The following is a 56858-nucleotide window of genomic DNA, read 5'->3' on the forward strand; positions in this document are numbered from 1 at the left end:
AAGGCATCAGTCATAAGGCGTTTTCACGGCTGAAAACGCCATTTACTCATGGCGTTTTTAGACCCAAAGATGCCGTTTGCCAGATGCCTTCTGCAGGACGCCTTCCTGGCTTAGGCAGTGATTTACTGCGGAACAACCCCATCCCTCTGCCGAACAACACCAGGTAGCAGTGCCAAGAGTGGCGTTGCTCATCCGCCCTGACCTAAGTCAGGTGCGCAAGGATTCTCAGCTCATAGCCAACACTGACCAGAAGCCAACGGTGGACGTGGCTACCGTGCTTTATGGCTTCACGATGCGCGGCGTCGAGCCTTCGCGTTAACTGAGGGCATCTGTTCGTGCCTTTTTGGACTCCTCATGGTGCCTGGCGTGGGCAACCCTGGCACTATGGAAAGCATGAATACTACTTTTCTGTGGATTGCGATAGCAGTCATCGTCCTGATTCTGCTGGTGGTCTTGTTCATTGTTCTGGGCAAGAAGCGCGGCGAGTCAAAGAAGGTCTCCTTTGAAAAGCCCGCGGAGGAGCCGAAGGAGCTGACCCAGCAGCAGAAGTCCGGCAACTACCAGGCCAAGTCTGGTTTTAATTTTGCCCCGGCTGGCGGCGGCGCTACCAAGGAACCTGTGCCTGCGGCTAAGGCTGACAAGCCCGCACCGGCCGAGCCCAAAGCTCAGCCGCAAGCGGAGAAGAAGTCTGAGCAGCGCGATGCCACCGAGCTCGCTAACGCTCAGCTCAAGGGCACGGAGGAGACTCAGAAGGCGGCGAAGCCTGCGGTGGAACCGACGCCTGAGGCAGAGCCGAAGCCTAAGGCAGAGCCCAAGCCGGAACCGGCTGCACAGAAGGACCAGGTAAAGGAGGAAGAGGATAAGGATTCCTCCGCTGGCCTAGCCGCTGCAGGAACTGCGGGCGTTGCTGCCGCTGGTACTGCTGCTTCCGGCGCCGCTGCCGTTGAGAAGGATGAAGAGGACACAGAGGAAGCTGTCCCGGCCACCGAACCGGAGACTGCTGAACCGGAGCCGGTAGTTGAAGCCCCGAAGGTAGAAGAGGAGGCTCCGGAAGAACCTGAGGTTCCGGCTGCGGAGGAGCCTTCTGCTCAGGTTGAAGCCGAAGAAGAGGCAGCGGAAGTGGTAGAAGCACAGCCTGAACCAGAAGCGCAGCCCGAGCCAGAGGAAGCTGAAGCAGAGGAGGCCGCTGCGGCGGCGGGGGCCCAAGCGGCGTCGGCAAGCGCGGCACTCGAGGCTGAGCCGGAGGAACTAGAGGTATCCGACGACGCTGAGGTCGTCGAGGCCCCGGCAGCCCAGCCGCAGGAGGATATTGCGCCGGCTGCCGGCCGCTTGGGCAAGCTGCGCGGGCGCCTGTCGCGTTCGCAGAATGCCATCGGCCAAGGCCTCATGGGTATTCTCTCCGCAGGTGACCTGGATGATGATGCCTGGGAGGAAATCGAAGACACCCTCATCATGGCGGATTTGGGTACGAAGTCCACGATGCAGGTTACAGACTCCCTGCGCGACAAGATTGCGGAGCGCGGAGTGAGCTCCGAGGCGGAAGCCCGCGCCATGCTGCGCGAGGCCCTCATCGAGGTGGGCCACCCGGAGATGGACCGTTCCATCAAGGCCATGCCGAATGAGGGCAAGCCGGCCGTCATCATGGTTGTCGGCGTCAACGGCACTGGCAAGACCACCACGACGGGCAAGCTGGCCCGCGTGCTCGTATCCATGGGACACAACGTTTTGCTCGGCGCGGCGGATACCTTCCGTGCAGCGGCCGCGGACCAGCTGGAGACCTGGGGTCGCCGCGTGGGCGCTACCACCGTGCGCGGCAAGGAAGGCGCGGACCCGGCTTCCGTGGCCTTCGACGCCGTGGCCGCTGGCGTAGATCAAGGAGTGGACGTCGTTCTCGTGGACACCGCTGGTCGTTTGCACACCTCCGTGGACCTCATGGACCAGTTGGGCAAGGTCAAGCGCGTGGTTGAGAAGAAGACCGACGTCGATGAGGTCTTGCTCGTGTTGGACGCAACGGTCGGGCAGAACGGCCTGACCCAGGCCCGCATCTTCCGCGATGTCGTCGACATCACCGGTGTTGTTCTGACCAAGCTCGATGGCACCGCTAAGGGCGGCATCGTCTTCCAGGTTCAGGAAGAACTGGGCGTGCCGGTCAAACTCGTGGGCCTTGGCGAGGGCGCAGATGACCTCGCGCCGTTTGAGGTTGAGGGCTTCGTGGATGCCTTGCTGGGGGAGAAGTAAGTCCTTATAGATCCCTGGGCTAGACCTAAGTTCTTTCGAGACGCAGCGCCTCCTTTGCGGGGCGCTTTCGTCGTCTTCGTCCCATTAAAGATGTGCTTTGGGGGAGGTCACAATGGTAGTCTAGGACAGTCCTGTCTATGTGAGGCTGATTAAACAGCCCTAACAACGGTTCGTGAGGCTACTCTTTCGTGACACTCTTGTATGTCGTCCTCCTCGCAGCTGTCGCAGTGGCGCTAGCACCAGTAGCCGTCAAGGTTGCTGATCGCGCAGCCGGCTACCCGCTAGCCGGCATTTTTATTATCGCCGCGGCACTGTTGGCTAAAGAATTTCCGGCACTGGCCCGGGGCGAAGAACTGTCCTATTCCGTGACGTGGGTGCGCGATGTCATCGCGCCAGGCGTTGACGTTAATCTCGCCTTCCGGGGCGATGCACTGGGCATTTTCTTTGCCATGTTGGCTCTCGTCATCGGCGCAGTGGTGTTCACCTACTCTGCGGCCTACCTGCCCAAAGGTAAAGGCAACGTCAGTTTTTATGTGCTGATGACAGCGTTTACGCTGTCGATTCTCCTGCTCGTGCTGGCTAACGACGTCGTGGTGCTCTTCCTGGCTTGGGAGCTGGTATCGCTGGCGTCGTTCATGTTGATCGCGCGCAGCGGCAAGTCCGGTGAGGCCGGTTCGCAGCGCACGCTCATCCTGACCTTCATCGGCGGCCTCACCTTGCTGTCCGGCGTGGCGATTGCCGCAACGGCTGCGGGGACCACGAGCCTCGAGGGCATCCTCGCCTCTGATGTGTGGGCCGAGCGCCCAGGCCTGACCGCCGGGGTTGCCATTCTCATTGCGGTCTCGGCGTTTACCAAGTCCGCGCAGTTCCCCTTCCACTTCTGGCTGCCGGAGGCCATGGCGGCCGCCACGCCGGTCTCGGCCTTCCTGCACGCAGCGGCCGTGGTGAAGGCCGGCGTTTATCTGTTGATTCGTTTCTCCACCATCTTCCATGATGTTGCAGCGTGGAACTGGCTGCTCATCGTCGCCGGTATGGGTACCGCAGTGATGTCGGCGGTCTTTGCCGTGCAGAAGACGGACTTGAAGAAGCTGACCGCGTACTCCACTGTGTCCCACCTGGGATGGATTGTGGCCACGATTGGTGTTGGCACCCCGTTCGCTATCGCAGCGGCCCTCGTGCACACGCTGGCGCACGCGTTGTTTAAGTCCTCCATCTTCATGCTCATTGGCGTCATCGACCACGAGGCTGGTTCACGTGACATCCGCCGCCTTGGTGTGCTGTGGAACAAGATGCCGTGGACCTTTGGCTCCATGCTCATTGGTGCTGCCTCCATGGCGGCGGTCCCGCCGCTGTTTGGCTTCGTGTCGAAGGAAGGAATGCTCACCGCCTTCGAGGAGGCACCAATTGGCTCGACCGGCCAGGTGCTGCTGCTCATCGTCGCCGGCGTGGGTGCGTTCTTCACTTTTACCTACTCCGCCAAGATCATCTTCGGTGCCTTCTTCGATGGCCCACGCAACATGTCGCATGTTCATGAGGCGCCGGTCAGGCTGTGGCTGCCCGCGGCGCTGCCCGGTGTGATGTCGGTGCCGATCATCTTCGTCATGGGAGCGCTCGATAAGCCGCTCGATAACATCGTGGCGGCCATCGGCATGGAGGGTCATTCCCACCTCGCGCTGTGGCACGGCCTGAACGTTCCGCTGCTTATTTCCGTGGTGGTGCTTATCGCTGGCATCATCGCGTTGTTCTTCCGTACGCCGCTGTGGACCGCGATGGAGGAGCGCCAGCTCCTGCCGCGCACCGGTAACCAAATCCTGAAGTGGATCCAGGACGTGTGCGCAGCCTTCGGCCGCTTCGTCGGCCGCATGTCGGATACCCACAACCCGTCGAAGCTCATCCTGCCGATTGTCCTCCTCGTCATCATTCTTGCGGGCTCCACTTTGGTGTCGACGGGCGTCGACGGCGTGGCCTTGAACCCGCGCGTGGATGGCCTGGACAACCCGTGGGATCTGCTGCCGCTGGGCATCGTGGCGCTGTCGATGTTTGGCTTGGTTCGTACCCGCAACCGCCTCACGGGGGCGGTCATGATTGGTACCGCGGGTACCGGCGTGACCTTGCAGATGTTCCTGCTGGGTGCACCGGACGTTGCCTTGACCCAGTTCACGGTGGAGGCGCTGTCCGTCATCGTCATGATGATGGTCCTGCGCTACCTGCCGGAGAAATTCCACCCGGTACAGAACACCAACCGTAAGGTTGGCTCCATCGTGGTGGCGGTGCTCGCCGGACTCACCGCATTCCTTGGTGTGTGGGCGCTGATGGGCCGCCACGAGCGCTCCGACTTGTCCATGTGGTACCTCAATAACGCCCCAGACATCACTGGCGGCGATAACGTCGTGGCCACCATCATCGTGGAATTCCGTGCGCTTGATACCTTGGGCGAGCTGTCGGTGCTCGGCATGGCCGCCGTCGTGATCGCCGCGGTCACCTCGACGCTGCCGCGCTTCCCGTTTACCTCCGGTACGCGTCCGGCGCCGTTCGGTCAGTCGCAGCTCAACTCGGTTCCGATGCGTAAGGGAATTTCCATTGCCATCCCGATTCTGGTGGTCATGTCCTTCATCGTGTTCTACCGCGGGCACCAGGCTTCCGGCGGCGGCTTCCCGGCTGCTCTCATCATGGGCGCGGCCATCGGCCTGACGTATCTCTCACGCGGCACCGATGAGATTGTCTTCGGCCGCATGACCCCGATTCACCTCACCGGCGTGGGCATTATCGTGGCGCTGGTAGCTGGCTTCATCGGCTACATCCCGACGTCGCATAGTTCCGGTGGTTTCTTGACTGCCATCCACGGCCACGCCCTGGGGCAGCACTGGACCACGTCGCTCATCTTTGACCTGGGTATCTACCTGGCGGTCCTGGGCATGCTCACGATGGCCATCAATGCTTTGGGTGGCTATCTGCGGCCAGGCACCGAGCGGGACTTCTTGCCGTGGGTCCACGATGATGATTCCGCGTTGCCGAACACGCCGCGCGTGGTGCTGGAGGATGTCGATGACCCCTACCCCGAATCCATCAACCCGTCTTCGGACCCAACGGCGTTGCTCAATGAATCCGAGGCACGCCGCCGCGCGTCCTCGCCCCACCACACTTCGGCTACAGAGGAGAAGAGCTCATGATCCTCGCACTGACCATTGCATTGCTCATCGGTAGCGCTGTCTACCTCATCCAGCAGCGCGGCCTCGTGCACATCGTGCTGGGCATGATGGCCTTCGGCCACGGTGCCAACCTCATGCTTCTGGCCACCGGCGTGTACTCCTACCGCGGAGAGTCCTTTCCGTCGCAGGTGGGCATGGACCAGATGGCTGACCCGCTGCCGCAAGCCTTTGTGCTGACCGCCGTGGTGATTTCCATGGCAACCTCGACCATCCTGCTGACCATGGCGGCGATGGGCGCGAACGACGACACGGACGTCGTGGAGCCTGTGGATGACAACACCATTGACCACGCTTTCTCCACTCTGGGACGAGATACCCAGAACCGCGAGATTCTGCAGCGCTCGGCCAACAAGATGGATCGTTTGAAAGAACTCGAACAAGAGGAGGACAACTAGATGTATGACACCGTAAGCGCCCTCCTCCCGCTCTTCCCGGCGGTTCCCCTCGTATCGGCGGCGCTCGCATTGCTCGCGCCGTGGCATCGTGTGCGCGATGCCATCATGCTCATCGTTCCGGGCGTGGGTATCTTCGCTTCCTTTGCGCTGCTGCTCTACACCATGAACAACGGTGTGGTGGCGCATAGCGTGGGTAACTACGTGGGTAACGCAGGTATCGCCTTCGCGGCCGATACCTTCTCAGCACTGATGCTCATCACGACGATGATCGTGGCCTTCGGCGCCAACTGGTTTGCCATCGTGGGCGGCGAGACTAAGTCTCGCTACTACCCATCGCTGACGCTTATCTTGATCACCGGCGTGTGCGGCGCCCTGCTCACCGCTGATCTCTTCAACTTCTTCGTGTTCATCGAGGTCATGCTACTGCCGTCCTATGGCCTCATCACCATGTCTGGTACCTGGTCACGCTTGGCTGCCGGCCGCGCCTTCGTGCTGGTGAACTTGTTCGCCTCCACGCTTTTGGTGGTCGGTGTGGGCTATATCTACTCGGTGGCTGGCGTGGTCAACCTGGCGGCGCTCACGGGTGCTGCCGCCGGTAATGGTCCGGTGACGGTGGCCTCGGGCATCATCGTTATCGCCATCGCCGCGAAGGCCGGTGTGTTCCCCGTGCAGTCGTGGCTGCCGCGCACCTACCCGGGAACGTCCGCTGCCGTCATGGGCCTGTTCTCTGGCCTGCACACCAAGGTCGCGGTGTACATGCTCTACCGCCTGTGGGTGCAGCTCTTTGATATGGACCAGCGGTGGGGGACACTCATCATCGTCATCATGATCATCTCCATGCTGGTTGGTGCTTTCGGCGGCCTAGCTGAAAACTCCATTCGCCGCGTGCTGGGCTACCAGATGCTCAACGGTATGCCCTTCATCCTCGTGATGATGGCCTTCACTACCCATGATGCCCAGCGCGCGCTGGCTGCTGGAATCCTGTACACCATTCACCACATGCTCACGGTGGGCTCGCTTATTTTGGCCTCCGGTGCTATTGAGGAGACCTACGGTACGGGCAGGCTCAACAAGCTTTCTGGCTTGGCGCGCCGTGATCCGATTATCGCGTGGATCTTTGCCGCCGGTGCCTTCTCCGTCGTGGGCTTCCCACCCTTCTCCGGTATGTGGGGCAAGGTCCTCATCGTCGCGGAAATCGCCCGTACCGGCGGGGGATGGGCCTGGACCGTAATCACGGTGATCATCATCGCGTCCTTCGCGGCATTCCTTGCCATGTTGCGCGTGTGGCGCCGAGTCTTCTGGGGCAAGGACCTGCCCAAGGAGAAGGTGCCCGATGAACTTGTGATTCGCAAGAAGCTGATGGCGCCCTCGGCAGCGCTCATTTTGGGCTCGCTGACCATGTTCGTTCTATCCGGTCCGGTCATCAGCGTCACCATGGAAGCCTCAGCGGACTTGTTGGATACGGAGGCTTATGCAGACGCAGTGCTTGGCGACGACCCCGTAGCCCTACCCGACATCGACTCCCTTCAGGAGGGCCGTTAAATGAAGACTGCAGTGCATGCCGTTGTCTACGCGCTATGGCTGATCAAGGAAATCTTCGTCGCGGGTTTCTCGCTCGCCGCGGAATCCTTCAAGCCGCAGAATAACTACCGGCCGGTAGTGGTGCGGTACCCCTTGCGCGTGACTAGCGCGTGGGAGATCTTCTGGTTCACCTCGTCCATTACGGCAACCCCGGGGACGCTGTCCTTGGGTTTGCGCGAGCCGGTGGCAGAAGGCCTGCCGCGCATCGTGCTGGTTCAGGCGGTCATGGGGGATGACCCAGCCAGCATCATGGAAGATCTGGCGGATATGGAGGAGCGCCTCGCCCCGCGGGTGAAGGGAATTGACTATGGCGTTCCTGGTCAGGGCCCCACAAAGGAGCTCGCGCCCACGTTTTACGAGTACCCGCTGGATACGCTGGGCCGCCATATGCGTGCACCCGATATCGCGAAGACGGACGATACCCCGCTGGCCGCGCATGATGTGGAGAAGTATTCCGTGTGGCCCCTGCGCCAGGTTGCGCAGAACAAGGATGCCCGAAAGGATGATAAGAAATGATTGATTTTTCCTCGATGAGCGCCTTTCAATGGGTAGTTTTTGTCTGTATTTTCCTCATTGGTGCATCGGTGTGCGCGGCGTTGGTGCTGGCGTTGCGCTCCCGCGATGAGCTCACCCGAACCGTGATGAGTGACATGGTCTTTTACGGCATGCTGTGCATGTATATTTCGTGGTCCATGACTAATCACGCGTCCATCGTCTATGACATCGCCATGCTCGCGGCTATTGCGGCCGGCGTTCTGCCGACGTTGTCGATGGCCCGCATCATCTCGAAGGGTAGGAGGTAAGACCATGACTATCGCGGAGATTATCGCCTCGATTCTGTTGGTCGTAGCCACGGTCTTGGTCATTGGGACCGCCATCGCCTTGTGGCGTGCGCCCGATGCCCTGACCCGCGTCAACCTGCTGGGGCCGACGGTCGGTTTGGCCGTTCCGCTGCTGCTTGTGGCGAAGTTGGTCGTGGATTTTGCTGAGAACGGGTTTTCCCTGTGGTCGCTGATCAAGGTCATGATCGCGTGTTTCGGCGTGTGGATCATCGCGTCGGTGGGCTCCTTCTACATGGGCCGTTCCATCTACGGCGTGACCGTCACGGATGTGAAGTACGCCAAGCGCATGCGCAAGAGTATGCAGACAGTTGAAGCCTCTGAGGAAGAAATCTAGGGGAGAAGCTTCAGGAAAGCGGTGAGGATAGTGCTGTTCTCACCGCTTTTTAGATCGTGGATGTGATCTAGGACTCATACTTCTTCCTAAATCTATAGAGCTATAGGTATTTTGGGAACTGTACCTATCAAGTTATAGAAAAGAGGTTAGTTGAACTATGACTCCTGATGCATTCTCGTCCGGTGATGCAGCGTGGATGCTGATCAGCGCATCCTTGGTGCTGCTCATGACCCCCGGATTGGCATTGTTCTACGGCGGAATGGCGGGCAATCGCCACGTCCTCAACATGATGATGATGTCCTTCGGCGCGTTAGCGCTGGTCCCAGTACTCTACGTCCTGTGGGGATGGTCAATGTCTTATGCGGGCAGTTCGCTGGCGGGAATCGTGGGCAACCCGTTTGAAGCCTGGGGGCTGCGCGGCCAAATCACCGGGCCCGCCGCCGAGTACATTGCCGGTAGCGCTGGTTATCCCAACGTCATCGACATCGGTTTCCAAGCCACGTTCGCCATTATTTCGATAGCCATCATCTCCGGTGCCCTCGCCGGCCGCGTGAAGTTTTCCGCGTGGTTAACTTTCGCAGGCGTGTGGGTGACCTTCGCCTACTTTCCGCTCGCCCACATGGTGTGGGGCGGGGGGAGTGCTCTCCCATGCCCCGCGCTCACTCGCAGCGTGGCTCTTCGGTGTATCAAACGGTGAGGCCCTCATCGCTCCCATCGACTTCGCCGGCGGTACCGTCGTGCACATCTCCGCTGGTGCGGCTGCCCTGGTTCTGGCCATCGTCGTGGGCCCGCGCGCGGGCTTTCCGAAGCACATCGATAGGCCCCACAACCTCCCGATGGTGATGCTGGGCGCTGCGCTTCTGTGGTTCGGCTGGTTCGGTTTCAATGGCGGTTCCGCCTTCGCTGCGGATGGGCTAGCAGGCTTGGCATGGCTCAACACCACTGTTGCGGCGGCCGCAGCGATGCTCGGCTGGATGCTGGTCGAACGCATCCGAGACCACGCCGCTACTTCGCTTGGCGCAGTATCCGGCGCTATTGCGGGACTCGTCGCCATCACCCCGGCGGCAGGAGCGCTCAGCCCGCTCGGTTCTCTCGCCCTCGGCTTCCTCGGCGGGATTATCGCCTGTCTGTGCATCAGCCTGAAGTACCGTTGGGGCTTTGATGATTCCCTGGATGTCGTTGGAGTCCACCTGTGCGCTGGTCTGTGGGGAACCGTCGGATTGGCCTTCTTTGCCACGGATAACGGCATCCTCACTGGGCACTTTTCGGAAGGCCTCAAGCTGCTCGTCGTCCAAGCGCTCATCGCGATCGTCGCGATGCTGTTCTCAGCTGCTATTACTCTGGTGGCGGCACTCATCATCCGCGCCACCCTGGGGTGGCGGATTGATGATGAAGCCGAAGGCATCGATCTGTCTGAGCACCGTGAGACCGCTTATGATTTCCGTGAGTCCGTGGCGTCGCACCGCCGCCACACCCACGACGCTAGGATTAATCCTGCACCAACCGTCCAGCCGCGGGTCGACACCGCCGGAGCTAAGGAGTAACAGATGAAGCTCATCACTGCCATCGTCAAACCGTTCACGCTGCCGGAAATCCGTGAGGCCTTGGAGCAGCACGACGTGCACGGCCTGACCGTGACCGAGACCCAGGGTTTCGGTCAGCAGCGCGGCCACAGCGAGGTCTACCGTGGTGCCGAGTATGCCACCGACTTCGTACCCAAGGTCAAGCTGGAGGTAGTCACCTCCGACGAACAGGTGGAGGATATCCTTTCTGCCATCGTTGATGCTGCCTATACCGGAAAGATCGGTGACGGCAAGATCTGGATTACTCCTGTTGAGGACGTCATCCGCGTGCGCACCGGCGAGCGCGGCGAGGCAGCCCTGTAAGAAGTGTCTACGGCCGCTCAACTGCGTGAGGAAGCCTATGCCTCGGCGATAGATCTCACGCAGTCCCTGCAGCTTCCGCCCGGCTGTGCGCTTGCCGCCACGGGTTCCTTCGCCCGCCGGGCGATGGCCCCTTTTTCGGATCTCGACCTCATCCTCCTTCACCCGGATGATATGGAGCTGCCCGAAGATGTGGTCGCCGAAATCTGGTACCCCATCTGGGATGCCAAATACCGGCTTGACTACGCTGTGCGCACTCCGCGCGAGTTCGGTGCCATCGCCGGTTCTGATCCCGCCGCCGGCTTCGCGCAGCTGGACCTGGCCTTCGTCGCCGGCGATAAGCAGCTGGTAGATTCTACCCGCGCCCAGGTCTATGCCTCGTGGCGTCGCCTGCTGCAGAGCAACTTCGACGCTTTCGTCGACCTCGCCATCACCCGCTGGCGCCGCTCCGGCACCCTGGCCACGATGACCCACCCGGATATTAAAAATGGGCGCGGCGGCCTGCGCGATATCCAATTCCTGCGGGCGCTCGCCCTCGGCAACCTCGCGGATGCCCCAGCACTTGAGGAGGAGCAGGCCTTGCTTCTCGACGTCCGCACGCTCCTCCACGTCACCGCCCGCCGGCACCGCGACGTCCTCGACCCCGAATTCGCCGCGGAGATCGCCCACGAGCTTGGTTTCGCCGACCGTTATGAGTTGTCCGCGGCCGTCGTCACCGCTGCTACTGCGGTAGACAAAGCCGTGGAGAGGGCATTGGCGACTGCCCGGGGAGTCGTATCCAAACGCAGCCACAACCGCACACGCAAACCCCTCGATATCGGGGTGGTTGATGCCGGGGGCGAGATCCGTCTCGCACGCACCGCCAACTTGGATGAGCCGTGGTTGCTTTTGCGCGTGGCCGCCGCCGCAGCGCGCTCGGGCAGAAGCGTCCCGCCTCATGTCTGGGAACAGCTGCGCGAGTTGCCGGAACTGCCCGAACGCTGGCCCGCCGCTGCGACGGATGCATTCTTCAGTTTATTGTCCTCGCCCCTCAACACTCCGCGCCTCATCCAGGAGATGGACGCCCATGGCCTGTGGGAGCGAATCGTCCCAGAGTGGGAGCACATTCGAGGCTTGTTGCCGCGGGAGCGCACGCACTCTCACACCGTGGACTATCACTCCATCCTTACCGTCGCGCGCTGTGCAGAAGCCCGCACCTCCGTGGCGCGGCCCGATCTGCTGCTCTTGGTGGGGCTCTACCACGATATTGGGAAAGGATATGGCCGCCCTCACGAGCTGGTGGGGGCGGAGATGGTGGCGCGTGCCGCGGCCAAGCTTGGTCTCGACCTGGCGGATCGCTCCCGCGTGCAAACCGTGGTCGCAGAGCACACCACTCTGGCGCGCATCGTCTCCCGCACGGACCCCTTATCCGATGAAGCGCGTGACGAGCTCCTCGAAGCCGTGCGTTATGACTACCTGACTCTGGCGCTCCTCGTTGTGCTCGCCCGCACCGATGCCGAGTCCACCGGTCCTAGCGTGTGGAACCGCAGGCTGGAGAAGGGAATCGAAGCGGTCAGTGGCCGCGCTTTCGCACAACTGGAGGCACTTCGACCAGTTCGTCCTCTGGTTGCCGCCGACCGTGATATCGGACTGCGCCACAACCCCGAGGATGACAGCTTTACCGTCCTGTGGCGCGGCAGCTACCAACGGGAGGCTGTGCGCGCGCTGGCGCTCATCGCAGCGTTGGGCTGGAACATCCTCTCCTCGCGCCTCGTGCGCACTGAGGAGGGCTATGCCGGCGAATTCGATATCCGCGCCCTCCACGGTGCCATCGATCTCGCAACGGTAGAGGAACGCCTCGTGCAGTCTTATAAATCCGGAACTTACACGGTGCTGCCGGATTTTGTACCAGGGCCCGCGACTGCGATGTGGACCAGGGGAGTCTTCGAGGTTCGAATTGATGACTACCCAGGTACCCTAGGCCACGTGCTGGCGCTGCTTCCGGAGTGCGAGTGGCTATCCACCACCACACCGGGCGCCACGATGGTGCTTCACGCAGTGCCGCTTGGCGACGTCCCCCGTGCCACCCTGGTCCGGAATGTGACCCAAGCACTGGTCAACGGCTAAGCTGGGGAAGTTATAAATTTATCCACGATAGTTGAGGGAGCACTTTTAACGTGTTTGAGTCTTTGTCTGACCGCTTGCAATCAGCCCTGTCCGGCCTGCGCGGCAAGGGCAAGCTGACCGAGGCGGACATCAATGCCACAGCACGCGAAATCCGTCTGGCGTTGCTGGAGGCGGACGTCTCGCTCAACGTCGTGCGCGGCTTTATTAAGCGCATTAAGGAACGCGCGGCAGGTGCCGAGGTTTCTGAGGCACTGAACCCGGCGCAGCAGGTAGTCAAGATCGTCAACGAGGAGCTCATCGAGATTCTCGGCGGCGAGACCCGCCGCCTGAACCTGGCGAAGAACCCGCCGACGGTCATCATGCTCGCCGGCCTTCAGGGTGCTGGTAAGACCACCTTGGCGGGCAAGCTTTCCAAGCATCTGGCTTCCAAGGGGCACACCCCGATGCTGGTGGCTTGTGACCTCCAGCGCCCGGGCGCGGTGCAGCAGCTGCAGATCGTCGGCGAGCGCGCCGGGGTAGACGTCTACGCTCCGGATCCTGGCACCTCCCTGGATTCCCACGAGCATGAGATGGGTACCTCCCATGGGGATCCGGTGGACGTCGCCAAGCGCGGTATCGAAGAGGCCAAGCGCACCCAGCACGATATCGTCATCATCGATACCGCCGGCCGCCTCGGCATTGATGAAACCCTGATGACGCAGGCCCGCAATATCCGCGACGCCGTCAACCCGGACGAAGTCCTCTTCGTCATTGACTCGATGATCGGTCAAGACGCAGTGCAGACCGCCGAGGCCTTCCGCGATGGCGTGGACTTCACCGGTGTCGTCCTGACCAAGCTGGACGGTGACGCTCGCGGTGGTGCGGCGCTGTCCATTCGTGAGGTCACGGGCAAGCCCATCATGTTCGCCTCCACCGGTGAGAAGCTCGAGGATTTCGATGTCTTCCACCCGGAGCGCATGTCCTCGCGAATTCTGGGCATGGGTGACCTGCTGACACTGATTGAGCAGGCGGAATCCAAGCTGGATCAGTCCAAGGCGGAGGAAGCCGCCAAGAAGATGGGCTCCGGCGAGATGACGCTCAATGACTTCTTGGACATGATGCTCATGGTGCGCAATCTGGGCCCGATGGGCAACCTGCTCAAGATGATGCCCGGCGGCAACAAGATGAACCAGATCGCCGACATGGTCGACGAAAAGCAGCTCGACCGCATCCAGGCCATCATCCGCGGTATGACGCCGGAGGAGCGCGAGAACCCGAAGATTCTCAACGCTTCGCGCCGCAAGCGTATTGCCCTCGGTTCTGGTGTGAGCGTTTCTGACGTCAATCAGCTCATCGAGCGCTTCACCGAAGCCAAGAAGATGATGTCGCAGATGGCCGGTCGTTTTGGCATGCCGGGCATGGGCGGTGGGCGTTCCGCTACCAAGAAGAAGCCGAAGGGCCGCAAGGGCAAGAATGGCAAGCGCAAGCCGCCGAAGCGTCGTGGTGGGGGAATGCCTGGCATGGGTGGCGGGATGCCGTCGATGCAGGAACTGCAGAAGATGCAGGAACAGCTCGGCGGCGGCATGCCCGGGCTAGGCGATATCAAGATGCCCAAGGGCATGGAGAATATCGACCTCAACAACCTGGACTTTGGGCAGGGCAAAAAGAAATAACGAAGAATGCAGCAGCATTCTTCGTTAAGAAAGGGCCGGCGCTTTTTAGCGCCGGCCCTTTTGGACTAAATGGCTTTATCTGCTGGATATGCAGGATAGGGGATAGGCACCGCGGGTGTGGCCGGTGACGTCTCAGCGGTCTGGGGCACCATGGGACTGTCCGTCGGAATCTGCGGGGGCTGCTGCTGCACCGTCTCGCCATTGAGGAAGGGGGTGATGGCTTCACGGATGAGCGGGATGGCCGAATCCGCAAAGGCCTTGGTGAAGTGGTGCATATCGCGGTAGACCATGATGTTGCCGATGATGACCGGGCAATCGCCGTTGGCATCGCAGAACCACTTCGAGGTGTCCACGGCCAGCATGTTCTTGTACTGGGAGAGGACTTCGGCGCCGGGGTCATAGGGAGCGTAGACCTCTTCGAAACGCATGCCGCAGCCGAGGGAATCCTGGGTGGCTACGTAGCATTCATCAAACTGGAGGCCATTGCCGTGCTCATCGAATCCCCACGGGTTATCACGGAAACCCAAGAAGGGAATATCGTGCTTGGCCAACTCGTCCCAGAAGGCCTTATAGCCGGGCGGGACAGCGTCTGGGCCGTGACCCAAGGGCTGACCGGGGCGCGTTGAATTAGAGACTACGAGGGCCGGGTCCGCGTCGATAATGCGCTTGACCGCTTCCTTGCTCCACTCGGCGCAAGAAGGCTTGACACTCAGTTCATCGCCGAGCTCAATGGGGCAACCCACGCGGGTGAGCGGAACCAGCTTGAAACCCATCTCGCGGCCCAAGTGATCCAAGGCCGAAGAATACTGCTCCGCGTGCGAACCGCCTACTAAGTAGACCTCGACGTCGGAATCAACGTCACCAAAGATGCACGGCGTCACGCCGTCCTTCTGGGTCTCGATGAAGTAGTCCGTTGGCTCTTGTTCCGGGATGAAGCACCAGTTATCGGCGACTGGCGGCTGGATGCCACGCGCGAGAATCGGATCAGGCTTGATCTCTACGTTCTCAGGCGGCGTGATGTTCTCGACGAAGGTCGTTGCCCCTGGGTAGAGCTTCGGGTCGAGGATTTCGTGGTTCGCCTCCTGTAGGCTGCGCAGCCACAGCGGTTGAACGGCCACGAGTGCAACGGTGCAGGCGGCGACGACGACTCCGCCAACGCCGCGCAGAGCGCCGGTGCGCGTGCGAAGGTCGGCGAAACCGCGGTGGACGGGGAGGTCGTCGGCAAGCGGGCGTTTGCGGTGCTGGCGCAGGGGCTTTTCGACGAAACGGTGCGTCACGTCCGCCAAGCCCAGCGACACCACGATGATGATGGATCCGAGCCACCACGGAGGAGTCTCAAGACCGAGCGCAGCGATGGAAATGATGAGTAGCGGCCAATGCCACAGGTAGAGCGGGTAGGCGATATCACCGAGCCAGCGAGATACCCGGGTGGTGAGCACCCGCGAGAACGACCCGCCAGAACCAATGATGATGAGTACTGCACCGCCGATGGGCAGAAGAGACAGCGGCCCAGGGAAGGCCAAGCTGTCGGAGATAACTAGGCCGGTACTAGCCAGAGCCGCCAAGCCGAGAGCCGTGGCGAGGTTGGACAGGCGCTGCGGCATGCGCAGGTGCGAACCATAAATGACGAGCACTGCGCCCAAAGTCAGCTCCCAAGCGCGAGACCATGTGGAGTAGTAATTTTCGGGGGTGCCGAAGAGTCCGTCGCGGGATGCATAGGCAAAAGAGACGACGGTAACTACGAGGAGAATCGGGCCAGCGATGGAATTAATGGAAGAGAAGCGCTGTTCTCGCAGCCCCGTGTTCTTTGGGCGCAGGCGCATGAAAGCGGCCAAGCCAAGGGCGAAGAAGATGCCCAGTAGGTAGAACTGGCCCTGCACTGCCATGGACCACATGTGCTGCAGAGGCGATGTTGTTGCTGAAGCGGCGGCGTAGTCAGCGTTCTGCCGTGCCAATTCCCAGTTCTGGTAGTAGAAGACCGTCGCAGTGATCTGCTTGGTGAGCTCCGTGTTCATGAGCTTCGGCGCGAAGAGCCGGACAAGCACATAGCTCACGCCGATGACGAGCACGAGGGAAGGAACAAGCCGGCGGAGCGTGCGCCAGATGGGCCACCACGGGTTCAGGGAGGCATTCGGCCGTGCGGCATAGCGCAGCTGCGAGCCTAAGAAGAAGTAACCGGAAAGCAGGAGGAAGACATCGACGCCACCTGAGACACGACCAACGAAGACGTGGTACAGAACAACCAAGGCGATCGCGATGCCGCGGAGGCCGTCGAGGTCATAACGGTAGCGGAATGTAGAGGGGGCTTGTTTATTCATAAAAAGAGGATTGTGTGGCGTCGAAATAACCGCATTACAGACTACCCCCTTCGCGGGGTAAGGCCTAACCACGCAAGAGCTAAGGGGAATTTCCTATCTCGTGTGGGTTCCGCTAAAGTTGTTGAGGTTGTTCACGCACCGCGTGGAGGACACGTAAAACTTCATCTCTGCGTAACGTCGGTACCGCCTACGGACGGCCGGCACGTCACGCGCAGGATAAAACTCAAGGGTTGAACCGGCGCGCCACCAAGCGGCGCGTGTCTGAACTGCCCGGTGACTAGAAAAGGAGCCAATCATGGCCGTTAAGATCAAGCTGCAGCGTATGGGTAAGATCCGCAACGCTGAGTACCGTGTCATCGTTGCTGATGCACGCACCCGTCGCTCCGGCAAGGCTATCGAGAACATCGGTATCTACCAGCCGAAGCAGGAGCCGTCCCTGATTCAGATCGATTCCGAGCGCGCTCAGTACTGGCTGGGTGTCGGCGCACAGCCGACCGAGCCGGTTCTCGCACTGCTCAAGGTGACCGGTGACTGGCAGAAGTTCAAGGGTCTGCCGGGCGCAGAGGGCACCCTGAAGGTTGCTGAGCCGAAGCCGTCCAAGCTGGACCTCTTCAACGCTGCACTGGCTGAGGCCAACAACGGCCCGACCATCGAGGCTATCACCGAGAAGAAGCGCAAGGCCAAGGAAGAGGCCGAGGCTAAGGCTGCCGCCGAGAAGGCTGCTGAGGAAGCCGCTGCCGCTGAGGCTGCTAAGGCTGAGGAAGAGGCCGCTAAGGCTGAAGAGGCCGACTCCGCTGAGGAGTCCGCAGAGTAAGTTCTACTCGGCTAAAAGATTAACCCCGCTGACCTGTAGGTCGCGGGGATTATCTAGTTTTTCGGCCGTGGGAGGCGGACCTCCAGAGGATTTTCGAAGTCCAACCCGCGGACAGCGGAGGCAATAACCGACTGCGCTATAGCTTCCACCTTTTTCTCCGGTAGCGATCCCAAATGACCGCTGAGGCACAAGACTGTGAAACCGTGCACCGTGGACCATCCGGCTAGGCAATTCTGCATCATGTGTTGCCTATTGGGTTCCTGGCCAATCGAGCGCGCGTACTGTGCCATGTAGCCGTAGAAATTGAACATGGCTTGTACACGGGGGTCTTCGCCGGGCCCCTCAGCCGCGGCTACGAGCCCGGCCGGAATATCAAAGCTGCTCGCGGCCATCATGCACATAAAGAAGTGCGGCTCTTCCAAGGCATGGTGGAAGTAGGTGAAACCGGCCGCCATCATTTTGTCAATGATGGTGCCCTCCGTCGTTTCGAAGGTATCGCTGAGCTTGGTGATGAGTTCGTAGGTGGCGACGGCCCCGACGGCGTCGAGAAGCGCGGCTTGGTCCTTGAAGTGACGGTAGGCGGCTGTCGGGGAGACACCGACCGCGCGCGTTGCCGCGCGAATCGTCACCGCCTCCGGTCCACCTTCCCGGCCGAGCTTGATGGCCTCCCGGAGGATCTCTTCATGCAAATTTCCATGGTGATACGGCTTCGAACTACTCACAATAAAAGTATCGTACTAAAAGTCTAGACATTCGCGCCAATGTTCGGCGTTAATATGGTGAGCAGCATGAGTGCAGGTTGATCGCTGCAGGACACCGCATGTGGTATGCGCGCCGGAAGGTGCACGATTTGTCCGGGAACGAGCACGTGCTCTTCTTCTCCGCAACTAAAAGTCACCGCTCCTTGTAGCACTTGGACAGTGATAGGGTGCGCGGCTTTGTGGTCAGGTAGGTCTTGTCCAGGTAGGAACGAAAAGAGGATGAGGTTCGCGCCATCGGCGCTGAGGACCCGCTTAACGGCTGGTCTGGGGCGCGATGGGTTCGGTTCAGGCGCCTCATCGAGCAGGTTTAGCGTTGTGAGGGCGGCGCTGTTGTGGGAGGCGTCGCCAAAGGTGGTCACATCATTGATCGGAAGCTCAGTCATGCCGCCCCAGCGTAGCCCGTTAAGCTAGCAGGCATGGAACTACTCATTGGTCGCGTGGTGAAATCCCACGGCATTAAAGGCGAGGTCTCCGTCGAGGTGACCACCGATTCCCCTGAGACCCGATTCGCCGTCGGCGAGGTTCTCCACGGCACACAAGGCAAGAAGAAACACGAACTCACCATCGCGGCGGTGCGCGCCCACAAGGGGCGCCTGCTCATCACGTTCAAGGAAATCCCGGACCGCACGGCCGCGGATTCCCTGCGCGGCACCCAGTTCTTCGCCGAACCTCTGGATGATCCCGAGGATGACGGCTTCTACGACCACGAGTTGGAAGGCCTGCGCGTTCTCCTCGACGGGAAGGAGGTGGGCGAGGTGACCGGCGTGACGCACGGTCCCACGCAGTCCCTCCTTGAAATCACTCTCACCGAAGGTAAAGAAGCGCTCGTTCCCTTCGTGGAGGAGATCGTGCCGGAGGTTGATTTGGAGGCGGGGACCTGCACCATCACCCCGCCGGAAGGGCTGCTCGACCTATGAGGATTGACGTTCTCACCATTTTTCCGGAGTACCTCGACCCGCTGCGCCACGCGCTGCTGGGCAAGGCCATCGAGCAGGGAAAGCTTGCGGTGGGCGTGCACGACCTGCGCCAGTGGGCCACCGACGTGCACAAATCTGTCGACGATTCCCCCTACGGCGGTGGCCCCGGAATGGTGATGAAGCCTGAGGTCTGGGGGCCGGCGCTTGACGACGTCTCCTCTGGCACCGCCTCGACCCGGGATCTGCAGAGCGCTCTGCCGCACCTGAGCAAGCCGCGCCACGACGACATCCATGGCGTCGAGGCACGCTCCTATGGCGAAAGCGAGAATTCGGACAAGCCGCTGCTTATCGTGCCGACTCCCGCGGGAAAGCCTTTTACGCAAGCCGATGCACAAGCGTGGTCCACCGAGGAACACATTGTGTTCGCGTGTGGGCGCTACGAGGGCATCGACCAGCGCGTCGTCGAGGATGCCGCGCAGCGCTACCGCGTGCGAGAGGTGTCCATCGGCGATTATGTGCTCATCGGCGGCGAGGTGGCCGTGCTGGTCATCGCCGAAGCTGTGGTACGCCTTATCCCCGGAGTGCTGGGGAACCGGCGCTCGCACGAAGAGGATTCCTTCTCCGATGGCCTGCTGGAGGGGCCCAGCTACACCAAGCCGCGCGAGTGGCGCGGCCTCAAGGTCCCGGACGTGCTGACCTCTGGTGACCATGCCCGCGTGGACCGGTGGCGCCGCGAGCAGTCGCTGGCGCGAACATGGCAGCGCCGCCCAGAGCTGCTGGACGCGGCAGAGTTAAGTGACACCGATCGCGCCTACCTGGAAACCCTAAAGGAGGATTGAGATGGACGTGAGTACTGACTTGTCAATACTTATGACTGAGGCTGAATGGAACAAGGTCCTCAAAGACATGCCGCAGCGCCTGCACGAAGGCGGAGTCGAGCCACAGGACATCAACGCCGAGGTCGTGTCATTTACCTGCGAACCCGACAACATCTTGGTCAATGAGTACATGGATAAGCACGGCCAGCCGCCGGTGAGCGAACACGTGTGGCGCGTCATCGTCAACGGCGCCTCTGAACTGCCGCTGACCAAGGTCACCGCCGCCGTCGCGGAGTGCTTGCCGCCGCACACACTCTGGTACGGAACCTCAGAGATTGGTCACACCGAGTTTGGCCTGGGCACTTCCTGCGCGTGGCAGGGCGGGGTATAGGGTGAGAAGGTCTTAAGTCCCCGACCCAAAAAGAGGTTTTGTGAATATCGCAGCCACCATCGCTGGAGAGCTGGGCGTCAAAGAACAGTTTGTCGAAGCCGCCCTCAAGCTCCTGGCGGAGGGTAACACCGTTCCGTTCATTGCCCGTTACCGCAAGGAAGCCACCGGCGGGCTGGATGACTCGCAGCTGCGTATCATCGAGGAGCGCTCGACCTACCTGCGGGAACTGGAGGAGCGCAAGGAAACGGTGCTCGCCGCGATTGAGGAGCAGGGCAAGCTGACCGACGAGTTGCGTGCCCTCATCCAGGGCTGCGAAACCAAGGCGCGCCTGGAGGATCTGTACCTGCCGTATAAGAAGCGCCGCAAGACCAAGGCGGATATCGCGCGTGAGGCCGGCCTGGAGCCGCTCACGGATAAGCTCATCGAGAATCCCTCGGCGGATCCGGCCGAGCTGGCAGGGGAGTATCTCACCGAAGGTTTCGAGGAAACGAAGAAGGCCCTTGAGGGTGCTCGCGCTATCTTGGTGGACCGCTTTGCGTTGGACGCGGATCTCGTCGGTGAGGTCCGCGAGCGCATGTACACCAGCGGTTCCATGAATGCCGGTGTGGTGGAAGGCAAGGAAACCGAGGGCGCGAAGTTCAAGGACTACTTCGAGTTCTCTGAGCCCTTCGACAAGCTTCCTTCGCACCGCATCCTGGCGCTGTTGCGCGGCGAGAACGAAGGCGTGCTGCAGCTCAACCTCGATGCCGGTGATGACGCCATGTATGAGGGCATGATCGCAGACCGCTTCGACCTGGACGTTGACACCTCGCGCTGGCTTGCCGACGCCGTCCACTGGGGCTGGCGCACCAAGCTCTCCATCTCCTCGGGCCTCGACGTGCGCATGCGCCTGAAAGAGAAGGCCGAGGAAGGCGCACTCAAGGTTTTCGCCACCAACTTGCGCGACGTTCTGCTGGCGGCCCCGGCGGGCCAGCGCGCGACGCTGGGCTTGGACCCGGGCTACCGCAACGGCGTCAAGTGCGCGGTCGTCGACCCGACGGGTAAGGTCCTTGCCACCACCATCGTCTACCCGCACCAGCCGCAGCAGAAGTGGGCCGAGGCGGTGAGAGAGTTGGCGTCGTTAAGCGCGGCTCATTCGGTGGACCTTATGGCGATTGGTAATGGCACTGCGTCGCGTGAGACGGAGAAGCTGGCGGGTGAGGTCGCGGACCTCATCGCGCAGGCGGGTGGGAAGCGGCCGAACCCGGTCGTGGTCTCGGAAGCCGGCGCGTCGGTGTATTCGGCTTCGCAGCTGGCAGCCGATGAATTTCCCGACATGGACGTCTCCCTGCGCGGCGCGGTCTCGATCGCGCGCCGACTGCAGGACCCGCTGGCGGAGCTGGTGAAGATTGACCCGAAGGCGATTGGCGTGGGGCAGTACCAGCATGACGTCAACCAAGTCGCACTTGCGCGCACGCTCGATGGCGTGGTGGAAGACGCGGTGAATGGCGTCGGCGTGGACCTGAATACGGCGTCGGCTCCGCTGCTGGAGCGCGTGGCTGGTGTGAACTCCACGATTGCGGCCAACATCGTGGCCTACCGCGATGAGAATGGCACGTTTGCCTCGCGCAAGGAGCTGAAGAAGGTGCCGCGCTTGGGGCCGAAGGCCTTCGAACAGGCGGCGGGCTTCCTGCGCATCAATGGCGGTAAGGACCCGCTGGATGCTTCGGCCGTGCATCCGGAGGCGTACCCGGTGGTGGCGCGCATCGCGGAGAAGACCGGTCTGGGGGTTTCGGAGCTCATCGGCAATTCGCGAGTGTTGACGACGCTGTCGCCGGCAGACTTCGCCGACGATACCTTCGGTGTGCCGACGGTGACGGATATCATCGCGGAGCTGGATAAGCCGGGCCGCGACCCGCGCCCAGAATTCAAGACGGCTACCTTCAAGGAAGGCGTAGACAAGGTCTCGGACTTGAAACCGGGCATGATTCTGGAGGGTACCGTGACCAACGTTGCGGCCTTTGGTGCCTTCATTGACGTCGGCGTGCACCAGGACGGTCTTGTGCATGTGTCCGCGATGAGCCACAAGTTCGTCTCTGACCCGCACGATGTGGTTCGTTCGGGCCAGGTGGTGAAGGTGAAGGTCATGGAGGTAGACGTGGAGCGCCAGCGCATTGGCTTGTCGCTGAGGCTTGACGACGAGCCCGGCCAGCCCGCCCCCAAGCGCCGCAACGGCGGTGGGCGTTCCGAGGGGCGCGGCGGCCGCTCCGACCGTCGCAACTCCCGCCGCGACGGTGGGCGTGGCCGCTCGGACCGCGGCGGCGGTGGTTCGATGGCCGATGCCCTCAAGAAGGCCGGCTTCTAAAGTTCACCTAGTTGCGCACCAAACCCCCTGACTGTTCAAACGGTTGGGGGTTTGCGAGTTTTCAGCGGCTTCTTCTGTACGGACGGTGGGTTGGACAAGCCCGTGGGGTGGAGCGATCGCCGAAGGCGCGGAGGACCTCGCAAACGTTGAGGTTTCCGCGTGGCGCAAGGCTGAGTCCGCCGAGTTAAGGGGGTCGGGGTGCCGGTTCGGCGTGCGGACGTGTGCGGTTAAGCTGCGGCGAAGATTATTCGTGCGGCGGCGCAGTGGTGGGTGGTGATGGGCGTATGTCCGGCGGATCGGGTGGTTGGCTTGTAGGGGTGCTCGTCGGGCTTGCGGCCTGTCGATTTACGGCTTCTTGGTAGGCCGGCTGCGCTGTAATCGGCGTTCCCCAGGGCGGGATGTAGTCAACCGGTCCTTTCAACCGAAAGACGTAGCCTCTGCCGGTCGGGCTTGTCGGGTCATCGTCGTTGATGCCATTGTGGTAGGCGCACAGCATGGTTAGGTTGGGCGGATTGGTTTCCCCGCCCGCTTGCCAGGGGACGATGTGGTGGACTTGGCAGTAATCGGCTGGCTTGTTGCAGTCTTCGATCGCGCAGGTGGGGTGCTCCGCGCTGGCCATGATGCGCTGCTCGAGGCTGGCAAAGCGCGAAAGCCGGTGCAGCCACACCGGGCCGATGGTGGGGTGGACTAATGTGGCGTAGCCAGTCTCGGCGAATTTGTAGGTGAGAAACTCCGCGCCGCTCATGCGCCCGCCGTTGGTGAGTTCGAGCTCGATGTCGTCGCCGTCGTGGCGGATGATTTTGTCAAGCTCGTCGAGTGTTATCACGACGTTTGTTCCCACTGCCGGCCGAGACCCCACTCCTTCTTTAAAGAAGACCTGGCGGGTGGCGTCCAGGAGGTCGGTGGGGTTAATGGACTCCAGGGTGCTGCGCATGGTGGAGATGTTGAGCGCGGAATCAGTAACCGTGAGCGAGTAAGGACCATTCTTGCGGTAAGTCAGCCGCACTCCTGGTGAAGGCACGCGTTTCGGTTTGAGTTCCTTCACTCGCTGCGCCGCCACTGAAGGCACCCGTTCCGAGGGCACGGAGGCGAGCGCGACGCGCAAATTCCAGACGTCAACCTGCTTCTTCAGCTTCGCGGTGTAGGACTCAATCAGGCTCAGCGTGGCCAGGTCGTGGCCTTGGCGTTGGGCCGCCTGGCGGGCGGTGCGCTGCTTGCCGGTGAAGCGGGTATCGCCGAAATAGATGGCATGAAGCGACGCCAGCTCCTCCGCATCGCCGTGCGAGGCGCCAAGTGCGCGCAAGCTTTCGGGTGTGCTGGTTGCTGCTTCCACCAGCGCAATCCCCGAGTTGCGAAGGCGGATGTAGGTTTCAATATCCCCCATGTGCACAGAGCCTAAAACAGGCCACGCGGCCCCGCAACCGGAGAAGAAAACGCCCTGCCTACAGGCTGTAAAGGGCAGGGGCTTGCCGGATGAAAGCCCGATTCGAATGCACTCGCCCGCCCGTCACAGGGGAGTGCTGGGTGATGTAACTCAGGTGGTGCGCAGCGCGGCACAACGAGACGAATGGCTATAAGTTCACAATGTCAACTTAATCGGTGGTATGTTTGTTGAAACAAATGACTTAGTGGCCTCGCTCACGTTTGGGTGTCTAGCTTTAATGGCTGGATAAACGAATAAAAGCGGACCTGAATCATCACGTCAAGGAGGCGGGCATGAGCCGTGGGGATGAATCCAACCGGGAAGCAGGGGCGAATAGCGCTTCGCGCAGAATGCCGCACGAGGGGAGCGCTGCTACCCAGAACGCGGCAGGCCACGACAGCGAGGCCATGGGGTGGCACCGCGTCCTCGATTGGCGCCCCACGAGTACCTTGTCGCGCGTGCTCATCGTCTTCCTTCTCGTAGCACCCATCGTCATCGCGGGCACCATGATGTGGGCGATGTGGGACCCCTCCAAGTACATGCGCAACATTGACTTGGCGGTGGTGAATGAGGACGCGGGCGTCGAGAAGCAGGGCACCTACACCAACTATGGTGACCAGGTTGTGGAAGGCCTGATGGAGACGCAGTATCTGAATTTCGCTGAAGTCAGCAAGGGCGACGGGGATGAGGGTCTGCTCAAGGGCAAATACCTCATGGTGGTGACCATCCCGAAGAACTTCTCGGAGCAGGCCGTCACCATCATCAGCGATAAGCCGGTTAAACCGGAGATTCATTTCGCCACGAATGATTACTACGGCACGAATGGTTCAGTGATTTCTTCCAGCCTCATCCCGCAGGTGCAGACCAGCGTGGAGAATGCGATTTCCAAGAAATACGCGGACCAGGTCATCGAGGGGCTCAACAAACTCAGCGATGGTCTGGGCACCGCAGCCGAGGGCGCGGGCCGGCTCGACGAAGGCGCTGGGAGGCTGCAGGAAGGCGGCGGGCGCGCGGTCGAGGGAATCGCCAAGCTGGACGCCGGCGCGGGCGATCTCAACAACGGTACGGGCCAGCTGCTGGACGGCACGAACCGCCTGAATGACGGCGTAGGGCGCCTCAGCGATGGCGCCGCGCAGCTCGATGATGGTGCCGCGCAGCTTGCCGACGGCTCCGACAAACTGCTTGCCGGCACCGGACGCCTGGCGGATGGCGCGGGCCAAATCGATGGGGGCGTCAACCAGCTCACCGGGATGCTCATCCCGGTGCTCAAGCAGGCGCAGTCCGTGGCCCCGGCGCTGCTGCAGCTTGTCGACGTCCTCCGCGGCCTCGGCATGCACCAGCAAGCTGAGCAACTCTATTCCCTGGTGTCCAAGCTCGACCCGGCCGCCAGTGGAAACATGGTGGCGCAACTGGAGAAGCTCTCCGCCGGCACCGGCCAGCTCTACTACAACCTGTCCGATCCCAATTCGGAATACCTGGGCGGCATGATGGCGCTCAATGACGGCGCGCACCGCTTGTCCGATGGCTCGCAGCAGTTGCGGGCAGGCGTCGGCGAGCTGAGCAACGGCGCCGCCCAGCTGCAGGACGGTGCTTCCCGCCTGCATGAGGGCACCGGCACGCTGAAGGACGGCACGAGCCAGCTGGCCGCCGGCGGCACGGAGCTCAAGGACGGCATGGACCAGCTCAAGGCCGGCTCCAATGAATTGGCCACCAAGCTTGCCGACGGCGCCGCCAAAGCCCCCTCCATTACCCAGCCGGATACGTCGGCGCAGAACATGGCCGTGCCCATCAACTTCACCTCCTCTAACCTCCACCCTGTACAGACGGTGGTCAGCCCGGTTGACCCGACCGAGAAGAACATCACGGGCGGCGCCTCGCTGCTCTTCGTTCTGGTCTTTGGCTTCCTCGTCATGCTGCTGCTGGCGATGACGCTGCCGTACTACCTGGGTCGTCGCGGCGAGTCGGCCACGAGTCCGGTGCGTGGCATTCTGGCAGCCTTTGGCGTGGTGGCGGGTCTGAACTTCTTGGTCTTGGCCTTCATAGGCGTTATGTCCTCCACGATGGGCTGGAGTCCTGCCAGCTGGCCGATGATGCTGCTCGTCATCGCAGCGATTGCCGCCGTCGGCGCGGCGACCTACCAGTTCTTCCTCGTAACCTTCGGCCGCAAGATTGGTGCTGTCTTCGCCGTCGGTGCTTTTGCCTTAGGCGTCATGGTCTTCGGCGGCGTGTGGCCGGTGGCGGCTATTCCGCGGCCGTTGAGCATGCTGCATCCTTTCCATCCGATGACCTATGCGAAAAACGCCTTTACCCGCGCCACCGACGGTATCCACGACGGCACCTTCTGGGCGGGCATTGCGGTGCTGTTCATCGTGACCGCCTTGGCACTGGTGGCCTCTTGCGTGATTTTCCGGGCTCGCCACCATGGCACCGCGCGCATCCTTGACGAGCACCTCTTCCGCACTCCGGCGGTGGCTGGCGCCTAATAGCCGTGTGCTGCGAGCCCACCGGGAAGGTTGCGTAGCTCGATGCCCATGTCTGCAGCGAGGTCGGCGTAGCGCAGGACAAAGCCAGCGCTGCGCCCACCGGAGGGGCAGGCCACGTAGACCAGTTCGGAGGCGCACGAAGTCAGCGCACGACGCACGGAATCATCATCGGTGACGGTATGCCAGGGCAGTGTCACCGCGGCCTCTGGAAAGTTGGGCTCCTCGGAGATATCGAGGAGGGCAGCATGACCGGTGACAAGTTCCGGCGGCAGGGTGTGTCGGGCAGGTAGGGCAGTAACGAGGGAGCGGTCGGGATCGGCGTCCACCCGCAGCGTGCGGAAGTTACCGGGGAGCGCGTCGTAGGAGGTTACGCGCCCGACCATGTCCCGATGATCTGGGAGTGCGCCGAGCGTGGCGACCGCCGCGGTGGCCATGAGCCCTGCAATCACCGACGTCGTTGCGCCCAGCACCCCGGCCGTCGAGCACTCGAGAGCCTCGCCGTTAGGCGGGGCGGGGAAGAGATCACGCAAGCCCACGCCGCGCCCGTCAGCACATGCATTGCCGGAGTGCCACAGCGCGGCCTGCCCGCCGTAGCGCAGCACGGTTCCCCAGGCCAGCGGGGTAGAGGTGAGCTCGCAGGCATCGGCGACGAGGTATTTCGTGTCGAAGGTATCGGAACCGTCGAGGACGAGGTCAGACCCTGCGCAGAGGTCAAGAACGGTGGAGGAAGTCAGCCGCGCGTTGAGCGCGGTGATCTGTAGCTCGGGGGCAAGCTCGCGGGCGCGCGCAGCGGCCACCTCTGCCTTGGGCTTGCCGACGTCCCCCGCACCAAACAGCACCTGCCTGTGCAGGTTGCTGATATCGACGGTATCGGAATCAATAATCGTGATGCGCCCGATGCCAGCCGCCGCTAGCTGCTGGAGGGCCGGGCAGCCCAGCCCGCCGGCGCCCACGACGAGCACGTGCGCGGCATTGAGCCGCTCCTGGGCCGCATCCCCGAAGCCAGGCAGGAGGCGTTGGCGCGCGGTCCGGGCGAGTTCGGTCTCACTGAGCATGATGGCAGTCCTTTTAGGAAGTGGGCTACAGGACCTGGTCCGCCCAGCTGGCCAGACCTTCGAAGGTGGAGGAAGCCTGGGCGTGCTCGCGCTGCGGGATACGACCTGCGCTGCGCGCGAGCCGACCCGCCTCGACGGCGTGGCGCATGGCGGTGGCCATGGCTTCCGGGTTCTGGCAGCGGTTGACCGCGCTGGCCAGCAGCACGCCGGAGCAGCCGAGCTCCATGGCGAGGGCGGCGTCGGAGGCGGTTCCGATGCCGGCGTCGACAAGCACGGGCACTGAGGCGAGTGAGCAAATGAGCTCGAGGTTGTGCGGGTTGAGGATTCCCAGCCCAGTGCCGATGGGAGCGCCCAGCGGCATGACGGCCGCAGCGCCGGCATCTTCGAGGCGCTGGGCGGCCACGGGATCGTCGCTGGTATAGGCCAGCACGGTGAAACCTTCGGCGCTCAGGAGCTCGGTGGCGTCGAGGGTCTCCACGACATCGGGCAGCAGCGTGTGTTCATCAGCGATGACCTCTATTTTGACCCACGTCGTGCCCAGCGCCTCACGGGCCATGCGGGCGGTGAGGACGGCTTCGCGCGCGGTGCGACACCCGGCGGTGTTGGGGAGTGGGGCAATGTCTAACCGACGCAACAGGTCGAAGATGCTCTCACCACCACGGGTACCAGCGTGGCGGCGCATGGCCACGGTAGTCAGCTCGGTTCCAGAGGCAACGAGCGCGCGCTCGAGGGCCTCGTGGCTCGTGGCGCCACCGGTGCCCATGATGAGGTGGGAAGAAAAGGTGGTATCGGCGATGGTGAGCATTTAGCCCCCTTGGACGGCGGTGAGGATTTCCACGGTCGCGCCTTCGGTGAGTGGGGCGGTGTCCCACCGCGAGCGGGGGATGACATGTTCGGCCACGGCCACCGCGGTGCCGTCAGGAGCAATGCCTTTTTCTTCCAGCAGCTGGGCGACGGTATCGGCCGCCGTGTCATAAGGCTGGCCGTTGAGGATGAGGATCATTGTTGCTCCTTGAGGTGTCGCAATGGGTTACAGGCCGCGAGATCGATGCTGGGATCGGTTCCTTCGATGAGCTCGCGGGCACAGCGCGCGGCCAGGGCCGTGAGCAGGATGCCGTGGCGGAAATAGCCGGTAGAGATAATCAGCCGGTCGCTGACGCGGCCAAGATAGGGAAGGTCATCCGGGGTGCCGGGGCGAGCTCCCGCGCTGGCCTCGAGGAACTCGCATTCTTCGACGGCGGGGAGGACGCGGATGGCGTCGCGAAGCAGCGCGTAGACACCGCCGGCCTGGGCCGTGGCAAGAGTGTCCTCGCGGGTTGTAGCGCCAACCGCCAAGGTTCCATCGCCGCGCGGGATGAGGTAGATGGGGCGGTCCTCCACGAAGCCGCGCACCACGCGGGTGAGCAGCGGCTGGAGCTCTTCCGGTACGCGCAGGCGCAGGATATCGCCGTACACCGGGCGCAGGTGGAGCGGGGACTGTTCAAGCCCGGCCGAGGCAGCCCACTCGATCTCGCGTGCTCCCAGGCCTGCTGCGAGCACCACCTGTTCAGCTTCGAACTCGCCGACGGCCGTCGTGACCACGCCCGTGTCAGCATTGATTGACTGTGCTGCCGTGCGGAAGAAACGCACACCGAGCGCTTGGGCAGCGCTGAGCAGTGCAGCTGTCCATTGACGGGGGAAGACCTGAGTGTCACCCGGGATGCTCACCGCAGCAGCCAGACGTGGCGAGAGCAAAGGTTCCGCGCGCCGGGCTTCGCGCACGGTGATGCGCTCGACCTCCATACCGTGGAGGGACTGATAATCCGCTAGCTCGGTGAGGTGCTGAGCATCCGCGCGATCAGCCGCGACGACGAGGGTCCCTTCGGCGCGGTAGCCGGTGGGGACCTCGGTGTGCTGAGCCACGAGATCGATAAGCTCCGGGTACCACGCGCCGGAGGCACGCATCAGCGGGAAGAGTGGATCCTGCTGGTAGACCACCTCTGCGGCGGGGGCGAGCATGCCGCCAGCGAAGTGGGTAGCCCCGGAGGCTGGCGCCGGATCCAGCACCGTGACCTCGTGGCCCCGCGCGGCCAGTTCCACCGCGGTGGCCAGGCCGATGACACCCGCGCCGACGACGATGACGGAAGAATCAGATGCAGTACTCATCGCGCACCTTCATCGAAGCCGGACAGGAGCTCACGGCAGTAGGCTTCCGGGTCATCGGCATGCATGATGCCGCGCACGACGGCTAGGCCGGCCACGCCGGTTGCCGCAAGATCGGCTGCATCGTTGGCGGTGACATCCCCGATGGCCACGAGGGGGACGCGGGAGAGCTTCACCAAATCCGGGTAGGCATCAAGCCCCAACGGGGTGCGCCCGGAGTCTTTCGTCGGTGTGGCGCGGAACGGGCCGCAGCCGATGTAATCAATCAGGTCTGCTACTTCGTTGGCGGCCTCGACTAACTCGCGTGTGCCGGTGGTCAAACCGATAATCGCGTCCGGCCCCAACAGCGTACGGGCAGCGGCCACGGGCAGATCATCCTGGCCGATATGCACGCCGTGCACCGGCTCGCCAGCGTGGCGGAGGGCGGCGGCGACGTCGACGCGGTCGTCGATAAGCACGCGCGTTTTTGGGTTGGCCTGCTCCACCGCGCGGGCCACGTCGCGGCCTAAGTGGTAGAGGTTGCGGGCGGAAATCGGCTTGGAACGAACTTGTACCACCCCGGCGCCGCCCCGGGCCGCAGCGGCAGCGATGCGCACGACGTCCTCATGCGAGTCCGCGCCCGTGACGAAGTAGCAGCGAAGATCAGGCATGTGTGGTCTCTTCTTCCTGATAGAGCTGTGAGCCCTGGGCCTTGAACTCCTCCGACATCTGCTTCTCGCCCGCGCGGGCAGCTGCCACGACCTCCGGATCGATGGCTCCCTTGCCCGGGAAACTTGGCATACCAAGGGAGTCGGAGAAGGTATCCCGAATGTCCTGGCTGATGCGCATGGAACAGAACTTCGGCCCGCACATGGAACAGAAGTGCGCGGTCTTCGCCGGCTCCGCGGGCAGGGTCTCATCGTGGTAGGCCTGCGCGGTGTCTGGGTCGAGGGAGAGCGCGAACTGGTCGTGCCAGCGGAACTCGAAGCGAGCCTTGCTCATCGCATCATCCCAAGCACGCGCACCTGGGTGGCCCTTAGCCACGTCAGCCGCATGGGCCGCAAGCTTGTAGGTGATGACACCGGTCTTCACATCATCGCGGTTGGGAAGCCCCAAGTGTTCCTTCGGGGTGACGTAGCACAGCATGGCCGTACCTCCCATGGCGATGTGCGCTGCACCAATGGCGGAGGTGATGTGGTCATAGCCCGGGGCAATATCGGTGACCAACGGGCCCAGCGTGTAGAAGGGGGCGTCGGAAGCCCAGTCCTGCTCGAGCTCGTTGTTTTCCTGAATCATGTTGAGCGGGACGTGGCCTGGGCCTTCCACCATGACCTGCACGTCGTATTCCCAGGCGCGCCGGGTGAGCTCACCGATGGTCTTGAGCTCAGCGAATTGGGCGGTGTCGTTGGCATCTGCCAAGGAGCCGGGACGCAGGCCATCGCCGAGAGAGAAAGCGACGTCGTAACGAGCGAAAATTTCACAGAGTTCGTCGAAGTTCTCGTAGAGGAAGGACTCCTGGTGATGCGCCAGGCACCAGCCCGCCATGATGGAGCCGCCGCGGGAGACAATGCCGGTGACGCGGTCCGTGGTCAGCGGGATATACGGAAGCAGGACGCCGGCGTGAACGGTCATGTAGTCCACGCCCTGCTCGCACTGCTCGATGACGGTATCGCGGAAGATCTCCCACGTCAGGTCTTCCGCGACACCATTGACCTTCTCCAGCGCCTGGTAGATGGGCACGGTGCCGATGGGGACCGGCGAGTTGCGCAGGATCCACTCGCGGGTGGTGTGGATGTCGTCACCGGTGGAGAGATCCATGACGGTGTCGGCGCCCCAGCGGGTGGCCCAGCGCAGCTTGGATACTTCCTCGGCGATGGAGGAGGTCACCGCAGAGTTGCCAATATTGGCGTTGATCTTGGTGAGGAACTTCCGGCCGATGATCATCGGCTCCGACTCCGGGTGATTCACGTTATTGGGCAGGATGGCGCGGCCACGGGCGATTTCGGAGCGCACAAACTCCGGGTCGCAGTGCTCGCGCAGGGCCACGAACTCCATCTCCTTGGTGATGATGCCCTGGCGCGCGTAATGCATCTGGGTGACGCGCTTGCCTTCCTTCGCGCGCAGCGGCTGGCGACGCTCACCCTTCCACTCCTGGGAAGCCGCACCGCGGCGCTCGGCCGAGCGGCCATCGTCAGCGAGGTTGCGTGCGCGGCCCTCGTACTCTTCGACGTCCCCGCGCTCCGCAATCCATTCGGCGCGCAGGGCCGGCAGACCTACCTCAGGCTCGCACTCTGGGCCGCGGGTGCGGTAGATGCGGAAAGGTTCATTCGGGCCGGTAGGGGAATCATCCAGCTGGATCTCGGTCTCCGGTACCTCCAGGCCGTGCTCCCGTATGGGGGAGTAGGAGTGCTTGGGGTGGATCTCGCCGGAGTCAGAATTCTGAATAGGGGTATGGATAGCCGTCATGGCTGCTCCTCTCTTCCTTCGCTGGTGCTAACCAGACAGGTTCAAACGGTGCAGGCGCGGTATCAGCGCCACTCTCAGCCCACTTCCCGTGGGCACCCGTGGGGTATCAGTGCGCCACCCACCTTAGAGCCCGCAGTAAGGAGATGTCAGGCGTTTGGAACAATTTGTTCTGCGGGGGTGGGGTGTGGAAAGATGGCGATGTTCTGTGTAATAGGCACGAACCGGTCAGCTGCCGCGAGGTGGCGCTAGGGTCCTCTGTCTTAAACTGAAAAGGAAAACACCAATGGCAAACCTCATTGACAAGGTTGATGCAGCTTCGCTGCGCGACGATATCCCGTCCTTCCGCCCGGGCGATACCCTTGACGTCAATGTCAAGGTCATCGAGGGTACCACCGAGCGTACCCAGCTCTTCAAGGGTGTCTGCATCCGCCGTCAGGGCGACGGCATCCGCGAGACCTTCACCGTGCGTAAGGTCTCCTTCGGCATCGGCGTTGAGCGTACTTTCCCGGTTCACTCCCCGAACATTGCCTCCATCGAGGTAGTTCGCCGCGGCCGTGTCCGTCGCGCCAAGCTGTACTACCTGCGCGACCTGCGCGGCAAGAAGGCCCGCATCAAGGAGCGCCGCTAATCTACGGCGCGTCACAGCCCTTCGCCTTTCTCTCATCGCGAGGAATGGCGAAGGGCTTTTGTGATCCACGTTTGGCGGCAAAAAGGGATGTCAACACCACGCCGCGGACCCGCAAGGCCCGTGAGCTTAAGGTGCATTGCTAGGATTTAGCCCGTGGAAAAAGAAAACGACATTACTGAAGGTCCCCAGGAAGTTGGGGGAGAGACGTCGGAAAGCACGGCGCCCCCAGCTGAGGAAAAGAAGCAGATGCCCTGGTTGCTGGAGACGGCCCTCGTGGTGGTCTCTGTGCTCGCGGTCGTCGGCATTTTCCAGAACTTTGTGGGCCGGCAGTACGTCATCCCTTCCGGTTCCATGGAGCCGACGTTGCATGGCTGTGAAGGCTGCAATAATGACCGCATTTTTACCGAGAAGGTTTCGTATTACGGCGATAACAGCCCGGAGCCCGGTGATGTCGTGGTGTTCAAAGGCACCCCGGACTGGGACAGCAATTGGGTATCCCCGCGTTCCGATAACCCGGTCATCCACCGCATTCAGGACGCCCTGAGCTATGTGTCGCTTACCCCGCCCGATGAGAACACGCTGGTCAAGCGCGTCATTGCCACCGGTGGTCAGACGGTGTCCTGCCAAGAAGGGGATCCGGCAGTCATGGTGGACGGCAAGCCTATTGAGCAGGACTATGTGCAGGATCCACCGACCTATCGCGTTGATGAAACCACTGGTTCCTATGCCTGCGGCGGCGCGTACTTTGGCCCTGTGACCGTGCCGGAGGGCAATATCTGGGTGATGGGAGATAACCGCACGGCCTCCGCAGACTCGCGCTATCACATGCAGGATGAGTACCAAGGAACGATCCCTCTGGAGAACGTTCGCGGTAAGGTCATGTTCGTCTTCTTCCCCTTCAACCGCATTGGTGGAGTCGATGACCCGGACATCCAGTCCTAGAGTCCGCGATATTCTGTCGGCGCTAGCAGTCACCTTCGTGGCGCTGGCGCTGATTCAAGCTTTCGTGGGAAGGCTGTACCTTATCCCGTCTTCCTCCATGGAGCCCACCTTGCACGGTTGCCCGGGATGCACGAATGATCGCATCGCCGTGCAGAAGGTGAGCTACTACTTCAGCGATCCACGTCCCGGCGAGGTAGTGGTCTTCGCTGGTCCGGAATCCTGGAACACATCTTTTGAGGTCAAGCGTTCCCGCAATGTGATTGTGCGCGGTGTCCAAAACATGGCTGCCGTCGTGGGGCTAGCACCCAACGGCGATAACATTCTGGTCAAACGGGTCATCGCGACTGGTGGCCAGACCGTGTCCTGCCAGGAAGGGGATTCGGCCGTCATGGTGGACGGCAAGCCCACCAACCAGGACTTTGTCCTTGACCCGCCGGAGATACCCGTCGATGAGCGCACAGGCTCGCTGGCCTGCGGGGGTGCCTACTTTGGGCCCGTCACCGTTCCCGAGGGGCACCTGTGGGTCATGGGGGATAACCGCACAAATTCCTTGGATTCGCGCGCACACCTAGGCGATAAGCTCCAGGGCACCGTTCCAGTGGAGAACGTGCGCGGGAAGGTTGCTGCCGTGGTGGTGCCGATTAGCCGTGCGCACACTATCGAGGACATGTCCCTCTAACCGCTATGCGCCGTCTGAAACAGAAAAGGACCTATGAGGCTGCGCTCTCCAAAGCAGGGCTGGGGCCTGTCGCCGGGGTGGATGAAGCCGGGCGCGGAGCTTGCTGCGGACCAGTGACCATCGCTGCGTGCATCTTGCCGGATCGCATCTTGCCCGGCTTGGAGCGGCTTGATGATTCGAAGAAGCTCACGCCGGCGGCCCGGGAAAAGTTGGAGCCGGTGATCAAACGCCGCGCGCTGGCCTGGTCGGTGGTGCACATAGGCGCGAGGGACATCGATGCCTTTGGCATTCAGCACGCCAACTTGTCAGGGATGCGCCGTGCGGTGGCCCAGCTGGGGATCCGTCCGGGCTACGTGCTAAGCGACGCCCTCTTCGTCCCCGGCCTACCTGCCCCGCAGCTGCCGATCATCGGTGGCGATACCGCCGCGCGATGCATCGCCGCGGCCAGTGTTTTGGCCAAAGTTTCCCGGGACCGCCTCATGGTGGATGCGGCGAAGCAATACCCGGGCTATGCTCTGGAAACCCATAAGGGCTATGGCACAGCTGTGCATCAGGAGGCTATCGCCCGGCTGGGGGCGACGCCTGAGCACCGCATGAGTTATCGCAATGTTGCTGAAGCTCATGCGCGATTCCTCGCGCGCGCCTGAAGGCTTAGGCGGCAAGTGCGAACTAAGCTGGTGCTCAATCTGTGACACCGTGATCCCGGGTAATTGTGAGCGAAGGAGAAGCACACCGTGAGCGCTGAGGAACTCGATAACTACGAGGCTGAAGTCGAGCTGTCGCTGTACCGTGAATACCGTGATGTGGTCAGCCAATTCTCCTATGTGGTGGAAACAGAACGCAGGTTTTACCTGGCCAATGCGGTGGAGCTCATCCCGCACACATCGGGCCCTGACGTCTACTACGAGGTCCGCATGTCCGATGCGTGGGTGTGGGATATGTACCGCTCGGCCCGCTTCGTGCGCTACGTCCGTGTTATCACCTACAAGGACGTCAACATTGAGGAACTGGACAAGCCGGATTTTGTTCTTCCGGAATAGAACTCTAGGAAAGCGTTCTGGATTAAAGAAGGCGGGGAACGCCACGTTGGTGACCCCGGACTAGTTATCCACAGATTTGCGGTGGCGAGGCATTAAGCCCTCGCCATATTGCAGTTAATGGGGTGTTCTGGAAGTGCCGTAAGGGGTGTGCGGCACGGGGATTTTCTTGTGTCGTGCTTACGGCGTGTTGTGTACACGTTCAATTCCAAGGAGCACCATAGTGACAAGAAATCTAGCAACCACTTTGCATTCACCGACAGTGGGCCAGACCATCCGCCCGGCGGATGCACTGGGAAAAGCGGGGGAAAAATTCGCCGCTGACTTTTATCGTGCGCGCGGGGCGCAGGTCATCGCTGCGAACGTCCACTACCGCGTGGGCGAGCTCGATCTCGTCGTGCGTGAACCCGATGGGACCATTGTCTTTTGCGAAGTAAAGACTCGGGCAAACCGCAGCTTCGGCGTCGCGGAAGCGGTAACCCCACGCAAGTTAGCGCGCCTGCGCAAGGCGGCCGCGCAGTGGCTGAGTGCCGCGCGGAGTGAAGGGCAGGCGTTGAACAAGGTCCGTTTCGACGTCCTCGGGCTGGTAGCCACCGGGGCGAAGTCGGGGGAGGCGTTTGAGGTGGAATACTTCCAGGGAATCGATCATGGCTCTCGGTAGATGCGACACGATTGCGCTGGATGGAGTCCTTGCCCGGGTAGTCACAGTGGAGGCCAACGTTGGCCCCGGGCTGCCCGGAGTCCACGTGGTGGGGCTGGGTGATGCCGCGATCTCTGAGTCACGAGACCGCATTCGCACCGCGGTGAGCAATTCGCATTTGCCATGGCCCAAGACGAAGGTCGTGGTGTCCATGTCACCGGCGTCGCTGCCTAAAGCCGGGGCGCATTTTGATCTCCCGATGGCTCTGTCCATCCTGGCGGCAGGGCAGAGCGACAAGAACCGGCTCAGCGGGGCGCTCGTGCTCGGTGAGCTAGGACTGGATGGGCAGGTGCGCCCAGTTTCCGGCATCATTCCGGCCATCCTGGCGGCACGCTCGCAAGGCTATGACACCCTCATCATTCCTGTAGGCAACGCGGCGGAAGCGGCATTGGTCCCCGGCATGACAGTGCTCGTAGCCGAGACCCTGTGGGATGCTTTCGCCTGGGCATGCGGGAGTGATTGTTTGCCGGATGCGCGTCTCATCGCCCATACGGAAGTCCCAGCCCGCGAACAGGTGGCGGATTTCAGTGAGGTGGCTGGCCAGAGGGAGGCCAAGTGGGCAGCGGAAGTCGCTGCCGCCGGCGGTCACCACGTGATGATGGTGGGACCGCCCGGTTCTGGAAAGTCGATGATTGCCTCGCGCTTGCCGAGTATTTTGCCGCGCCTGAGCACGGAACAGGCCGTCGAAGCTACAGCCATTCACTCTGTGGCCGGCGCTGTCGGCACTGCGATTTCCCGGGCCCCCTTCATTGCACCGCACGCTTCGGTTACCAGGGCCGCGCTGATTGGTGGCGGTTCGGGGCGTCCGCGGCCAGGTGCGGTGAGCCTAGCGCACCATGGGGTGCTCTTCCTCGATGAAGTCAGTGAGGTTCCAGCGCAGGTTCTCGACAGCCTGCGAGCCCCTTTAGAAGAAGGGCAAGTGCGACTGACCCGTGCGAGCCGGGAAGTCATTTTCCCCGCCCAATTCCAACTGGTACTAGCCGCGAACCCCTGCCGGTGTGGTGCCGAAGAACCCGCGCGCTGCGAATGCCGTGCGGCTGACAGAATGAACTATCTGTCGAACCTTTCAGGGCCGCTGCGGGATCGCCTCGACATCATCGTGTCGCTATCGGGGCAATCCGCGGTGCTTCATGCTGAAGGGGAGGAGAGCTCCGCGGAGATAGCGCAGCGCGTGGCCGCCGCCCGTGAACGCATGAAAGCGCGCTGGGAGGCTGACGGGTTGGGTAGCGTGGTCAATGGCGCCGTGTCCGCTTCTTATCTGAGGCGCCACCGCCCGGCGGCGGAGTCGGCGATGATTATGCTTTCCGCTTATCTAGCGGAAGGTGAGCTGAGCCAACGCGGAGTAGATCGGGTGCTGCGTCTGGCATGGACCTTGGCAGACCTTGATGGCTCCGCACGCCCCGAGCTGGACCATGTCAGTCGGGCGCTGGATCTCCGCGGCGCCGGAACCATCGAAAGGCTGGCAGCATGAGCGAGCTTAACCTTTTGACTAGTCGGCACACGTGGGCCTACCTTAACCGCGTTGTAGAAGGCCCCTCACCAACCCTCCACGGGCTGCTGAGCCAGTACCCGGCTGAGGAGATCGCCCGGGGAATCTACAAGGGCGAGGACTGGATCGGCCCCTTGCGGCAGGCGACGGCCTCACGGCACGACTGGCTGCGGCAAGAAGAAGACCTGGCCGCAGCGGAAGCGGTGGGAGCTCGCCTGATTACGCCTGCGGACGCGGAGTGGCCCGGAGATGAATTTTCGCGAACATTTGGCTTCTATCACCAGGGAATGGTTGAAGCCCCGGCGACATTTGATGACCAGGCTTTCCCACCGCATAGCCTGTGGGTTCGCGGCGGAAACCTGCGCGAGGCGGTAACTCAATCAGTAGCTCTTGTAGGTACGCGTGCAGTAAGCCGTTATGGCTGGGAAGCTGGCACCCTTCTAGCTAGCGGTCTCGCCGCTCATCACTGGACAGTAGTCTCCGGCGGGGCGGTGGGCGTTGATACAGCAGTCCACGAAGCTGCTCTGGATGCAGGAGGCTTAACGGTGGCGGTAGCGGCGTGCGGCATCGATATTTCCTATCCGGCGCGCAATGCCGCACTCTTTGACAGGATCGCTGGGAAAGGGTGCATCGTGTCTGAATTCGCGCCGGGCACGCGGCCGCAGCGTCATCGTTTTCTATCCCGTAACCGTCTTGTGGCGGCGATGACGAGCGGCACCGTGGTGGTTGAGGCAGGATTCCGTTCTGGCGCGCTCAACACCTTGAATTGGGCGGAAGCATTGGGCAGGGTTGCCATGGCAGTACCAGGCCCTATAACGACGTCTGGATCGCTGGGCTGTCATCAACGCATCCAGGATGGGCGGGCCCAACTGGTGGCTTCGGCAGACGAGGTTCGGGGGCTGGTTGGCAAAGCAGGCGAGGTGGACGTGGCGGGTCAGTATGAACTGGAATTTCAGCCGACTGCGGTGCAGCGTCTGTCTCGCAATGAACTTCGGGTGTATGACTCCACACCGCCGGAAACCGCGGAGGAAGGCGCGAGCGCAGAGGATATCGCGGCGGCTGCAGGAATGCGGGTGGCGCTGACTATTCACCTGCTCGTGGCGATGCAGAAGATGGGGGTGATCACCCGCTCAGGAGCGATGTGGCAGCGCACCTGAGTACACTCATGAGACATGAGTGGTGAAAGTGGCAGTAGTGAGCGGAACGTGGGCAGCCAGCTCGAAGAGGCGATCGAGGACTTCGCTGAATTCCAGCGCATCGTTCGCGGCCGCTCTGAAGCGACCGTCCGCGGCTATTGCTCTGACCTGCGCCTGCTGGCAGCGGAAGTCCCCGAATTCGCAGCATTTACGCTGAATTCTCTGCGCGAATGGTTAGCCCACGCCGTTGCTGAAGGTAAGTCCCGCTCCACCTTGGCGCGTCGGACCGCCGCGGTGCGCGCTTTTTCCACGTGGGCTGCGCGTGAAGGCTTCCTAAAAACTGATGTGGCGCAGCGTCTTGCCACGCCCAAGGTGGGCAAGCATCTGCCCACCGTGATGTCACCCACCGCGGCGGGGGAGCTGATGGGCAATGCGGTCTCTACCGACGAGATTCACTTTCTGCGCGATAGTGCCATGCTCGAATTCCTCTACGCCACCGGTGTGCGCGTGGCGGAACTCGTCGGCCTCGACGTCGGCGATATCGACCTTGCCCGCCGCACAGCTCGCGTGACCGGCAAGGGCAATAAGCAGCGTGTCGTCCCCTTTGGGGATGCTGCTCATGACGCGCTCTGCGCTTGGCTGAAGACAGGCCGCCCCGAGCTCGCCGGCGAAACGGAAGCGGTGTTTGTGGGCACACGCGGCGGGCGCATCGACGCGCGTCAGGTCCGTCGCGTCGTCGAGCGCGCCGCACAGGTCACGGGTGCGCCGGGCCTCACCCCGCACGGGCTACGCCACTCCGCAGCTACGCATCTGCTCGAGGGCGGAGCGGATCTACGCATCGTGCAAGAATTGCTCGGCCATTCCTCTCTGCAAACCACGCAGGTCTACACACACGTTTCTGCTCAGCGGCTTAAGGACGTCTACGCCCGTTCTCACCCACGGGCTTGAGCCGAATGACAGGTTCCCCGAGTAGGTCTAGTGGGTTGACGTAGTTCTCTCGGCCCTCAATCGCGCCCCAATGCAGCCCCGGATAGCCGTCCACGGACGGGGCGAGCGTTCCGATTACGTCCCCTTCTTTCACACTCTCGCCCTTCTTGACCCGCGCAAACACAGGTTGATAAGTGGTGCGTAGGCCGTTGCCATGAGCAATCGAAAGGGCCGGTTTGCCCGCTATGGAGCCGGCGAAATATACGACACCATCGCCGGCGGCGCGAACCTTCCCGCCGACAGGTAGGTCCAGATCGACACCGCGGTGGCCAGCCATCCACCGCTTCTCAGGAGGCTCGAAGCCACGTAAGACTCGAGAAGCAACCGGTTCCCCGGTGGTGGGGTCGACGAAGGCGGCGGCTAAGGGGACGTCGACAAGCACAGCCCACGTGAACAGGAGACCCAATAGATAAAGAAGACGGTGACGCATGACCTCAAGCCTGCGCGTGGGCGCGGTTCAAAGAAAGAGCCGGTGATAGATCTGTGGATAACGTGTTAAAGAAGAAACCCATGGTGCGTCAGGGGAAAGATTCGCGCATCCATCAACAATCCTGTGGCGATGTTTTGGTCGCGCCGTTTGGAATCACCGCCTGCGCAGTACTAAGCTTGCCCACAGCAGTCTGTGCTCAAACCCAATAGGGTTCCGTATGGATTGACTACGCGCGGCGAAGTAGTCGCTTCCTGGGTTAAGGAAGAGACAGTCTGTGGTTGACGCGGTCCCCACAAAGTTGGGGTGTTGACCAGGGCCTTCGTTGCTAGGGTGCGGAATAAAACACCGCACAATTTTTGCAAAACCGAAACAACGTATAGAAAGCGAGCGAATCATGGCAGTTGTAACCATGCGCGAGCTCCTCGACGCTGGTGTCCACTTCGGTCATCAGACCCGTCGCTGGAACCCGAAGATGAAGCGCTTCATCTTCACCGACCGTAACGGCATCTACATCATCGACCTGCAGCAGACGCTGACCTACATCGATGAGGCCTTCGAGTTTGTTAAGGAAACCGTCGCACACGGCGGCACCATCCTCTTCGTTGGTACCAAGAAGCAGGCTCAGGAAGCCGTTGCTGAAGAGGCAACCCGCGTTGGTATGCCGTACGTGAACCACCGCTGGCTCGGCGGCATGCTCACCAACTTCCAGACTGTCTCCAAGCGCCTGAAGCGCATGAAGGAGCTGCAGGCTATGGATGCGGCTGAGGACGGCTACAAGGGCCGCACCAAGAAGGAAGTTCTGATGCTGACCCGCGAGCGCACCAAGCTGGAGCGCGTCCTGGGCGGTATCTCCGATATGACCAAGGCTCCGTCCGCACTGTGGATTGTTGACACCAACAAGGAGCACATCGCGGTCAAGGAAGCTCAGAAGCTCAACATCCCGGTTGTTGCCATCCTGGACACCAACTGTGATCCGGATGAGGTCGACTTCCCGATTCCGGGCAATGACGACGCAATCCGCGCTACCAAGCTGCTCTCCGGCATCATCGCCACCGCTGTGGACGAGGGCAAGAAGGCTCGCGAGGAGCGCCAGCTTGCTCAGGCCAAGGAGGCTGCCGGCGACACCGCTGAGAAGGACGCCCGCGACGCTGCTGAGGCTGCCGCTGCGTCTGATCCGGCTTCCGCTGAGAAGTCCGAGGACGCCGAGAAGTCCGCAGAGTAATCTGCATACCTTAAGCCCCCGTACCGCACGGCCCACAGTGTCCGCGGCGATGGGGGCTTTTTCTCACGTGTTTTTCTTGGCTCGCTAAGGCACGTGACACACTAGAGGGTTGAAACGCCACGCAGAGGTTTCCCTCCGCTGGGGGAGTGGGCGAAAAACTACCACCCCCTCAACGCGACGTGGTGGTAGTGATTCGGCTACGCTGTTTCAACGAATACCGTTTAATTCCAAGGAGGATCGCTCCAACTATGGCGAACTACACTGCTGCAGACGTAAAGGCATTGCGTGAGGCCACCGGCGCCGGCATGCTCGATTGCAAGAAGGCTCTCGACGAGTCCCAGGGTGACTACGACAAGGCCGTTGAGTACCTGCGCATCAAGGGCGCAAAGAACGTGTCCAAGCGCGCTGAGCGTGAGGCTACCGAGGGCCTGATCGCCGTTTCCGGCAACACGATGGTTGAGATCAACTGCGAGACCGACTTCGTGGCCAAGAACGAGGCTTTCAAGTCCTTCGCTTCCAAGATCGCTGAGGCTGCCGGTGAGGCCAAGGTCAACTCCGGTGAAGAGCTCAACAACCTGGAGATCGACGGCAAGAAGGTTTCCGAGGTCGTCGACGAAGAGTCCGCAAAGACCGGCGAGAAGCTGCAGGCCCGCCGCGCAGTCACCATCGAGGGCGACAACGTTGCTGTCTACCTGCACCAGCGTTCCGCTGACCTGCCGCCGGCAGTAGGTGTTCTGGTTTCCTACGAGGGCAACGCAGAAGGCGCTCACGCAGTCGCTCTCCAGATTGCAGCCATGAACGCTGAGTACCTGACCCGCGAGGACGTTCCGGCTGAGATCGTTGAGAAGGAGCGCGAGATCGCTGAGGCCACCACCCGCGAGGAGGGCAAGCCGGAGGCAGCCCTGCCGAAGATCGTGGAAGGCCGCCTCAACGGCTTCTACAAGTCCGTGGTTCTGCTGGAGCAGGCAGCTCTGTCTGACTCCAAGAAGACCGTCAAGCAGGTTGCAGACGAGGCCGGCACCACCATCACCGGCTTCATCCGCTACGAGGTTGGCGCTTAAGCCTTCCTGAGACTCGTGCAGTCCGGGTTTAGAGCCTAGTGACTGCGAGTGCTCCCTCCTCCTCTTTCTTCCCCAAGGGCTGAGTGCCCGGTGGGGAGAAACTGGGGGAGGGAGTTCGCCGTTTTGCCCCCGCCCCTGAGGGTGGGGGGTCGCACGCAGCTGAATATATGACAGCGCCTTCCTATGGTTAAGATGGAACAGAATTATTCAAGCGCTTAACTGAAGCGTCGCCATGCGTGAAGGAGACGATGAAGACCGTGACTACCCCTGAACCGAAGCGAACCGGATACAAGCGAGTCATGCTCAAACTGGGTGGTGAGATGTTCGGCGGTGGCAAGGTCGGCATCGATCCTGACGTTGTAGAAAATGTTGCCCGCCAAATCGCCGAGGTGGCGAAGCAGGGGACTGAGATCGCCGTGGTGATCGGTGGCGGTAACTTCTTCCGCGGTGCCGAGCTTTCCCAGCGCGGTATGGACCGCGCTCGCTCGGACTACATGGGCATGCTAGGCACCGTCATGAACTCCTTGGCTCTGCAGGACTTCCTCAAGCAGCAGGGCATCGACTGCCGCGTGCAGACTTCCATCAACATGGCCCAGATTGCGGAGCCCTACCTGCCGCTGCGCGCCGACCGCCACCTAGAGAAGGGCCGTGTGGTCATCTTCGGTGCTGGTATGGGTATGCCGTATTTCTCCACCGATACCACCGCGGCGCAGCGCGCGCTGGAGATCGGTGCGGAGGTCCTCTTCTTGGCCAAGGCCGTCGACGGCGTCTATTCCGCCGACCCGCGCACGAATCCCGATGCGGAGCTGTACTCCGAAATCACCCCGCGCGAGGTTATCGAAAAGAACCTTAAGGTGGCCGATGCCACGGCGTTTAGCCTGTGCATGGACAACAATATGCCGATTCTGGTCTTCAACCTCCTCACGGAAGGCAATATCAAGCGCGCCGTGAACGGCGAGAAGATCGGCACGCTGGTTCAGTCCTAGTACAAACCGGCCGCGACCTGCTAGATTCTTTCCCAGTACTTTTGACTATTTCAAGGGAGTTGTAACCCTCATGATCGACGAGATCCAGCTCGAAGCTGAAGAGCACATGACCGCTTCGGTGGAGCACACCCGCGAGCAGCTGATTACCATCCGTACCGGCCGCGCCAACCCGGCCATGTTTAACGGCTTGGTTGCTGAGTATTACGGAGTGCCGACTCCGATTACCCAGATGGCCACCATCTCGGTCCCTGAGCCGCGCATGCTGCTTATCAAGCCTTATGAGCAGTCCGTAATGAATGAGATTGAGAACGCCATCCGCAACTCGGATCTGGGCGTGAACCCGACTAATGACGGCCAGGTGCTACGCGTGACCATTCCGCAGCTGACTGAGGAACGCCGCCGCGACATGGTCAAGTTGGCTAAGAGCAAGGGTGAAGACGGCAAGATTGCTATCCGCAACATCCGCCGCCGTGCCATGGAGCAGCTCAAGAAGCTCCAGAAGGATGGCGACGCCGGCGAGGATGAGGTTATCGCCGCCGAGAAGGAGATGGAAAAGATCACTTCCGGTTACATCGAGCAGGTGGACAAGCTCGTTGCCAATAAGGAAGAGGAGCTCATGGAGGTTTAACCTCCACTCTTCTAAGAGCGTTGATTTGCCGCCGCGCCAGGCACCGGCCAGCACGGCGGTCTTTTCTGTGTAGAGCCCGACCACCCACGATTACCTGAGGAGCATGCGTGAGCACTGAGCACTCGAGCCGGATGCCCAAACCCAAGAATTCTGCGGGGCGAGACATGCCCGCGGCAATTGCCGTCGGCGTCGGCTTGGGCGCGCTCGTCGTCTTTGCGGTGTGGGCTGGGCCTCTCGTGTGGTACCTCGTCGTCGCAGCCGCAGTGGGATTGGGCATGTGGGAGGTGCTTACCCGTTTGCGGGAGCACTCCTACTATGTCCCGCGTACCCTACTGATCGTTCTTGGCCAAGCCATGGTGTGGGTCTCGTGGTTCCTTAACGCCCCAGGCCTTGTCGCTGTGTATGTGGTAGCGGTCCTTGCCCTCATGTTTGGGCGCCTCTTCCATAATGGCAGGCACCGCCCGCCGATTAACTATCTTCGCGATATGTCGATGGGCATCTTCGTGCTGACCTGGATTCCCCTGTTCGGCACGTTTGCCGCAATGCTCTCACGAGTGGAAACGCCGTTTGCTTCGGGGGCGGCGTCGATTGTCGTGTTTATGCTCTGTGTGGTCGCCTCAGATACCGGTGGTTTCATCGCCGGCGTGATGTTTGGCTCGCACCCCATGGCGCCGGCTGTAAGCCCCAAAAAATCATGGGAAGGATTTGCCGGCTCTGTCGTTTTCGGCACCCTTACCGGTGCGCTATCGTTCGCATTCCTTCTTCACCACAAGCCGTGGGTGGGCGCGCTCATGGGACTAGGGCTGGTTTTCTGCGCCACTCTCGGTGACTTAGTGGAATCCCAGTTCAAGCGCGAACTGGGAATCAAGGATATGTCTGCCTTGTTACCGGGACACGGCGGCATCATGGACCGCTTGGACGGCATGCTGCCGTCCGCGATGGTGACGTGGGTGGCGATGAGCTTTCTCACCACCCTTGCGCCTTAGGTTTAGCGGCGAGCCTGCTTACGCACCTGGCGGCGTAGCTCGAACATGCGCCAGCCGCCGACGAGGGCCATGATGAGGGCACCGGCGATGCCGCAGATGAGGTAGGTGACGCCCGCTGGGAACTGGACGGACCAGTTAAGGAAGTTCAGCGGTACCTGGTGTTGGTTCTGCAGGATGAAGATGATGAGGACGATGAGCAGCAGGAAGCCCACGATCAGGGCAATCCACGTGCTGGCAGCGAAAGAGCCCTTCACCTTGCCATCACTCTTATTCTCATAAGCCGTCGTGGTTGGAACTGGCTCGACCGAGCCTTCGGTGGCGGGGGATTCCGTGGTGTAATCAGTCAGCGGCTCCTCGGCCGGGGTGGTGGTGCGGAATTCCTCAGGGGAGTTTTCTGGATTCGTCATGCATCTATTAAATAGGTTGAGATGTCACTTTCGCCACTCCAGCAGAGCTTAGATTGGATAATGTGGCCGAAAACGTGGAAAATGGGCTCTACCATGGCTGAACCACTGAAACTGAATTTCTCCGCTCCGCGCCGCGGGCTACCCCCGAAGCATTTCGCGGACCTGACCGAGGCCGAGCGCATTGAGGCGCTCGCGGAACTTGGCCTGCCCAAATTCCGCGCAAAGCAGCTGGCCAAGCACTACTACGTCCACCACACCGCCGATGCTTCCGAGATGACGGATATCCCGGCCGCCGCCCGCGAGGCGGTCCAAGAGCGTTTGTTCCCCACGCTCATGGAGCCCATTCGGCAGACCTCCACCGATGATGGGGAAACCACCAAGTCCCTGTGGCGCTTGCACGATGGCACCCTGTTGGAGTCCGTGCTCATGCGCTACCCAGGGCGCGCCACCCTGTGTATCTCCTCCCAGGCTGGCTGTGGCATGGCCTGCCCATTCTGTGCCACCGGCCAGGGCGGGTTGGACCGCAACCTGTCCACCGCGGAAATCGTGGAGCAGTTTAGGCACGCTGCCCGCCTCATGGAAGAGGAGGGCGGACGTCTTAGCAACGTTGTCTTCATGGGTATGGGCGAGCCGCTGGCCAACTACAAGCGCGTGGTCCATGCGGTGCGCCAGATTACCGGATCTGACCTCACAGGTTTCGGCCTTTCCCAGCGCAATGTCACGGTGTCCACGGTCGGCTTGGCTCCGGCCATCCGCAAGCTCGCGGATGAGGACCTGTCCTGCACCCTCGCAGTCTCCCTGCACACCCCGGACGATGAACTGCGCGATACCCTCGTGCCGGTTAACAACCGCTGGCCGGTTGAGGAGGTCCTCGATGCCGCTAAGTACTACGCCGATAAGTCGGGCCGCCGCGTGTCCATCGAATATGCGCTGATCCGCGATAAGAACGATCAGGATTTCCGCGCCGACATGCTGGGCCGGAAGCTGCATGCGGCACTGGGATCCAAGGTCCACGTCAACGTCATTCCGCTCAACCCCACACCGGGTTCGGAGTGGGACGCCGCCCCGAAGGCGCGCCAGGACGAGTTCGTTCGCCGCGTCATCGCGCAGGGCGTGCCGTGCACCGTGCGCGATACCAAGGGCGATGAAATCGCTGCGGCCTGTGGCCAGCTCGCTGCCGACGAGCGCGAGACCGCTTAAGCATCCAGCTCACAGTTTCCTAACAATAGTTTTGCTGGAGAACAAGGCATTAATGGTTCTTGATACCGTTAATGCTTATGACTCATCCTTATCGCGAGGACTTAGCCACAGATCCACGCACCCAAGCTTTAGCGGTGCGCGATCTGCGCAAGTCTTTTGGTTCTCAGATCGCTGTCAACAGCCTCAACCTTGATGTCCCGCGCGGATCCATCTACGGCATAGTGGGGCCGAATGGCGCGGGCAAGACCACGATGCTGACCATGGCGTGTGGCCTCCAGCGCCCTGATGCCGGCCACAGCTTCATCGCCGGCCACAACGTGTGGGAAGAGCCCATCCCCGCCAAACAGGCCATGGGGCTGCTCATGGATGGGGCGCCGGTCTTTGACCGTCTCACTGGCGCTGAATACCTTCACTACCTCGGCGCCCTTCACAAGTTGGAGCGCTCCGAGTCGCTGCGCCGTGCGCAGGAGCTTCTCGACGCCCTCTCCCTCTCCGATGCCGCCGATAAGCGCATCGCGGATTATTCTGCCGGCATGACCAAGAAGATTCTCTTGGCGGGGGCCGTCCTGCACAACCCAGAGGTGCTTATCCTTGACGAGCCTCTGGAAGCCGTGGATCCGGTCTCCGGGCGCCTCATCCAGCAGATGCTGCGCGCCTATGCCTCCCGTGGCGGCACGGTTATTTTGTCTTCACACGTCATGGAGCTCGTCGAGGGGCTGTGTGACCACGTTGCCATCATCAACGACGGCCAAGTCATCACTGCGGGTCACGTCGACGATGTCCGCCAGGGCCAAAGCCTGAGCGATCTCTTTATCGCGGCCGTCGGCGGGCGGGACCTGGATGCCTCGAAGTTTGGGTGGCTGCGCTCGCCAGCGGCAGGTGACGCTGAATGACATCCACTCTGTTCAGCCTTCATCGCACTCTGTGGTGGCGAAGCGTTTCTTCCAATCCGGCGACGCTCATGATGGGGCTCATGATGCTGATTTACGGAGCAATCGGCCTCTTTTCCATCGCAGCCATGGTGTATGCAGATATCACCACGCCCGGACACGGCTACCAAGCACTGACCGTCGGCGTGGCGGGCGGCATGCTCATTTACATACTCCTCGCTCTCTTTATGCCGGCGGGGGAGAATCAATTGAGCCCGACAACTCTGGGAGCCCTTCCTCTGACTCCCCGTGAGGTCCTTCCGGGCTTGTTCTTCTCCGGTCTGCTGACCACCCGCGCCATCATGTCGGTCGTCTTTTCCCTGGTGTATGCGATCATCGGCAGCATTTTCCTCATCCTGACAGGAACCGGGTGGGCTGCGGTGCCCTTCGTCGTGGGCATGGTGCTGTCGTGCGCGACGACCATCATTGTTGGCGAATGCCTTGTCCAAGTGGCTTCCGCTATCGCGGATTCCCAAAAGTCGCGCACCCAAATTGCGGCGATGGTGGTTATGGGCCTGCTGGTCTTTGGCATGCTGCAGGCACAGAGCGTCCTCGAGTCCTTGCCTCCGCTCGATTCCGTGGGCACCATCATGGCCTGGACCCCGTTGGGTGCCGGGGTGGGGTGGGCGCTCGCGCTTGCCGACGGCCACCTCATCACCGCCCTATCCCAACTCTTGATCGCGGTGGCCAGCCTTGTCCTGCTGGTATGGGCGTGGTCCCGTCAGATAGGCGGCCTCATGCGCAACCCCGGAACAGGCGGTGACGCAGCCAGCGAAGTGACGGGCAAGGGTGTGTCCAAGTTGGAGTTGGGCGCCTGGTCTTGTTCCAGCCCGGCGGCGATGGAATATACCCGGGCTTTGCGTTATCTCACCCGCGATAAGCGGCAAACAGGCATGCTCTACACGATGCCACTGTTCGGCGTGCTGACGCTTTACCAGTTGTGGAGGGGCGATGATTTCACCGCCTATTTCATGCTGTGCTTCAGCGCGATCGTGCTCTCTTCGCTCTTGGCTAATGATTATGGCTTCGATGGGCCATCGAATTGGGTCCACATGGTGGCTCCGGTTGCTCCGCGCACCATCCTTCATGCGCGCCACCTCGCACACGTCACTATTCCCTTGATCGGGTTTGTGCTGCTTGCCGTAGTGGTACTTGTCTTTAGCGACAACTTCACCTTGGGCATGTTGTGCACAGCTGTGGCTCTAGGCGTGTTCATTTCCACGGCGGCGGTGGGCTTGGGACTGACCGTGCTTAACCCTTATCCCTTGTCAGCCCCGGGACAGAACCGGTGGAATGACAAATCCGGCTATTCCGCTGGCGCTTTCTTCACGGCGTTCGTCGGCATGATGCTGGTCTGGGTGCCCGCGCTTCCCGGCATCGTGGTTTCTGCCCTGAGCTATGAGCGCGGCGGCTGGCTGCTGTACGCCGCTGTGATAGTTTCTCTGCTGGTTCCGTCACTTGTCTACGCTGCTGTCTGGCGCTTCGCCGGAAAGAGGGCGCAGGAGCGAACCCCGGAGATTTACGCCACGGTAAACCGTTACGTGAGCTAGGGGGAAACAGATAGAACAAAAGCTCCCTTCCCGCAGTTCATTCATGAACAGCGGGAAGGGAGCTTTTGTTTACAGCGAAGAAGCTTTAGTTAGCCACCGGCTTGGCAGCGTGGCGGCCGTCGGACACGCCGCGGATGTGAGCAACGCGGGAGGGCTCAATGTTGAGGGCACGCAGCTCGTCATCGGTCAGGGAAGCGTAGACGTTGTGAACGGTCTTCTGCTCATATGCCCAATCCGGTTCCTCGTGGCCCACCGGCTTGTTACGGGCGGTCAGGGTGCGCACCTGGGAGAGCTTTGGCTGCAGGGCGTAAATCACCAGACCAAGGGCAATCAGGATTGCCAGGGCGAAGAGCCAGATCGTCTCCACGTGGCCCTTGTGGTTACCAAAGTTATAAGCAAGCAGGAACACGACGGACGTCCAACCAGCGATCTGTACGCCCGAGCGGCTGATGCGGGACCAACCGAAACCTGCGGACGGGACGTCATCGGTGGATACGCCGTCGAAAACCTGCGATGCCGGCTTGTGGGAAGACACTTGCTCTCCTTTGCGTGTACATGCAGCTCGCCCTGCTTAGAACTAATTGATTCGAGCGAGTGCACGAAAAATGCCAGTTATTCTGTGTAGTAGTTTAAATGATCCTGCCGATAACCGCGATTAAACACCCCCGACTATCGTTAGCGCAGCGCTCGCGACTCTTGCTTGGGTTGACCGGCTAGGGTTGAGAGGGTGAGTACCCAACGCATTCTTATTCTCGGCTCTACTGGCTCGATTGGCACCCAGGCTCTGGACGTTATCGCGGATAACCCGGATAAGTTCACAGTCGTGGGTATCGCCGCCGGCGGTTCCAACCCGCAGCTCGTCATTGAGCAGGCACGTGCCCTCAACCTTTCGTTTGACCACGTGGCCGTCGCCAAGCCCGATGCGGCACGCACCGTTTCCGAGGCCCTCGGTGGCACCGTGCTCTCGGGCCCAGACTCCGCCGAGAAGCTGGTCAAGGCGGTGGACGCCGATAAGGTCCTCAACGCGCTTGTAGGCTCCATGGGCTTGGCCTCCACCATCGCCACCTTGGAGAAGGGCGAGCTGTTGGCGTTGGCAAACAAAGAATCCCTCGTCGCCGGCGGCTCCATCGTCACCCGCTTGGCGGGGGAGGGCCAGATCATCCCGGTGGATTCCGAGCATTCCGCCATGGCGCAGTGCCTGCGCGCAGGCAGCGGCGTGGAGCTCGAGCGCCTCGTTCTCACCGCCTCCGGTGGTCCTTTCCGCGGTTGGACTCGCGAGGAGATGTGGGATGTCACCCCGCAGCAGGCTGCGCAACACCCGACGTGGTCGATGGGGCAGATGAATACCCTGAATTCGGCGACTTTGGTGAATAAGGGCCTTGAGCTCATCGAGGCGACGCTGCTTTTCGACATCTCCCCGGACCTCATTGACGTCACCGTTCACCCCCAGTCCATTGTCCACTCTATGGCTACCTTCACCGATGGCTGCACGATTGCGCAGTGCTCGCCGCCATCGATGAAACTGCCGATCTCCCTGGCACTTGACTGGCCGCGCCGCGTGCCGGGTGCCCAGCCGGCCCTGGACTTTTCCACCGCACATGATTGGCGCTTCGAGCCGCTCGATGACGAAGCCTTCCCGGCCGTTCGCCTTGCCCGTGAGGCGGCCGCTGCCGGAGGCACCCACGCTGCCGTGTATAACGCTGCGAACGAGGAGGCAGCGGCTGCTTTCTTGGCGGGCCGTATTCATTTCCCGGAAATTGTTGACGTGGTTAGCCACGTCGTGGAGCAGGCCTCAGAGTTCGCTGGTGTACCCTCTAGCGTCGATGATGTCCTCACCGTGGAAGGTGAGGCCCGCCGTCGCGCTAATGCGTTGGTGGATTCGCTCGCTCGTTAGAAAGCCCCCTAAATTATGGCCAATGTGCTCGGTATAATCCTCTTCGCCGTGGGGATCGGCATCACTGTTGCCTTACACGAGGCGGGCCACATGTTTACCGCCCGTGCCTTTGGGATGCGAGTGCGGCGCTACTTCATCGGCTTTGGGCCGCGCGTCGCATCCTTTACACGTGGCCACACCGAATACGGCCTTGCAGCTTTTCCGGTGGGCGGCTTCTGCGATATCGCGGGCATGACGGCACAGGATGAGTTCCTTACGGAGGAGGAAGAGCCCTATGCCATGTACAAGAAGCCGGCGTGGCAGCGGATCATCGTTCTGGCCGGCGGTATTACGGTCAACCTGCTGTTGGGATTCATTATCCTGCTGATCATTGCTATGACCACGGGCTTGCCCAACCCAGACGCGGATGTTCGTCCACGTGTAGGGGAGGTCTCCTGTGCCGTGAACCAGAATGCTGAGGGCGAATTGGAACCCTGCCAGGGGCTGGGCCCAGCTGGCGAAGCGGGCGTGGAGCCGGGGGATATTGTTGTCGCGCTGAACGGCGAGACCATGGACTCCTTTGCGCAGCTTCGCGATACCGTCATGAACTACCCCGGTGACACCGTCACCCTTACCGTCGAACGCGATAGCGAGCCGCGTGATTTCGATATCACTCTTGCAACAGTGACCCGGCTCAACGCGGAGGGACAGCTGGTGAAGGTCGGCGCCATTGGCATGACCAACCAGATTATCGATATCAGGGAGACCTACTCCTTCGTCGATGCCTTCCCGGCCACCGCGCGTTACTCGGGATATGCCTTGAACGCTACTGTCCAGGGCATCGCCCAATTCCCGGCAAAGATTCCGGGTGTGGTGGCTTCTATCTTCGGGCAGGAACGTGATGTCAACGGGCCGATGTCCGTGGTGGGTGCCTCCCGCGTGGGCGGCGAGCTGGTGGAGCGCAGTCTGTGGTCCACCTTCTTTATGATGCTGGCCACCCTCAATTTCTTCCTCGCGTTGTTCAACCTCATCCCACTCCCGCCGTTCGATGGCGGCCATATCGCCGTCATCATTTATGAGAAGATCCGCGACGCCCTGCGTCGCCTCATGGGTAAGGAACCGAAGGGGCCCGCGGATTACACCAAGCTCATGCCGGTGACCTATGTGTTGGCTTTCGTTCTGATGGCGGTGGGTGCGCTCATCATGATTGCGGACGTGGTCAACCCAATTCGGCTGTTTGGCTAGTGCTCCAGCTGCCGTATGCGGTGCTAGAGTAGGGGCGTTAAAACCCAATTAGCAAGGAGCACACATGTCGACCCCTATCGGTCTTGGTATCCCCGACGGCCCACCTCCTACCTTGGCGCCGCGCCGCAAGACGCGTCAGCTCATGGTTGGCCAGGTGGGCGTGGGCTCTGACCACCCCATCTCCGTGCAGTCGATGACCACGACGAAGACGCATGACGTCAATGCCACCCTTCAGCAGATTGCACAGCTGACCGCGAGCGGCTGCGACATCGTTCGCGTGGCTTGCCCGAAGACGGTGGACGCGGAGGCTTTGCCGGCGATTGCGCAGAAGTCCCCGATCCCGGTGATCGCCGATATTCACTTCCAGCCCAAGTACATCTTCGCCGCCATCGATGCCGGCTGTGCCGCTGTCCGCGTTAACCCGGGCAACATCAAGGAATTTGATGGCCGCGTCAAGGAGGTCGCGAAGGCGGCTGGTGATGCCGGCATCCCGATTCGCATCGGCGTCAACGCCGGCTCCCTGGACAAGCGCATCATGGAGAAGTACGGCAAGGCCACCCCAGAGGCTCTCGTTGAGTCCGCACTGTGGGAGGCTAGCCTCTTCGAGGAGCACGGATACGGCGATATTGCTATTTCCGTCAAGCACAACGACCCGGTCGTCATGGTGGAGGCCTACCGCCAGCTCGCCGCTCAGTGCGACTACCCGCTGCACCTCGGCGTTACCGAGGCCGGCCCCGCATTCCAGGGCACCATCAAGTCTTCGGTCGCTTTCGGTGCCCTGCTTGCCGAAGGTATCGGTGACACCATCCGCGTGTCTTTGTCCGCGGACCCGGTCGAAGAGATCAAGGTTGGTGACCAGATTCTGCAGTCGCTTAACTTGCGCCCGCGCAAGCTGGAGATTGTCTCCTGCCCGTCCTGTGGTCGCGCGCAGGTGGACGTGTACAAGCTGGCCAACGAGGTCACCGAGGGCCTTGACGGTATGGAATTCCCGCTGCGCGTGGCCGTCATGGGCTGCGTGGTGAACGGTCCGGGCGAAGCCCGCGATGCTGACCTTGGCGTAGCTTCCGGTAACGGTAAGGGCCAGATCTTCGTCAAGGGTGAGGTCATCAAGACCGTTCCAGAATCCAAGATTGTGGAAACGCTCATCGAAGAGGCAATGCGTCTGGCAGAAGAGCAGGGCCTGGAAGCCGTCGAAGGCGCCAAGGCTGAGGTCCGCGTTACCAAGTAGCCCATCTGCGGTGTGGGGCGGCCGTCGGGCCGCCCTCGGCTGCTACGCTGCCCAACCATGAAGAAGTTCGTGGCGCTGCTCGGTGCGGCAAGCATCGCGGCGTCGTCTTTGGTGGGATGCACCCCCAAGCCGGTGTCCGCACGCCCAGTTGCCGAGCAATTCCTAGAAGACATGGAAACCCGCAACAATGAGGACCTAACACAGCTCGTTGATGACAGCACCACGGCCACGAACACCCTCGACGCAACCTTCGCGGGCCTGCAAGCAGAGGGTCTCGACGTTGAATTGACCGACGTTGAGCAAGAGGAAGCCAAGGCGACCGCGCACTATTCAGTGACGTGGACTCTGCCGCGCAACCGTTCCTTGCGCTATGACACGTCTATGGCCTTGACACGCAAGGATAAGGACTGGACCGTGCGCTGGCAGCCCAGCATCATCCACCCTGACCTCGGTGCGCACCAGCACCTTGAGCTGCGATCGATCGCACCGAAACGCGCTGGCGTGGTCTCCTCTGATGGCGTGGAGCTGATGTCTCCGGGTTTGCAATACCGGCTCGTCGTCGACACCGACGTGGTGGATGATCCCCGCCCCGTTGCCGCAAAAGTATCCGGCGCGCTGAGCCAGGCGCACCGGGAGGATGATTCCTTCCCCGAAATTGATTCTGGGGAGCTCGCCAAAAACCTCGAAGAGGTCGATGGTGCTTACTCGGTCACCATGCTCAATGAGTCTCAAGCAGCGCGGCTGCGCCCGGTACTGGAGAACCAGAAGGGGATTCGCTTCAACGAGGAATCCGCGCTTATCACGCGCGATACTGGTTTGGCCCCGGATATCCTCGCCCGCGTGCGGGCGATGGTCTCTGAGGAAGTCGACGGGACTAATGGCTGGTCTGTCTCGGTAGTCAACGAGCACGGCGCCGCGCTTTCCGACGTCGAGTATCACGAACCCGAGGCAGCCCCTTCCGTCAAAGTATCGCTGGACTATGACGTCCAGCGTGCTGCGCAAGAAGCGGTCAATCTGCGCCCCGAGTATGAAGCCATGATCGTGGCCATGCGCCCTTCGACGGGCGAGATTCTTGCCGTGGCCCAAACCCCGGAGGCAGATAAGAAGGGTGATATTGCCCTCCAAGGCCAGTTCCCTCCCGGTTCGGTGTTTAAGATCATTACGGCTTCGGCGGGCGTCGACAAGCAAGGCCTTTCGCCAGACTCCATCGTGCCGTGCCCCGGAACCATGGACCTGTATGGGCGAACCGTGACCAACTACAACGGCTTTTCCCTGGGCTCGGTGCCGCTGCGCCAAGCCTTCGCGCAATCCTGTAACACCACTTTCGCGCAGATTTCGACGGACCTTCCGAAGGGAGAGCTGCGCGACGTGGGCAAGCAATATGGCCTGGGCATCGACTATGAGGTACCGGGACTGTCGACGCTCACCGGCTCCGTCCCCGAGGGTGAGACTCCTCTGGAGCGCACGGAAGCTGGCTATGGTCAGGGCCTGGACCTTGTGTCTCCCTTTGGCATGGCGCTTGTCTCTTCGACAGTTGCGGCAGGCAAGACCCCGACGCCGACGCTCATTGAGTCACGCGAAACCAAGGTTTCGGAGGAGGTCCCCGCGCCTAGCGAGGAAACCTTGGCTCAAGTGCGTGACATGATGCGCCAGGTAGTGGCGAGCGGTACCGCCGCAGGAATGCAGGCCCAGGGGACTGTCTACGGCAAGACTGGTGAGGCGGAAATCAACGGCGGCTCGCACGCCTGGTTCACCGGATTCCGGGATGATGACATTGCTTTCGCAACGCTTGTCGTTCTGGGCGGTGGCTCGACGATTTCGGTCAACATCACTGATAATTTCTTGCAGCGTCTGGACGCCCTACGCGCGGAAGGCCACGGCGAGGTTCCTCCCGCACAAGAACAGTAAGGCGCGCTCGTTAGGGCGTCGTTGGTGCTCTTTGTCGGGTGCTGGGCAAGAGGGCTAACATGAGTAGTTATGACTAAGCGCGCGATGCTGAAACAAGAAAAAGATACCCCAATCCGCAAGGTACCGAAGGATATTGAGCGCCCCGAGTACGTGTGGAAGGACACGGTTCAGGAAGCTCAGGGCGAGCCATTCGTGCAGACCCCGGAGGTTATTGAAGCCATGCGTGAGGCCTCCCGGATTGCTGCCAACGCCCTTCAGGAGGCGGGAAAGGCTGTGGCGCCCGGTGTCACCACGGATGAGATTGACCGCGTTGCGCACGAGTACATGTGTGACCACGGCGCATACCCGTCGACGCTGGGATACCTGGGTTTTCCGAAATCCTGCTGCGTCTCCCTCAACGAGATTGTCTGCCACGGCATTCCGGATACCACGGTGATTGAGGACGGTGACATCGTCAATATTGACGTCACAGCGTTCAAGAATGGTGTCCACGGCGATACGAACGCTACATTCCTCGCGGGTAACGTCACCGAGGAACACAAGCTGCTGGTGGAGCGCACCAAGGAAGCGATGATGCGCGGCATTAAGGCAGCAAAGCCCGGCCGTGAGATTAACGTCATCGGACGCGTCATTGAGTCTTATGCTCACCGTTTTGGCTACAACGTGGTCACTGACTTCACGGGCCACGGCGTAGGCCCCACCTTCCACAACGGGCTGGTTGTGCTGCACTACGATTCCATGACCTACCGTGACATCCTCGAGCCTGGAATGACCTTGACCATCGAGCCGATGATTAACCTGGGCTCGCTGGACTATGAGATTTGGGATAACGGTTGGACCGTCCAGAACACCGATGGAAAGTTCACAGCCCAGTTCGAGCACACCATCGTCATCACCGATGATGGCAACGAGATCCTCACCTTGCCAGATGAGGCCTAGCGTTTAAGCGCCGACGTTTAAGCGCCGAGCGCTTAAACACTTCCAAAGAAGAAAACAACGCCCTCCGCTTCCCGTGTAGTCACGGTGAGGCGGAGGGCTTAGTTCTTCCGAAGGGGAGCGCGCGAAGCGAAAAACGTAGGCGGCACGAAGTCTCCCGCTGTCGCGATGGTGGCATGGCATGCAAAAGCGCCCATCCCCTTAAAGAGAAATGGGCGCTGATTAAGCGTGCTGAGTAAGTCAGCACGCCCGCAACTTAATTAGCGGCGGAAGATCGGGTCCAGCACGTGTGCCGGGATGATGCCGTTGTAAACAGCGTAGTTGTAGGCGCCAATGACAGCGCCGATAACGGAGGAGATGCCCAGGGCGATGGTGCCCTTCTTCCAGTAGGAAGCCCAGTCCGGAATTTTGTCGGAGGTCTCGGTGCCGAACATGTCCTCGCCGGTGACCTGGTTGTCAGGGGTAACGACAGGCTTGCCGTCCTCGCCCTCTTCCCATGCGCCCCACTTCTTGCCCAGCT

Annotated in this window: 53 protein-coding genes, 1 pseudogene and 1 riboswitch (1 of these 55 cut by a window edge); of the genes and pseudogenes, 40 read left to right on the forward strand and 14 right to left on the reverse strand. The window is 61.5% G+C overall.

Annotation, left to right across the window (positions count from 1 at the left end; translation table 11 throughout):
- Positions 1-178 precede the first annotated feature (178 nt).
- The 12 genes and pseudogenes from HMPREF2743_RS12815 (at position 179) to ffh (ending at position 14240) form a co-directional block, all read left to right on the forward strand.
- Positions 179-319 carry a hypothetical protein gene (locus HMPREF2743_RS12815; RefSeq protein WP_168162408.1) on the forward strand — a complete coding sequence of 47 codons (141 nt, stop codon included), beginning with the start codon at positions 179-181 and terminating at the stop codon, positions 317-319.
- Between the two features lie 74 nt (positions 320-393).
- Positions 394-2238, forward strand: coding sequence for a signal recognition particle-docking protein FtsY (gene ftsY / locus HMPREF2743_RS11520; RefSeq protein ID WP_070527591.1), 1845 nt, complete (start codon positions 394-396; stop codon positions 2236-2238).
- A gap of 188 nt (positions 2239-2426) precedes the next feature.
- The gene (locus tag HMPREF2743_RS11525) at positions 2427-5408 is read left to right on the forward strand and encodes a DUF4040 family protein (RefSeq protein WP_070818828.1); all 2982 of its coding nucleotides are present in this window, start codon (positions 2427-2429) and stop codon (positions 5406-5408) included.
- Complete coding sequence (locus HMPREF2743_RS11530; RefSeq protein ID WP_070526901.1) at positions 5405-5842, forward strand: cation:proton antiporter subunit C; 438 nt, start codon at positions 5405-5407, stop codon at positions 5840-5842. The genes HMPREF2743_RS11525 and HMPREF2743_RS11530 overlap by 4 nt, the downstream gene beginning before the upstream one ends.
- Positions 5843-7384: a monovalent cation/H+ antiporter subunit D family protein gene (locus HMPREF2743_RS11535; protein WP_070818829.1), complete on the forward strand. Its 1542-nt coding sequence runs from the start codon at positions 5843-5845 to the stop codon at positions 7382-7384.
- Positions 7385-7939, forward strand: a complete 555-nt coding sequence (locus HMPREF2743_RS11540) for a monovalent cation/H+ antiporter subunit E (RefSeq protein WP_070526907.1) — start codon at positions 7385-7387, stop codon at positions 7937-7939.
- Positions 7936-8226, forward strand: coding sequence for a cation:proton antiporter (locus tag HMPREF2743_RS11545; RefSeq protein ID WP_070445483.1), 291 nt, complete (start codon positions 7936-7938; stop codon positions 8224-8226). Before HMPREF2743_RS11540 ends, HMPREF2743_RS11545 begins: the two co-directional genes overlap by 4 nt.
- Before the next feature lie 4 nt (positions 8227-8230).
- On the forward strand, positions 8231-8599 hold the full coding sequence (locus HMPREF2743_RS11550; RefSeq protein ID WP_070526910.1) for a Na+/H+ antiporter subunit G: 369 nt from the start codon (positions 8231-8233) through the stop codon (positions 8597-8599).
- Between the two features lie 157 nt (positions 8600-8756).
- Positions 8757-10143 (forward strand): annotated as a pseudogene (locus HMPREF2743_RS11555) (ammonium transporter).
- Positions 10144-10146: 3 nt separating this feature from the next.
- Positions 10147-10485, forward strand: coding sequence for a P-II family nitrogen regulator (locus HMPREF2743_RS11560; RefSeq protein WP_070526914.1), 339 nt, complete (start codon positions 10147-10149; stop codon positions 10483-10485).
- Positions 10486-10488: 3 nt separating this feature from the next.
- On the forward strand, positions 10489-12588 hold the full coding sequence (locus HMPREF2743_RS11565) for a [protein-PII] uridylyltransferase (protein ID WP_070526917.1): 2100 nt from the start codon (positions 10489-10491) through the stop codon (positions 12586-12588).
- A gap of 50 nt (positions 12589-12638) precedes the next feature.
- Entirely contained in the window at positions 12639-14240 is a 1602-nt protein-coding gene (ffh, locus tag HMPREF2743_RS11570; protein ID WP_070526920.1) for a signal recognition particle protein, read from the forward strand.
- A gap of 65 nt (positions 14241-14305) precedes the next feature.
- On the opposite strand, the gene HMPREF2743_RS11575 is transcribed toward ffh, so the two are convergent.
- Entirely contained in the window at positions 14306-16558 is a 2253-nt protein-coding gene (locus tag HMPREF2743_RS11575) for an acyltransferase family protein (RefSeq protein ID WP_070744884.1), read from the reverse strand.
- A gap of 295 nt (positions 16559-16853) precedes the next feature.
- Here HMPREF2743_RS11575 and rpsP point away from each other — a divergent pair, with 295 nt between their 5' ends.
- Positions 16854-17372, forward strand: coding sequence for a 30S ribosomal protein S16 (rpsP, locus tag HMPREF2743_RS11580; RefSeq protein ID WP_070818830.1), 519 nt, complete (start codon positions 16854-16856; stop codon positions 17370-17372).
- A 53-nt stretch (positions 17373-17425) separates the two neighbouring features.
- Here the strand turns inward: rpsP and HMPREF2743_RS11585 are convergent, their stop codons facing one another.
- Both HMPREF2743_RS11585 and HMPREF2743_RS11590 read right to left on the reverse strand, forming a co-directional pair.
- Positions 17426-18094: a TetR/AcrR family transcriptional regulator gene (locus tag HMPREF2743_RS11585; RefSeq protein ID WP_070818831.1), complete on the reverse strand. Its 669-nt coding sequence runs from the start codon at positions 18092-18094 to the stop codon at positions 17426-17428.
- Between the two features lie 23 nt (positions 18095-18117).
- Positions 18118-18516: a cupin domain-containing protein gene (locus tag HMPREF2743_RS11590; protein WP_070818832.1), complete on the reverse strand. Its 399-nt coding sequence runs from the start codon at positions 18514-18516 to the stop codon at positions 18118-18120.
- Between the two features lie 33 nt (positions 18517-18549).
- On the opposite strand from HMPREF2743_RS11590, the gene rimM reads away from it, so the two are divergent.
- The 4 genes from rimM to HMPREF2743_RS11610 are packed head-to-tail and all read left to right on the forward strand — an operon-like array spanning position 18550 to position 22603.
- A complete protein-coding gene (gene rimM, locus HMPREF2743_RS11595; protein WP_070818833.1) occupies positions 18550-19050 on the forward strand; it encodes a ribosome maturation factor RimM in 501 nt (166 codons plus the stop codon).
- Complete coding sequence (gene trmD / locus HMPREF2743_RS11600; RefSeq protein ID WP_070744881.1) at positions 19047-19889, forward strand: tRNA (guanosine(37)-N1)-methyltransferase TrmD; 843 nt, start codon at positions 19047-19049, stop codon at positions 19887-19889. The genes rimM and trmD overlap by 4 nt, the downstream gene beginning before the upstream one ends.
- A 1-nt stretch (position 19890) precedes the next feature.
- Positions 19891-20259, forward strand: a complete 369-nt coding sequence (locus tag HMPREF2743_RS11605) for a hypothetical protein (protein WP_070526939.1) — start codon at positions 19891-19893, stop codon at positions 20257-20259.
- A gap of 40 nt (positions 20260-20299) precedes the next feature.
- Entirely contained in the window at positions 20300-22603 is a 2304-nt protein-coding gene (locus HMPREF2743_RS11610) for a Tex family protein (RefSeq protein ID WP_070818834.1), read from the forward strand.
- Positions 22604-22847: 244 nt separating this feature from the next.
- Here HMPREF2743_RS11610 and HMPREF2743_RS11615 read toward each other — a convergent pair whose 3' ends face one another.
- Positions 22848-23987 (reverse strand): HNH endonuclease signature motif containing protein, encoded by a 1140-nt coding sequence (locus tag HMPREF2743_RS11615; protein WP_070526948.1) that lies wholly within the window; start codon positions 23985-23987, stop codon positions 22848-22850.
- Between the two features lie 332 nt (positions 23988-24319).
- On the opposite strand from HMPREF2743_RS11615, the gene HMPREF2743_RS11620 reads away from it, so the two are divergent.
- A complete protein-coding gene (locus HMPREF2743_RS11620; RefSeq protein ID WP_070818835.1) occupies positions 24320-26509 on the forward strand; it encodes a YhgE/Pip domain-containing protein in 2190 nt (729 codons plus the stop codon).
- Here the strand turns inward: HMPREF2743_RS11620 and HMPREF2743_RS11625 are convergent.
- From HMPREF2743_RS11625 to thiC, 6 genes are all read right to left on the reverse strand, one after another.
- Entirely contained in the window at positions 26506-27564 is a 1059-nt protein-coding gene (locus HMPREF2743_RS11625; protein WP_070818836.1) for a ThiF family adenylyltransferase, read from the reverse strand. The two genes, HMPREF2743_RS11620 and HMPREF2743_RS11625, sit on opposite strands and share 4 nt — an antisense overlap.
- A 25-nt stretch (positions 27565-27589) precedes the next feature.
- Positions 27590-28369 carry a thiazole synthase gene (locus HMPREF2743_RS11630; RefSeq protein ID WP_070818837.1) on the reverse strand — a complete coding sequence of 260 codons (780 nt, stop codon included), beginning with the start codon at positions 28367-28369 and terminating at the stop codon, positions 27590-27592.
- Positions 28370-28567 (reverse strand): sulfur carrier protein ThiS, encoded by a 198-nt coding sequence (gene thiS, locus HMPREF2743_RS11635; RefSeq protein ID WP_070818838.1) that lies wholly within the window; start codon positions 28565-28567, stop codon positions 28370-28372.
- A complete protein-coding gene (gene thiO / locus HMPREF2743_RS11640; protein WP_070818839.1) occupies positions 28564-29709 on the reverse strand; it encodes a glycine oxidase ThiO in 1146 nt (381 codons plus the stop codon). The genes thiS and thiO overlap by 4 nt, the downstream gene beginning before the upstream one ends.
- On the reverse strand, positions 29706-30356 hold the full coding sequence (locus HMPREF2743_RS11645) for a thiamine phosphate synthase (RefSeq protein ID WP_070818840.1): 651 nt from the start codon (positions 30354-30356) through the stop codon (positions 29706-29708). Before HMPREF2743_RS11645 ends, thiO begins: the two co-directional genes overlap by 4 nt.
- The gene (gene thiC / locus HMPREF2743_RS11650) at positions 30349-32151 is read right to left on the reverse strand and encodes a phosphomethylpyrimidine synthase ThiC (RefSeq protein ID WP_070818841.1); all 1803 of its coding nucleotides are present in this window, start codon (positions 32149-32151) and stop codon (positions 30349-30351) included. Before thiC ends, HMPREF2743_RS11645 begins: the two co-directional genes overlap by 8 nt.
- Positions 32147-32261, reverse strand: a riboswitch (TPP riboswitch). (Overlaps the previous gene by 5 nt.)
- Positions 32262-32434: 173 nt before the next feature.
- On the opposite strand from thiC, the gene rplS reads away from it, so the two are divergent.
- The 9 genes from rplS to HMPREF2743_RS11695 all read left to right on the forward strand — a co-directional run bounded on the left by rplS (position 32435) and on the right by HMPREF2743_RS11695 (position 39710).
- The gene (gene rplS / locus HMPREF2743_RS11655) at positions 32435-32779 is read left to right on the forward strand and encodes a 50S ribosomal protein L19 (RefSeq protein ID WP_010190405.1); all 345 of its coding nucleotides are present in this window, start codon (positions 32435-32437) and stop codon (positions 32777-32779) included.
- 153 nt (positions 32780-32932) lie between these two features.
- A complete protein-coding gene (gene lepB / locus HMPREF2743_RS11660) occupies positions 32933-33721 on the forward strand; it encodes a signal peptidase I (protein ID WP_070526975.1) in 789 nt (262 codons plus the stop codon).
- The gene (gene lepB, locus HMPREF2743_RS11665) at positions 33699-34400 is read left to right on the forward strand and encodes a signal peptidase I (protein ID WP_070526978.1); all 702 of its coding nucleotides are present in this window, start codon (positions 33699-33701) and stop codon (positions 34398-34400) included. Before lepB (HMPREF2743_RS11660) ends, lepB (HMPREF2743_RS11665) begins: the two co-directional genes overlap by 23 nt.
- A gap of 5 nt (positions 34401-34405) precedes the next feature.
- Positions 34406-35047, forward strand: a complete 642-nt coding sequence (locus HMPREF2743_RS11670; protein WP_070818842.1) for a ribonuclease HII — start codon at positions 34406-34408, stop codon at positions 35045-35047.
- 87 nt (positions 35048-35134) lie between these two features.
- Positions 35135-35440: a DUF2469 domain-containing protein gene (locus HMPREF2743_RS11675; protein ID WP_005528899.1), complete on the forward strand. Its 306-nt coding sequence runs from the start codon at positions 35135-35137 to the stop codon at positions 35438-35440.
- 220 nt (positions 35441-35660) lie between these two features.
- Positions 35661-36098: a YraN family protein gene (locus HMPREF2743_RS11680; RefSeq protein ID WP_070818843.1), complete on the forward strand. Its 438-nt coding sequence runs from the start codon at positions 35661-35663 to the stop codon at positions 36096-36098.
- Positions 36085-37608: a YifB family Mg chelatase-like AAA ATPase gene (locus HMPREF2743_RS11685; protein WP_070818844.1), complete on the forward strand. Its 1524-nt coding sequence runs from the start codon at positions 36085-36087 to the stop codon at positions 37606-37608. The genes HMPREF2743_RS11680 and HMPREF2743_RS11685 overlap by 14 nt, the downstream gene beginning before the upstream one ends.
- The gene (gene dprA, locus HMPREF2743_RS11690) at positions 37605-38783 is read left to right on the forward strand and encodes a DNA-processing protein DprA (RefSeq protein WP_070526991.1); all 1179 of its coding nucleotides are present in this window, start codon (positions 37605-37607) and stop codon (positions 38781-38783) included. The genes HMPREF2743_RS11685 and dprA overlap by 4 nt, the downstream gene beginning before the upstream one ends.
- 15 nt (positions 38784-38798) lie before the next feature.
- Positions 38799-39710 carry a tyrosine recombinase XerC gene (locus tag HMPREF2743_RS11695; protein WP_070526994.1) on the forward strand — a complete coding sequence of 304 codons (912 nt, stop codon included), beginning with the start codon at positions 38799-38801 and terminating at the stop codon, positions 39708-39710.
- On the opposite strand, the gene HMPREF2743_RS11700 is transcribed toward HMPREF2743_RS11695, so the two are convergent.
- The gene (locus HMPREF2743_RS11700; protein WP_070526997.1) at positions 39673-40179 is read right to left on the reverse strand and encodes a murein hydrolase activator EnvC family protein; all 507 of its coding nucleotides are present in this window, start codon (positions 40177-40179) and stop codon (positions 39673-39675) included. The two genes, HMPREF2743_RS11695 and HMPREF2743_RS11700, sit on opposite strands and share 38 nt — an antisense overlap.
- Positions 40180-40573: 394 nt before the next feature.
- On the opposite strand from HMPREF2743_RS11700, the gene rpsB reads away from it, so the two are divergent.
- The 5 genes from rpsB to HMPREF2743_RS11725 all read left to right on the forward strand — a co-directional run bounded on the left by rpsB (position 40574) and on the right by HMPREF2743_RS11725 (position 45062).
- The gene (gene rpsB / locus HMPREF2743_RS11705; RefSeq protein ID WP_046648052.1) at positions 40574-41401 is read left to right on the forward strand and encodes a 30S ribosomal protein S2; all 828 of its coding nucleotides are present in this window, start codon (positions 40574-40576) and stop codon (positions 41399-41401) included.
- Between the two features lie 248 nt (positions 41402-41649).
- Complete coding sequence (gene tsf / locus HMPREF2743_RS11710) at positions 41650-42462, forward strand: translation elongation factor Ts (RefSeq protein WP_070527000.1); 813 nt, start codon at positions 41650-41652, stop codon at positions 42460-42462.
- A gap of 248 nt (positions 42463-42710) precedes the next feature.
- A complete protein-coding gene (gene pyrH, locus HMPREF2743_RS11715; RefSeq protein ID WP_070527003.1) occupies positions 42711-43448 on the forward strand; it encodes a UMP kinase in 738 nt (245 codons plus the stop codon).
- A 70-nt stretch (positions 43449-43518) separates the two neighbouring features.
- Positions 43519-44076: a ribosome recycling factor gene (frr, locus tag HMPREF2743_RS11720; RefSeq protein ID WP_070527006.1), complete on the forward strand. Its 558-nt coding sequence runs from the start codon at positions 43519-43521 to the stop codon at positions 44074-44076.
- Between the two features lie 131 nt (positions 44077-44207).
- Positions 44208-45062, forward strand: coding sequence for a phosphatidate cytidylyltransferase (locus HMPREF2743_RS11725; protein ID WP_210400268.1), 855 nt, complete (start codon positions 44208-44210; stop codon positions 45060-45062).
- Positions 45063-45064: 2 nt separating this feature from the next.
- On the opposite strand, the gene HMPREF2743_RS11730 is transcribed toward HMPREF2743_RS11725, so the two are convergent.
- Complete coding sequence (locus HMPREF2743_RS11730; RefSeq protein ID WP_070818845.1) at positions 45065-45469, reverse strand: LapA family protein; 405 nt, start codon at positions 45467-45469, stop codon at positions 45065-45067.
- A 93-nt stretch (positions 45470-45562) separates the two neighbouring features.
- On the opposite strand from HMPREF2743_RS11730, the gene rlmN reads away from it, so the two are divergent.
- From rlmN to HMPREF2743_RS11745, 3 genes are all read left to right on the forward strand, one after another.
- Positions 45563-46669 carry a dual-specificity RNA methyltransferase RlmN gene (gene rlmN / locus HMPREF2743_RS11735; protein WP_070527595.1) on the forward strand — a complete coding sequence of 369 codons (1107 nt, stop codon included), beginning with the start codon at positions 45563-45565 and terminating at the stop codon, positions 46667-46669.
- 71 nt (positions 46670-46740) lie between these two features.
- A complete protein-coding gene (locus HMPREF2743_RS11740; protein ID WP_070818846.1) occupies positions 46741-47562 on the forward strand; it encodes an ABC transporter ATP-binding protein in 822 nt (273 codons plus the stop codon).
- Entirely contained in the window at positions 47559-49148 is a 1590-nt protein-coding gene (locus tag HMPREF2743_RS11745) for an ABC transporter permease (RefSeq protein ID WP_246824503.1), read from the forward strand. Before HMPREF2743_RS11740 ends, HMPREF2743_RS11745 begins: the two co-directional genes overlap by 4 nt.
- An 85-nt stretch (positions 49149-49233) precedes the next feature.
- Here the strand turns inward: HMPREF2743_RS11745 and HMPREF2743_RS11750 are convergent, their stop codons facing one another.
- Positions 49234-49683, reverse strand: a complete 450-nt coding sequence (locus HMPREF2743_RS11750) for a DUF2631 domain-containing protein (RefSeq protein WP_070527021.1) — start codon at positions 49681-49683, stop codon at positions 49234-49236.
- Between the two features lie 192 nt (positions 49684-49875).
- Here HMPREF2743_RS11750 and dxr point away from each other — a divergent pair, with 192 nt between their 5' ends.
- The 5 genes from dxr to map all read left to right on the forward strand — a co-directional run bounded on the left by dxr (position 49876) and on the right by map (position 56341).
- Positions 49876-51042 (forward strand): 1-deoxy-D-xylulose-5-phosphate reductoisomerase, encoded by a 1167-nt coding sequence (dxr, locus tag HMPREF2743_RS11755; RefSeq protein ID WP_070527024.1) that lies wholly within the window; start codon positions 49876-49878, stop codon positions 51040-51042.
- 15 nt (positions 51043-51057) lie between these two features.
- On the forward strand, positions 51058-52266 hold the full coding sequence (locus HMPREF2743_RS11760) for a M50 family metallopeptidase (protein WP_070744855.1): 1209 nt from the start codon (positions 51058-51060) through the stop codon (positions 52264-52266).
- 64 nt (positions 52267-52330) lie between these two features.
- The gene (ispG, locus tag HMPREF2743_RS11765) at positions 52331-53494 is read left to right on the forward strand and encodes a flavodoxin-dependent (E)-4-hydroxy-3-methylbut-2-enyl-diphosphate synthase (protein ID WP_070744853.1); all 1164 of its coding nucleotides are present in this window, start codon (positions 52331-52333) and stop codon (positions 53492-53494) included.
- A gap of 57 nt (positions 53495-53551) precedes the next feature.
- Entirely contained in the window at positions 53552-55402 is a 1851-nt protein-coding gene (locus tag HMPREF2743_RS11770) for a penicillin-binding transpeptidase domain-containing protein (protein ID WP_070744851.1), read from the forward strand.
- Between the two features lie 69 nt (positions 55403-55471).
- Entirely contained in the window at positions 55472-56341 is an 870-nt protein-coding gene (gene map / locus HMPREF2743_RS11775) for a type I methionyl aminopeptidase (protein ID WP_070527034.1), read from the forward strand.
- 257 nt (positions 56342-56598) lie between these two features.
- Here map and HMPREF2743_RS11780 read toward each other — a convergent pair whose 3' ends face one another.
- Positions 56599-56858: the 3' portion of a hypothetical protein gene (locus HMPREF2743_RS11780; RefSeq protein WP_070527037.1), read on the reverse strand. Its footprint extends 139 nt past the window's final position; only the last 260 of its 399 coding nucleotides appear in the window; its start codon lies beyond the right edge, outside the window — the gene reads right to left on this strand; its stop codon occupies positions 56599-56601.

This window comes from Corynebacterium sp. HMSC036D02 (assembly GCF_001836165.1).
Classification (GTDB): Bacteria; Actinomycetota; Actinomycetes; order Mycobacteriales; family Mycobacteriaceae; genus Corynebacterium.

Bases quoted from the DNA above. Each gene is read 5' to 3' on its own strand.
- rimM (WP_070818833.1), top strand. From the start codon at position 18,550: ATGGAACTACTCATTGGTCGCGTGGTGAAATCCCACGGCATTAAAGGC.
- thiC (WP_070818841.1), bottom strand. From the start codon at position 32,151: ATGACGGCTATCCATACCCCTATTCAGAATTCTGACTCCGGCGAGATC.
- HMPREF2743_RS11615 (WP_070526948.1), bottom strand. From the start codon at position 23,987: ATGGGGGATATTGAAACCTACATCCGCCTTCGCAACTCGGGGATTGCG.
- lepB (WP_070526978.1), top strand. From the start codon at position 33,699: ATGACCCGGACATCCAGTCCTAGAGTCCGCGATATTCTGTCGGCGCTA.
- pyrH (WP_070527003.1), top strand. From the start codon at position 42,711: ATGAAGACCGTGACTACCCCTGAACCGAAGCGAACCGGATACAAGCGA.
- rlmN (WP_070527595.1), top strand. From the start codon at position 45,563: ATGGCTGAACCACTGAAACTGAATTTCTCCGCTCCGCGCCGCGGGCTA.
- HMPREF2743_RS11745 (WP_246824503.1), top strand. From the start codon at position 47,559: ATGACATCCACTCTGTTCAGCCTTCATCGCACTCTGTGGTGGCGAAGC.
- HMPREF2743_RS11590 (WP_070818832.1), bottom strand. From the start codon at position 18,516: ATGACTGAGCTTCCGATCAATGATGTGACCACCTTTGGCGACGCCTCC.
- rpsP (WP_070818830.1), top strand. From the start codon at position 16,854: ATGGCCGTTAAGATCAAGCTGCAGCGTATGGGTAAGATCCGCAACGCT.
- HMPREF2743_RS11670 (WP_070818842.1), top strand. From the start codon at position 34,406: ATGCGCCGTCTGAAACAGAAAAGGACCTATGAGGCTGCGCTCTCCAAA.
- trmD (WP_070744881.1), top strand. From the start codon at position 19,047: ATGAGGATTGACGTTCTCACCATTTTTCCGGAGTACCTCGACCCGCTG.
- HMPREF2743_RS11770 (WP_070744851.1), top strand. From the start codon at position 53,552: ATGAAGAAGTTCGTGGCGCTGCTCGGTGCGGCAAGCATCGCGGCGTCG.
- HMPREF2743_RS11605 (WP_070526939.1), top strand. From the start codon at position 19,891: ATGGACGTGAGTACTGACTTGTCAATACTTATGACTGAGGCTGAATGG.
- HMPREF2743_RS11740 (WP_070818846.1), top strand. From the start codon at position 46,741: ATGCTTATGACTCATCCTTATCGCGAGGACTTAGCCACAGATCCACGC.
- HMPREF2743_RS11530 (WP_070526901.1), top strand. From the start codon at position 5,405: ATGATCCTCGCACTGACCATTGCATTGCTCATCGGTAGCGCTGTCTAC.
- HMPREF2743_RS11645 (WP_070818840.1), bottom strand. From the start codon at position 30,356: ATGCCTGATCTTCGCTGCTACTTCGTCACGGGCGCGGACTCGCATGAG.
- HMPREF2743_RS11625 (WP_070818836.1), bottom strand. From the start codon at position 27,564: ATGCTCAGTGAGACCGAACTCGCCCGGACCGCGCGCCAACGCCTCCTG.
- HMPREF2743_RS11700 (WP_070526997.1), bottom strand. From the start codon at position 40,179: ATGCGTCACCGTCTTCTTTATCTATTGGGTCTCCTGTTCACGTGGGCT.
- thiO (WP_070818839.1), bottom strand. From the start codon at position 29,709: ATGAGTACTGCATCTGATTCTTCCGTCATCGTCGTCGGCGCGGGTGTC.
- HMPREF2743_RS11540 (WP_070526907.1), top strand. From the start codon at position 7,385: ATGAAGACTGCAGTGCATGCCGTTGTCTACGCGCTATGGCTGATCAAG.
- tsf (WP_070527000.1), top strand. From the start codon at position 41,650: ATGGCGAACTACACTGCTGCAGACGTAAAGGCATTGCGTGAGGCCACC.
- frr (WP_070527006.1), top strand. From the start codon at position 43,519: ATGATCGACGAGATCCAGCTCGAAGCTGAAGAGCACATGACCGCTTCG.
- HMPREF2743_RS11725 (WP_210400268.1), top strand. From the start codon at position 44,208: ATGCCCAAACCCAAGAATTCTGCGGGGCGAGACATGCCCGCGGCAATT.
- HMPREF2743_RS11630 (WP_070818837.1), bottom strand. From the start codon at position 28,369: ATGCTCACCATCGCCGATACCACCTTTTCTTCCCACCTCATCATGGGC.
- HMPREF2743_RS11550 (WP_070526910.1), top strand. From the start codon at position 8,231: ATGACTATCGCGGAGATTATCGCCTCGATTCTGTTGGTCGTAGCCACG.
- HMPREF2743_RS11575 (WP_070744884.1), bottom strand. From the start codon at position 16,558: ATGAATAAACAAGCCCCCTCTACATTCCGCTACCGTTATGACCTCGAC.
- HMPREF2743_RS11545 (WP_070445483.1), top strand. From the start codon at position 7,936: ATGATTGATTTTTCCTCGATGAGCGCCTTTCAATGGGTAGTTTTTGTC.
- HMPREF2743_RS11535 (WP_070818829.1), top strand. From the start codon at position 5,843: ATGTATGACACCGTAAGCGCCCTCCTCCCGCTCTTCCCGGCGGTTCCC.
- HMPREF2743_RS11685 (WP_070818844.1), top strand. From the start codon at position 36,085: ATGGCTCTCGGTAGATGCGACACGATTGCGCTGGATGGAGTCCTTGCC.
- ftsY (WP_070527591.1), top strand. From the start codon at position 394: ATGAATACTACTTTTCTGTGGATTGCGATAGCAGTCATCGTCCTGATT.
- ispG (WP_070744853.1), top strand. From the start codon at position 52,331: ATGTCGACCCCTATCGGTCTTGGTATCCCCGACGGCCCACCTCCTACC.
- HMPREF2743_RS11730 (WP_070818845.1), bottom strand. From the start codon at position 45,469: ATGACGAATCCAGAAAACTCCCCTGAGGAATTCCGCACCACCACCCCG.
- dprA (WP_070526991.1), top strand. From the start codon at position 37,605: ATGAGCGAGCTTAACCTTTTGACTAGTCGGCACACGTGGGCCTACCTT.
- thiS (WP_070818838.1), bottom strand. From the start codon at position 28,567: ATGATCCTCATCCTCAACGGCCAGCCTTATGACACGGCGGCCGATACC.
- rplS (WP_010190405.1), top strand. From the start codon at position 32,435: ATGGCAAACCTCATTGACAAGGTTGATGCAGCTTCGCTGCGCGACGAT.
- HMPREF2743_RS11620 (WP_070818835.1), top strand. From the start codon at position 24,320: ATGAGCCGTGGGGATGAATCCAACCGGGAAGCAGGGGCGAATAGCGCT.
- HMPREF2743_RS11695 (WP_070526994.1), top strand. From the start codon at position 38,799: ATGAGTGGTGAAAGTGGCAGTAGTGAGCGGAACGTGGGCAGCCAGCTC.
- rpsB (WP_046648052.1), top strand. From the start codon at position 40,574: ATGGCAGTTGTAACCATGCGCGAGCTCCTCGACGCTGGTGTCCACTTC.
- HMPREF2743_RS11760 (WP_070744855.1), top strand. From the start codon at position 51,058: ATGGCCAATGTGCTCGGTATAATCCTCTTCGCCGTGGGGATCGGCATC.
- map (WP_070527034.1), top strand. From the start codon at position 55,472: ATGACTAAGCGCGCGATGCTGAAACAAGAAAAAGATACCCCAATCCGC.
- HMPREF2743_RS11560 (WP_070526914.1), top strand. From the start codon at position 10,147: ATGAAGCTCATCACTGCCATCGTCAAACCGTTCACGCTGCCGGAAATC.